Annotated in this window: 52 protein-coding genes (1 of these 52 cut by a window edge); 34 read left to right on the top strand and 18 right to left on the bottom strand. The window is 63.0% G+C overall.

The features are described 5' to 3' along the window. The 7 genes from EZV60_RS12225 to EZV60_RS12195 all read left to right on the top strand — a co-directional run. On the top strand, positions 1–1651 hold the 3' portion of the coding sequence (locus EZV60_RS12225) for a DUF294 nucleotidyltransferase-like domain-containing protein (RefSeq protein ID WP_245306292.1). The gene continues 170 nt to the left of window position 1, outside the view; 1651 of the gene's 1821 nt are visible here — the last part of the coding sequence; its start codon lies beyond the left edge, outside the window; it ends in the stop codon at positions 1649–1651. A gap of 20 nt (positions 1652–1671) precedes the next feature. Further along, positions 1672–2196 carry a hypothetical protein gene (locus EZV60_RS12220; protein WP_135505876.1) on the top strand — a complete coding sequence of 175 codons (525 nt, stop codon included), beginning with the start codon at positions 1672–1674 and terminating at the stop codon, positions 2194–2196. Beyond that, entirely contained in the window at positions 2193–3581 is a 1389-nt protein-coding gene (locus EZV60_RS12215; protein WP_135505875.1) for a 3'-5' exonuclease, read from the top strand. The genes EZV60_RS12220 and EZV60_RS12215 overlap by 4 nt, the downstream gene beginning before the upstream one ends. A gap of 67 nt (positions 3582–3648) precedes the next feature. After that, positions 3649–5319 carry a thiamine pyrophosphate-binding protein gene (locus EZV60_RS12210; RefSeq protein WP_135505874.1) on the top strand — a complete coding sequence of 557 codons (1671 nt, stop codon included), beginning with the start codon at positions 3649–3651 and terminating at the stop codon, positions 5317–5319. A gap of 3 nt (positions 5320–5322) precedes the next feature. After that, complete coding sequence (locus EZV60_RS12205) at positions 5323–6537, top strand: NAD(P)/FAD-dependent oxidoreductase (protein ID WP_167853523.1); 1215 nt, start codon at positions 5323–5325, stop codon at positions 6535–6537. A gap of 72 nt (positions 6538–6609) precedes the next feature. Next, a complete protein-coding gene (locus EZV60_RS12200; protein WP_135505872.1) occupies positions 6610–8853 on the top strand; it encodes a molybdopterin guanine dinucleotide-containing S/N-oxide reductase in 2244 nt (747 codons plus the stop codon). A 5-nt stretch (positions 8854–8858) separates the two neighbouring features. Further along, on the top strand, positions 8859–9629 hold the full coding sequence (locus EZV60_RS12195; RefSeq protein WP_425353570.1) for a hydroxypyruvate isomerase family protein: 771 nt from the start codon (positions 8859–8861) through the stop codon (positions 9627–9629). Here the strand turns inward: EZV60_RS12195 and EZV60_RS12190 are convergent. The 5 genes from EZV60_RS12190 to EZV60_RS12170 are packed head-to-tail and all read right to left on the bottom strand — an operon-like array spanning position 9617 to position 15765. Then, entirely contained in the window at positions 9617–11089 is a 1473-nt protein-coding gene (locus EZV60_RS12190) for an amidohydrolase family protein (RefSeq protein WP_135505868.1), read from the bottom strand. The two genes, EZV60_RS12195 and EZV60_RS12190, sit on opposite strands and share 13 nt — an antisense overlap. A 3-nt stretch (positions 11090–11092) precedes the next feature. Further along, a complete protein-coding gene (locus EZV60_RS12185) occupies positions 11093–12634 on the bottom strand; it encodes an ABC transporter ATP-binding protein (RefSeq protein WP_135505866.1) in 1542 nt (513 codons plus the stop codon). Beyond that, entirely contained in the window at positions 12631–13557 is a 927-nt protein-coding gene (locus EZV60_RS12180) for an ABC transporter permease (RefSeq protein WP_135505864.1), read from the bottom strand. The genes EZV60_RS12185 and EZV60_RS12180 overlap by 4 nt, the downstream gene beginning before the upstream one ends. Further along, positions 13557–14618: an ABC transporter permease gene (locus EZV60_RS12175; protein ID WP_135505862.1), complete on the bottom strand. Its 1062-nt coding sequence runs from the start codon at positions 14616–14618 to the stop codon at positions 13557–13559. Before EZV60_RS12175 ends, EZV60_RS12180 begins: the two co-directional genes overlap by 1 nt. A 37-nt stretch (positions 14619–14655) precedes the next feature. Next, positions 14656–15765 carry a BMP family ABC transporter substrate-binding protein gene (locus tag EZV60_RS12170; protein WP_135505860.1) on the bottom strand — a complete coding sequence of 370 codons (1110 nt, stop codon included), beginning with the start codon at positions 15763–15765 and terminating at the stop codon, positions 14656–14658. 491 nt (positions 15766–16256) lie between these two features. Here EZV60_RS12170 and hpxZ point away from each other — a divergent pair, with 491 nt between their 5' ends. The 8 genes from hpxZ (at position 16257) to EZV60_RS12130 (ending at position 24740) form a co-directional block, all read left to right on the top strand. Next, positions 16257–16634, top strand: a complete 378-nt coding sequence (gene hpxZ, locus EZV60_RS12165; protein ID WP_135505858.1) for an oxalurate catabolism protein HpxZ — start codon at positions 16257–16259, stop codon at positions 16632–16634. Positions 16635–16704: 70 nt separating this feature from the next. Further along, entirely contained in the window at positions 16705–17889 is a 1185-nt protein-coding gene (locus tag EZV60_RS12160; protein ID WP_135505856.1) for an ABC transporter substrate-binding protein, read from the top strand. A 73-nt stretch (positions 17890–17962) separates the two neighbouring features. Beyond that, entirely contained in the window at positions 17963–18832 is an 870-nt protein-coding gene (locus EZV60_RS12155; protein WP_135505853.1) for a branched-chain amino acid ABC transporter permease, read from the top strand. A 4-nt stretch (positions 18833–18836) separates the two neighbouring features. Further along, positions 18837–21380: a branched-chain amino acid ABC transporter ATP-binding protein/permease gene (locus EZV60_RS12150; protein WP_135505851.1), complete on the top strand. Its 2544-nt coding sequence runs from the start codon at positions 18837–18839 to the stop codon at positions 21378–21380. Between the two features lie 39 nt (positions 21381–21419). Next, positions 21420–22652 carry an amidohydrolase family protein gene (locus EZV60_RS12145; protein ID WP_135505848.1) on the top strand — a complete coding sequence of 411 codons (1233 nt, stop codon included), beginning with the start codon at positions 21420–21422 and terminating at the stop codon, positions 22650–22652. A 10-nt stretch (positions 22653–22662) separates the two neighbouring features. Continuing rightward, entirely contained in the window at positions 22663–23826 is a 1164-nt protein-coding gene (locus EZV60_RS12140; protein ID WP_135505846.1) for an amidase, read from the top strand. Between the two features lie 31 nt (positions 23827–23857). Further along, a complete protein-coding gene (locus EZV60_RS12135; protein WP_135505844.1) occupies positions 23858–24274 on the top strand; it encodes a nuclear transport factor 2-like protein in 417 nt (138 codons plus the stop codon). Positions 24275–24437: 163 nt separating this feature from the next. Beyond that, positions 24438–24740 carry a hypothetical protein gene (locus EZV60_RS12130; protein WP_135505842.1) on the top strand — a complete coding sequence of 101 codons (303 nt, stop codon included), beginning with the start codon at positions 24438–24440 and terminating at the stop codon, positions 24738–24740. 96 nt (positions 24741–24836) lie between these two features. On the opposite strand, the gene EZV60_RS12125 is transcribed toward EZV60_RS12130, so the two are convergent. Further along, entirely contained in the window at positions 24837–25805 is a 969-nt protein-coding gene (locus EZV60_RS12125; protein ID WP_135505840.1) for a LysR family transcriptional regulator, read from the bottom strand. Between the two features lie 139 nt (positions 25806–25944). On the opposite strand from EZV60_RS12125, the gene EZV60_RS12120 reads away from it, so the two are divergent. The 9 genes from EZV60_RS12120 (at position 25945) to EZV60_RS12080 (ending at position 33999) form a co-directional block, all read left to right on the top strand. Further along, a complete protein-coding gene (locus EZV60_RS12120; protein WP_135505838.1) occupies positions 25945–26721 on the top strand; it encodes a transporter substrate-binding domain-containing protein in 777 nt (258 codons plus the stop codon). Positions 26722–26909: 188 nt separating this feature from the next. Next, the gene (locus EZV60_RS12115; protein WP_135505837.1) at positions 26910–27557 is read left to right on the top strand and encodes an amino acid ABC transporter permease; all 648 of its coding nucleotides are present in this window, start codon (positions 26910–26912) and stop codon (positions 27555–27557) included. Between the two features lie 18 nt (positions 27558–27575). After that, positions 27576–28232 (top strand): amino acid ABC transporter permease, encoded by a 657-nt coding sequence (locus EZV60_RS12110; RefSeq protein ID WP_135505835.1) that lies wholly within the window; start codon positions 27576–27578, stop codon positions 28230–28232. 18 nt (positions 28233–28250) lie between these two features. Beyond that, positions 28251–29021 (top strand): amino acid ABC transporter ATP-binding protein, encoded by a 771-nt coding sequence (locus EZV60_RS12105; RefSeq protein ID WP_135505833.1) that lies wholly within the window; start codon positions 28251–28253, stop codon positions 29019–29021. After that, on the top strand, positions 29018–30370 hold the full coding sequence (locus tag EZV60_RS12100) for an aminotransferase family protein (RefSeq protein ID WP_135505831.1): 1353 nt from the start codon (positions 29018–29020) through the stop codon (positions 30368–30370). The genes EZV60_RS12105 and EZV60_RS12100 overlap by 4 nt, the downstream gene beginning before the upstream one ends. Positions 30371–30382: 12 nt before the next feature. Continuing rightward, positions 30383–31309: a 3,5-dioxohexanoate:acetyl-CoA acetone transferase gene (kce, locus tag EZV60_RS12095; RefSeq protein ID WP_135505829.1), complete on the top strand. Its 927-nt coding sequence runs from the start codon at positions 30383–30385 to the stop codon at positions 31307–31309. 3 nt (positions 31310–31312) lie between these two features. Further along, complete coding sequence (locus EZV60_RS12090) at positions 31313–31795, top strand: GNAT family N-acetyltransferase (RefSeq protein WP_245306291.1); 483 nt, start codon at positions 31313–31315, stop codon at positions 31793–31795. Continuing rightward, positions 31792–32817 carry a histone deacetylase family protein gene (locus tag EZV60_RS12085; protein ID WP_135505827.1) on the top strand — a complete coding sequence of 342 codons (1026 nt, stop codon included), beginning with the start codon at positions 31792–31794 and terminating at the stop codon, positions 32815–32817. Before EZV60_RS12090 ends, EZV60_RS12085 begins: the two co-directional genes overlap by 4 nt. 252 nt (positions 32818–33069) lie before the next feature. Further along, on the top strand, positions 33070–33999 hold the full coding sequence (locus EZV60_RS12080; RefSeq protein ID WP_210115087.1) for a Hint domain-containing protein: 930 nt from the start codon (positions 33070–33072) through the stop codon (positions 33997–33999). A gap of 29 nt (positions 34000–34028) precedes the next feature. Here the strand turns inward: EZV60_RS12080 and EZV60_RS12075 are convergent, their stop codons facing one another. The 9 genes from EZV60_RS12075 to EZV60_RS12035 form a co-directional block, all read right to left on the bottom strand. Then, positions 34029–36743: a tetratricopeptide repeat protein gene (locus EZV60_RS12075; protein WP_135505823.1), complete on the bottom strand. Its 2715-nt coding sequence runs from the start codon at positions 36741–36743 to the stop codon at positions 34029–34031. A 137-nt stretch (positions 36744–36880) separates the two neighbouring features. After that, the gene (locus EZV60_RS12070; protein ID WP_135505821.1) at positions 36881–37303 is read right to left on the bottom strand and encodes a phage holin family protein; all 423 of its coding nucleotides are present in this window, start codon (positions 37301–37303) and stop codon (positions 36881–36883) included. 8 nt (positions 37304–37311) lie between these two features. Then, on the bottom strand, positions 37312–37623 hold the full coding sequence (locus tag EZV60_RS12065) for an ElaB/YgaM/YqjD family protein (RefSeq protein ID WP_167853522.1): 312 nt from the start codon (positions 37621–37623) through the stop codon (positions 37312–37314). A gap of 231 nt (positions 37624–37854) precedes the next feature. Then, positions 37855–38421, bottom strand: a complete 567-nt coding sequence (locus EZV60_RS12060; RefSeq protein ID WP_135505817.1) for a DedA family protein — start codon at positions 38419–38421, stop codon at positions 37855–37857. A gap of 426 nt (positions 38422–38847) precedes the next feature. Then, complete coding sequence (locus tag EZV60_RS12055; RefSeq protein WP_135505815.1) at positions 38848–41895, bottom strand: efflux RND transporter permease subunit; 3048 nt, start codon at positions 41893–41895, stop codon at positions 38848–38850. Between the two features lie 4 nt (positions 41896–41899). Next, positions 41900–42979, bottom strand: a complete 1080-nt coding sequence (locus EZV60_RS12050) for an efflux RND transporter periplasmic adaptor subunit (protein ID WP_167853521.1) — start codon at positions 42977–42979, stop codon at positions 41900–41902. A 448-nt stretch (positions 42980–43427) separates the two neighbouring features. Beyond that, positions 43428–44387 (bottom strand): glutathione S-transferase family protein, encoded by a 960-nt coding sequence (locus EZV60_RS12045; protein ID WP_135505811.1) that lies wholly within the window; start codon positions 44385–44387, stop codon positions 43428–43430. Positions 44388–44464: 77 nt separating this feature from the next. Beyond that, the gene (locus EZV60_RS12040) at positions 44465–45514 is read right to left on the bottom strand and encodes an MBL fold metallo-hydrolase (protein ID WP_135505809.1); all 1050 of its coding nucleotides are present in this window, start codon (positions 45512–45514) and stop codon (positions 44465–44467) included. Between the two features lie 39 nt (positions 45515–45553). Further along, a complete protein-coding gene (locus EZV60_RS12035; RefSeq protein ID WP_135505807.1) occupies positions 45554–45976 on the bottom strand; it encodes a DoxX family protein in 423 nt (140 codons plus the stop codon). Between the two features lie 140 nt (positions 45977–46116). Between EZV60_RS12035 and EZV60_RS12030 the strand changes: the two genes are divergently transcribed. Continuing rightward, positions 46117–47013, top strand: coding sequence for a LysR family transcriptional regulator (locus EZV60_RS12030; protein ID WP_135505805.1), 897 nt, complete (start codon positions 46117–46119; stop codon positions 47011–47013). Between the two features lie 273 nt (positions 47014–47286). Here the strand turns inward: EZV60_RS12030 and EZV60_RS12025 are convergent, their stop codons facing one another. Further along, positions 47287–47646, bottom strand: coding sequence for a putative quinol monooxygenase (locus EZV60_RS12025; RefSeq protein ID WP_135505803.1), 360 nt, complete (start codon positions 47644–47646; stop codon positions 47287–47289). A gap of 163 nt (positions 47647–47809) precedes the next feature. Further along, positions 47810–48607 carry an IclR family transcriptional regulator gene (locus tag EZV60_RS12020; protein ID WP_135505801.1) on the bottom strand — a complete coding sequence of 266 codons (798 nt, stop codon included), beginning with the start codon at positions 48605–48607 and terminating at the stop codon, positions 47810–47812. A 73-nt stretch (positions 48608–48680) separates the two neighbouring features. Here EZV60_RS12020 and EZV60_RS12015 point away from each other — a divergent pair, with 73 nt between their 5' ends. The 8 genes from EZV60_RS12015 (at position 48681) to EZV60_RS11980 (ending at position 55458) form a co-directional block, all read left to right on the top strand. Next, positions 48681–50036, top strand: coding sequence for a selenium-binding family protein (locus EZV60_RS12015; protein ID WP_135505799.1), 1356 nt, complete (start codon positions 48681–48683; stop codon positions 50034–50036). After that, the gene (locus EZV60_RS12010) at positions 50033–50401 is read left to right on the top strand and encodes a 2Fe-2S iron-sulfur cluster-binding protein (RefSeq protein ID WP_135505797.1); all 369 of its coding nucleotides are present in this window, start codon (positions 50033–50035) and stop codon (positions 50399–50401) included. The genes EZV60_RS12015 and EZV60_RS12010 overlap by 4 nt, the downstream gene beginning before the upstream one ends. 1 nt (position 50402) lies before the next feature. Further along, complete coding sequence (locus tag EZV60_RS12005) at positions 50403–50867, top strand: CoA-binding protein (protein ID WP_135505795.1); 465 nt, start codon at positions 50403–50405, stop codon at positions 50865–50867. 122 nt (positions 50868–50989) lie between these two features. After that, positions 50990–51379, top strand: coding sequence for a rhodanese-like domain-containing protein (locus EZV60_RS12000; RefSeq protein WP_135505793.1), 390 nt, complete (start codon positions 50990–50992; stop codon positions 51377–51379). A gap of 15 nt (positions 51380–51394) precedes the next feature. After that, positions 51395–52279: an MBL fold metallo-hydrolase gene (locus EZV60_RS11995; RefSeq protein WP_135505791.1), complete on the top strand. Its 885-nt coding sequence runs from the start codon at positions 51395–51397 to the stop codon at positions 52277–52279. Further along, positions 52269–53087 carry an enoyl-CoA hydratase gene (locus EZV60_RS11990; RefSeq protein ID WP_135505789.1) on the top strand — a complete coding sequence of 273 codons (819 nt, stop codon included), beginning with the start codon at positions 52269–52271 and terminating at the stop codon, positions 53085–53087. The genes EZV60_RS11995 and EZV60_RS11990 overlap by 11 nt, the downstream gene beginning before the upstream one ends. Positions 53088–53225: 138 nt before the next feature. Then, positions 53226–54380: a glycine cleavage T C-terminal barrel domain-containing protein gene (locus tag EZV60_RS11985; RefSeq protein ID WP_135505787.1), complete on the top strand. Its 1155-nt coding sequence runs from the start codon at positions 53226–53228 to the stop codon at positions 54378–54380. Positions 54381–54543: 163 nt separating this feature from the next. Then, entirely contained in the window at positions 54544–55458 is a 915-nt protein-coding gene (locus EZV60_RS11980) for a tyrosine-type recombinase/integrase (RefSeq protein WP_245306290.1), read from the top strand. A gap of 188 nt (positions 55459–55646) precedes the next feature. Here the strand turns inward: EZV60_RS11980 and EZV60_RS11975 are convergent, their stop codons facing one another. After that, complete coding sequence (locus EZV60_RS11975) at positions 55647–56567, bottom strand: LysR family transcriptional regulator ArgP (protein ID WP_167853520.1); 921 nt, start codon at positions 56565–56567, stop codon at positions 55647–55649. Positions 56568–56806: 239 nt separating this feature from the next. Between EZV60_RS11975 and EZV60_RS11970 the strand changes: the two genes are divergently transcribed. Continuing rightward, on the top strand, positions 56807–57412 hold a 606-nt coding region (locus tag EZV60_RS11970), incomplete at its 3' end, for a fatty acid desaturase (protein WP_210115086.1).

The following is a 57412-nucleotide window of genomic DNA, read 5'->3' as shown; positions in this document are numbered from 1 at the left end:
CCGCAGCGGATCGGTCGAGATCACCGACGCGCACGGCCAGACGGTTTCTTTGCTGGGGGCGGGCAACAGTTTCGGCGAGCGCGGCCTGTCCGGCGATGGCCGCGCGGTCACCACCGCGCGCTGTGTGGCGCGTTGCGAGGTTTTGATTCTGCCTGCCGAGGTCTATGCCGAGCTGGTCGCCGAGTTTCCGGAATTCGAGCGCTTCTTTTCGAAGCGGGACCTGCCGCAGATTCGCAAGGAAGACGATCTGTCGACCCGTCAGATCGAGGTGGTGATGAGCGCGCGCCCGGTGACCATCGCGCCAGAAGCCACTGCGCAGGAGGCCGCCCGGCTGATGCGCGAGCGGCGCATTTCGTCCCTGTGCGTGACGCGCGGTGACGCCATTGTAGGCATCCTCAGCGTGCGCGACCTGTCAGGCAAGCTGGTGGCCGAGGGGCGCGACCCGTCGACGCCCGTGGCCGAGTTGATGACCCCCGATCCGATGGTGCTGCCGCCCTCGGCCATCATCTCGGACGCGCTTCACCTGATGATGGAGCGGCGCATCGCCCATGTGCCGGTGGTCGCGGGCGACAAGCTTGTCGGGATCGTGTCGCAGACGGATCTGATGCGCATGCAGTCCACGACCAGCAGCGAGCTTGTGGCGGGCATCGCGCGCGCCGGCACGGCAAAGGAGATCGCCGGCCTGACGGCGCGTATCCCCGAGCTTCTGGTGCAGCTTGTCGCGGGCGGGCGGCGGCATGACATCGCCACGCGGCTGATCACCGATATCGCCGATGCAGCCACCCGGCGGCTGATCCGGCTGGCCGAGGAAGAGCTTGGCCCGCCGCCCGCGCGCTATCTGTGGCTCGCCTGCGGCAGCCAGGGGCGGCGCGAGCAGACCGGCGTGTCGGATCAGGACAATTGCCTGATCCTTGAAGACGGCACCGCGCCCGACCACGCTTATTTCCGTGACCTGGCGCAGTTCGTCTCGGACGGGCTGAACACCGCTGGTTATGTCTATTGCCCGGGCGACATGATGGCCACGAACGACCGCTGGCGGCAGCCCCTGTCGATCTGGAAAAAGTATTTTCGCGGCTGGATCGAGACGCCCAATCCCGAGGCGCAGATGCTGGCCAGCGTGATGTTCGATCTGCGCCCTATCGCGGGCGACACAGGGCTTTTCGGCGGCCTGCAGCGCGACACGCTGGAGGCGGCGGCGAAAAACTCGATCTTCTTCGGGCACATGGTGTCCAACTCGCTCAAGCACAGTGCGCCGCTGGGCCTTCTGGGCGGGCTGGCCACGATCCGGTCCGGCGAGCACAAAAGCCGGATCGACATGAAGCATAACGGGGTCGTGCCGATCGTCGATCTGGGCCGGCTTTTCGCCCTGAAGGGGCGGCTGGACGCGGTCAACACGCGCGCAAGGTTGGAGGCCGCGCGCGCGGCGGGCCTGCTGAGTTCCGGCGGTGGCGCGGATCTGCTTGATGCCTATGATCTGATCGCGAGTCTGCGGCTGGAGCATCAGGCGGGACAGATCCGGTCGGGGGCCGCGCCGGACAACTACTTGCCACCCGCGGGGCTGTCGGATTTCGAACGCAGCCATCTGCGCAATGCTTTCGTGGTGGTGAAAACGATGCAATCGGCGCTGGGTCATGGCAATATCCTGACCTGAGCGGTGATGAGGGAGGAGAGATGTTCTTTGAACTGATCGCGGTCTTCGCGGCCGGGTTGGCCGGGGCTGGCGTGGCGCTTCTTCTGGGGCACATGACGGGCGGACGCCTGCCGCGCTGGATGGTGCCGGTGGCGGCGGGGGCCGCGATGATCGCCACGGCAATTGCCAACGAATACGGCTGGTACGGTCGGCAGCTCGCCCTTTTGCCCGAAAAGGTGGAGATCGTCGAGGAGGTCGAAAGCCGCGCGCTTTGGCGTCCCTGGACCTATGCGTTTCCCTTTGTCGACCGCTTTGCCGCCGTGGACACCGAAAGCGTACAGCGCCACGCGGCGCATCCCGAGCAGCGGCTGGCGGCGGTCTATTTCTTTGGCCGCTGGGCCCCGACCGAACGGGCGGCGGTGCTGGCCGATTGCGCCGAAGGGCGACGCGCGCTTCTGGGGCCGTCCGCGCAATTTGCCGAGAACGGCAGCATCGAGGGTGTCACGTGGGTGTCCGCCCCGGCGGATGATCCGATCCTGGCCTCGCTGTGCGGGGGCACGTCATGAAACTGGGCCTTCGCCTGCGCGTCTTTCTGTTCTTCGCCGCGTTGGCGGTCGGAACTGCGCTGGTCATGGGCCTGGCGCTGTGGGTGGGCGCGCGCAAGGCGCAGGCCGGGGGCAACGGGTATGCCATCGCCAGCGTGATCGCCGGTTTCGGGGTCACCGGGCTGATCGCGGGCATCTGGCTTTTGTTCGATGAAAACGTCGCCAAGCCCATAGAGCGGCTGGCCACCGATTTGCGCGCCCGGGCCGAGGCGGGGATCAGGGGTGCGCTGGACGAGCACGCGCTGCGCTATCTGGGTGATCTGGCCCCCGCTGCGCAGGCCCTCAACCAGCGGACGCTGCACGTGGCCGACGCCATCGCCACCGCCACCGGGCAGCTGGAGGCGGAGAAGAAACAGCTCTGCGATCTGCTGAGCGAGATGCCGGTGGCGACGATCATGGTCAGCGCCGATCACCGGATCGTTCTGTATGACCGGCAGGCGACGGCGCTGCTCAGGACCATCGCGCAGCCCTGTCTTGGCGCGTCGATCTTCGATTATTTTGACGGGCGGGCGCTGCGCCGGGTCGTGGCAGGAGAGGCAAGTGCCGAGGCGTTCGATCTGACGGATCGCGCGGGCCATGTGCACCGCGACGTGCGGCTGCGCCGCCTGGGCGAGGCGGGGGGCTATATCCTGACGCTCGACGCGGTCGAGGAGACTGGTGAGACGATCGCGGCGCGCGCGCTGACCTTCGATTTCGGGCTGATGGACACGACGCCCGTCAAGGCCGAGGCCGAGACGGCGCTGGTCGATCTGACCTTCACCGTGTTCGATACCGAGACCACCGGTCTTGATCCCGAGCGCGACGCGCTGATCCAGATCGGCGCGGTGCGGATCGTGCGCGGGCGGCTTATCGACGGCGAGACCTTCGACGAATTGATCGACCCCGGTCGGCCAATCCCGCCGGTCTCGACCAACGTGCACGGGATCACCGACGCCATGGTCGGCGGCGCGCCGAAAGCCGAGGAGGTCTGTGAGCGGTTCAAGACCTTCAGCCGCGACAGCGTGCTGGTGGCGCATAACGCGCCTTTCGACTGGCGGTTTCTGAACCGGGTGACGCCGATGGGACGGCGTGTGGTTCTGGACACGGTGCTGATTTCGGCCATCCTTTATGGCACGACCGATCAGCACAGTCTCGATGCGCTTTGCGAGCGCTTGCATGTGAACATTCCGGAAGAAGAACGTCACACCGGCCTTGGCGATGCGCTGGCGACGGCCCGGGTGCTCGAGGCCGCGATCCCCATGCTCAAGGCGCGGGGCATCTGCACACTTGGGGAGCTTCAGGCGGAATCGGGCAAGTTCGGGCGCCTGCTCAAGACCGTGGCCGACAGCGAGGCGGAAACCGTCTGACGGGCCGTGGACATTGCGTTGCGGATGCGGTTCTTTGCCCCGGGAACGACAGGAAGGATCATGGCCCATGACACGGCATGGCGGGCAGCTTTTGGTGGAATGTCTCAGGGCACTGGGCGCGACGAAGGGCTTCGGTGTGCCGGGGGAAAGCTATCTCGCGGTTCTGGATGCGTTTCACGACACGGGCGGTCAGCTTGATTTCGTGCTGTGCCGTAACGAGGGCGGGGCGGCCTTCATGGCCGCCGCCTGGGGCAAGCTGACCGGTGCGCCGGGCTTGTGTTTCGTGACGCGCGGGCCGGGGGCGACGAATGCGTCCATTGGCGTGCACACGGCGATGCAGGACAGCGCGCCGATGATCCTGTTCGTGGGGCAGGTGGGCACCGGAATGAAGGGCCGCGAGGCGTTTCAGGAGCTGGATTACCGCGCGGTCTACGGAACGATGGCGAAATGGGCGGTGGAGATCGACCACGCGGCGCGCATTCCCGAGATACTGGCGCGGGCCTGGACGACGGCAATCTCGGGCCGGCCCGGTCCGGTGGTGGTCGCGCTGCCCGAGGACGTGCTGAGTGCTGCGACGGACGTGGCGACGCTGACGCGGGGCGTGCACGTGGTGGAACCCGCGCCGGGCGGCGGTGCGGTGGAGCAGGCGCGCGAGATGCTGGGCAAGGCCAAGCGCCCTCTAATTCTTTACGGTGGATGCAACTGGATCGACGAGGGGCGGTTCGCCCTGCAGGGCTTTGCCGAGGCCAGCGACATTCCCGTGGTCTCGGTCTTCCGTTACCAGGACCGGATCGACAACCACTCTCCCGTGTTCTGCGGCGAGGCGGGCGTGGGCATGGTGCCTTGGGTCAAGCGGATGCTGGGCGAGGCGGATGTGATCCTCGCCATCAATGCGCGGTTCGGCGAGAATTCGACGGATGGTTACACGCTTCTCGATGTGCCGGATCCGGCCCAGACATTGATCCACGTGCACGGCTCGGACGCCGAGCTTGGCAAGGTCTATCAGCCCGATCTGGCGATCCAGGCGGGGCCGAACGCGTTTTCCCGCGCGCTGGCCGAGGCGGGTGAGGTCAGGGGCGATTGGGCCGACTGGCGGGCAAGGGGACGGGCGGATTACGAGGCGGGCTTCGACCTGCCCGACCTGCCTTCGCCCGTCGATATGGGCAAGGTCACGGCCCATCTGCAAGACGTGCTGCCCGAGGATGCCATCGTGACCAACGGCGCGGGGAATTTCGCGGTCTGGCCCAACAAGTTCTTTCGTTTCGGCCCCAAGGCGCGGCTTCTCGCGCCACAGGCCGGGGCAATGGGCTATGGCCTTCCGGCGGCGATCGCCGCAAAGATCGCAGAGCCGCGCAAAACCGTGATCTGCTTTGCCGGCGACGGGGATTTCCAGATGAACTGTCAGGAGTTGGCGACCGCCGCGCAGGCCGGCGCGCAGCCGGTGATCCTGATCGTCAACAACGGGATTTACGGCACGATCCGCGCGCATCAGGAGCGGCACTATCCCGAGCGGGTGTCGGGCACGACGATGGTGAACCCGGATTTCGCTGCGCTGGCCCGCGCATACGGGTTTCATGGCGAGCGGGTAGAGCGGACCGAAGATTTCGCCGAGGCCCTCGAGCGCGCGCTGTCGTCGGAGACCGGCGCGGTGCTCGATCTCGTGGTGTCGCCCGAGGCGCTGACTCCGCGCCAGAGCCTGAGCCAGATCCGCGCGGCCGGGCTGAAGGCCCGGGGCTAACGCATGTCGGAGCTGCGGTCGTCCTATGACGTGGTGATCGTGGGCGGGGCGGTGATCGGGTCCGCCGTGGCCTATTACCTGACCGCCGATCCTGATTTTGACGGCAGCGTGTTGATGGTCGAACGCGACCCGACCTACATCCACGCCTCGACCGCGCTGTCGGCGGCATCGATCCGGACGCAGTTTTCCAACCCTCTCAATGTGCGGATGAGCCAGTACGCCCATGACGTAATCCGGGATTTTCCAGACCTGATGGAGGTCGATGGCCATCGTCCCGATCTGGCGTTTCAGGCCGGCGGCTACATGTTCCTTGCGGGCGACGAGGCGCAGGCCGCGATCCTGCAGGATAATCATGAGGTCCAGACCGCGTGCGGCGCGGATGTGGTTCTGCTCGAGCCCGACGAGATCGCGCAATCTTTCCCGCATCTGCGGGTGCACGATCTGACGCTTGCGTCCTATGGACGGCGCGGCGAGGGGTGGTTCGACAATACCGGCCTGCTGCAGGGGTTCCGCAACAAGGCCCGCGCACAGGGCGCGCATGTCGTGCATGACGAGGTCGTGGGGATCGCGCGCGCAGGCGCGCGCGTGACCGGCGTCAGGCTCGCCTCTGGGGCCGAGATCGGCGCGGGCCATGTGGTCAACGCCTCGGGGCCGCGCGCGGCGCGCACCGCGCGCATGGCGGGGCTGGAGATACCGGTTGAGCCGCGCAAGCGCACAACCTTCGCCTTCATCTGCGAGACCTCGCCCGAGGGTACGGCACAGGTGAACGAAGGGCGCCTGCCGCTGATGGTCGATCCGAGCGGCGTCTATTGCCGCCCGGAAGGGGCGGGGTTCATCGCCGCCGCGCCGCCGAAAGACGACCCTGAGGTCGACGCGGAGGATTTCGAGCCGCGCTATGACGAGTTCGAGGCGTTGGTCTGGCCCGCGCTGGCGGCGCGGTCGCAGGCGTTCGAGGCCATTCGCATGACCAATGCCTGGGCGGGTCACTATGCCTATAACACGCTTGATCACAACATGATCGTCGGTCCCCATCCAGAGCTTGAGAACTTCCTTTTCGCCAACGGCTTTTCCGGCCACGGCCTTCAGCAGGCCCCGGCGGCGGGGCGCGGCGTGGCAGAACTGATCGTGCACGGGCGCTACCGGACGCTCGATTTGTCACCGGCGGGGATGGAGCGCATCCTGACCGGCACGCCTTTTCCGGAACGCGCAGTGATCTGACGGCGCCGCGCGGCAACTGGTCAAGCGACCGCCGCTCGATTACCCTTTGGCAAGACAGGACTGGAGCGCATCATGCCCGACGATAAGAGGGATCTTCTGACCAGCAGCCATTGGGGCACGTACCGGGTGGAGGTGAAGGGCGGGCGCGTGACCGCGCTGCGCGGCTTCGAGGAAGACGCCGATCCTTCGCCCATCGGGCAGGGGATCGTCGACGTGCTGGACGGCCCAACGCGGATCACCGCGCCGATGGTGCGCGAAAGCTGGCTCGAGGGCGGCCCGGGCACCGCCGGCGACAGGCGTAGCGTGGACGGTTTCGTCGCGGTCACTTGGGCGGAGGCGAACCGCCTGGTCGCCGAAGAGCTGACACGCGTCCGGCGCGACCACGGAAATTCGGCGATCTATGCCGGATCCTATGGCTGGGCCAGCGCCGGGCGGTTTCATCACGCGCAAAGCCAGCTCAAGCGGTTCCTGAACTGCATCGGCGGCTGCACGAGTTCGAAGAACACCTATTCCTTCGCCGCAGCCGAGGTGCTGGTGCCGCATGTTCTGGGCACCTTCCGCGGCCATCTCGACACGATGACGAGCTGGGAAAGCGTGGCCAGCGATTGCGAGCTTTTCGTGGCCTTCGGGGGCGTGCCCCTCAAGAACGGACAGATCAGCCAGGGCGGAACCGGCGCGCATGTGCAAAAGGCGGGGCTATTGGCGGCGCATGAGGCGGGCGTGCGTTTCGTGAATGTCTCGCCGCTGGCCTCTGACGTGATGGAGGCAGTAGGGGCCGAGTGGCTGGCACTTCGGCCCAACACGGATGTCGCGCTGATGCTGGCGCTGGCGCAGGTGGTGCTGACTGAGGGGCTGGAGGACCGCGCGTTCCTCGACCGCTACACGGTAGGGTTCGACCGGTTCGCCGCGTATCTGAACGGGCAGAGTGACGGCGTGGCAAAAACGCCTGACTGGGCGGCGGCGATCTGCGACATCCCCGCCGACACGATCCGTGATCTGGCGCGGCGCATGGCCGCCGGCCGCACGATGATCTCGACCGCCTATGCTCTGACCCGGCAGGACCACGGCGAACAGCCCTTTTGGGCCGCCATCGCCCTTGCCGCGATGCTGGGGCAGATCGGGCTGCCGGGTGGCGGGATCGGTTTCGGCTATTCGGCGATGAACAACAACGGGCTCAATCGGACGCCGATCAACTTCGCCTCTTTTCCGCAGGGGCAAAATCCTGTGCCGGATTTCATCCCCGTCGCGCGGGTGACCGACCTTCTGGGAAATCCCGGCGGGCGGTTCGACTATGACGGCCAAAGCTATACCTATCCCGATATCCGCCTGGTCTGGTGGGCGGGCGGCAATCCGTTTCACCACCATCAGGATCTCAACCGGATGCGCCGGGCCTGGGCGCGCCCGGAGACGATCATTGCCAATGAATGGTGCTGGAACGCGCTTGCGCGCCATGCGGATATCGTGCTGCCCTGCACAACGCCGCTGGAGCGAAGCGATCTGGCGCTGACGCCCAAGGACCCCTACCAGGTGGTGATGGACCGCGCCATTGCCCCGGTGGGGGAGGCGCGCGACGACCACGAGATCCTGCGTGGCATCGCGGCCGAGATGGGGGTGGAAGAGGCGTTCACCGAGGGCAAGAGCGCCGAAGAGTGGCAACGCTGGATCTGGGACGTGTCGCGCCAGCAGGCGGCGGAGCAGGACGTGACGCTGCCCGACTGGGACAGCTTTCAGCGCGAGGGCTGGATCAAGGTGCCGCCGCCCGAGGCCCCGACGATCATGCTGGAGGCGTTCCGCGCCGATCCCGAGTCCCATCCGCTCGCCACGCCCTCGGGACGGATCGAGATCTTTTCCGAGACGATCGCGGGATTCGGCTATGACGATTGTCCGGGTCATCCGGTCTGGCAGGAGCCGGCAGAATGGTTGGGCCAGGCCGGGCCGGGCGCGCTGCATCTCATCTCGAACCAGCCTGCGAACAAGCTGCACAGCCAGCTCGATCATGGCTCGGTCAGCGAGGCGGACAGGCCAAAGGGGGTGGAGCCCTTGACCATGCACCCCGAAGATGCGGCGGCGCGCGGTCTTGTCGAGGGGCAGATCGTGCGGCTTCACAATGCGCGCGGCGCGTGCCGGGCGGAGTTGCGGCTCAGCAAGGCGATCCGGCCAGGGGTGATCCAGATGGCAACCGGTGCCTGGTACAACCCCGAGGGTGAAATGTGCCGCCGGGGCAATCCCAACGTGCTGACGCTCGACAAGGGCACATCGCGGCTGGCGCAGGGGCCGATTGCCCATACCTGTCTGGTCTGGGTCGAGGCGGAATGACCGGGCTGAGCTTTTCGGCCAATCTGGGCTTTCTCTGGACCGACCGACCTCTGCCCGACGCGATCCGCGCCGCGCACGAGGCTGGCTTTGACGCGGTCGAATGCCATTGGCCCTATGACGTGCCGCCGGCACAGGTCGCGGCGGCCCTCAACGAGACGGGTTTGCCGATGCTGGGTCTCAACACCCTGCGCGGAGCGCCAGGCGAGAACGGGCTGGCCGCGCTGCCTGGGCGCGAGGCCGAGGCCCGCGCGGCCATCGATCAGGCGGTGGGCTATGCCGCCGAAATCGGCGCGCAGGCTGTGCATGTCATGGCCGGCATCGCCGAGGGCGACGCGGCGCGCGCCACCTTTCTGGAAAACCTGCGCTATGCGTGCGACCAGACCTCGGATACCGGGCTGACGTTCTTGATCGAACCGCTCAACGCGGCCGACGAACCGGGCTATTTCCTGCGCACGACAGATCAGGCGCGGGCGATCCTCGATGACCTGGCGCTGCCGAATGTGCGGCTCATGTTCGATTGCTATCACGTCGCGCGCACCGAGGGCGACGTGCCGGCGCGGCTGGAGGCCTTGCACGGCTATCTGGGTCACATCCAGATTGCCGCCGTGCCCGATCGCGGCCCGCCCGACCATGGCGAGCTTGACTATCGCGAGGTCTTCGCCCGGATCGCCGCGTTGGGCTGGACGCGGCCCATCGGCGCCGAGTACCACGCCGCGGCCCCGACCGACGACACGCTGGGATGGTTGCGCGCCGCGCGGCGCCGTCAGGACCCGTGACAGGCCAGGCCCACGCAATGGCTTGATACGTAGCGGGCCATCATCTCGGCCACGTCGTGCTTGTCTGCGTTGCGCTCGGCCAGCCGGGCGACGGACTCGGCCACCTTGGCGCGCAGCGCGTCGAAGTCGAAGTCGGTGAAGGCGCCGCCCTGCAGCACCATGCGCCCGCCGATCATCACGCTGTCGACGGCGCTTGAATCCTCGCAATTGACGATCTGGTTGGCCGCGTCGTTGAGCGGCACGTAGTTCACATGGGTGAGGTCGAGAAACACCAGGTCCGCCTTGTAGTCCGGCGCGATCCGGCCGATGCGGTCCTCAAGGCCCAGCACCCGGGCACCGCCCTGCGTCGCCATGTCCAGCACCTCCCACGTGCCGAGCCATTCCTCTGGCTGTGCGCGCTGGGTGCGCGACACGAAGGCGGCAAGACGCAGCGCCTCGAACATGTTCTGATTGTCCGACGAGCCCGAGCCGTCGGAGCCGATGCCGACCGGGATGCCGTGTTCGCGCATGGCGCGGGCGCGCGCGATGCCCGAGCCCAGCCGCAGGTTGCTGCCGGGGTTATGCGCCACGCTCGCGCCTTGGTCCGCCATGCGGCGCAGGTCTTCGTCGTCGAGCCAGACACAATGCGCGCCGGTGAAGCTGGGCCCGAGGATCCCCAGGCTGTCGAGATGCGCGGCCAGCGTCTTTCCATAGCGGGTCTGCGCCGCGACGGCCTGCACCTTGGACTCCGCCAGGTGCATCTGGATGCCGGTGTCGTGCTCGGCGGCCAGATCCCGGCAGGCGGTCAGGAACGCGTCGGTGCAATGCAGCGGGATGGTGGGGCCAAGCGCGGGGCGCGCGGTGTCGCGGTCGAAGGCCCAGCCTTCGAGGATCTCGCGGCAAACGGCGATGTGCTGCTCGGACGGCGCTGTGGCCATCGCCTCGGCGCGGTGGCGCAGCGGGTCGGGCAGGGCATCGAGCAGGCCGGGAATGGCGCGGAACAGCGTGATATCGGCCATCATCGGCGCAAGCGTCACGCGCAGGCCAAGATCGCGGTACCCTTCGACGATGGCCTGAACGCCGTCGGTGCTGGCGGTGGGAAATTCGAAATACATGTCATAGGCCGCCGTACAGCCCTTGAGCACCATTTCCGCGGCGTTGAGTTGCGCCGCCAGCCGCTTGTCCTCGAGCGTAAAACCGCCGCTTGTCCACGGCGCGGCGTTGAGCAAAAGTTCGAGCGACCACTTGTCCCCCAGCCCCTTACCAAGGCTGCCATGCCCATGGGTATGCGCGTTCACGAGGCCCGGCATGACAAGCCTGTCGGTCGCGTCGATCTCAACGGCGCTCTCGGGCGCGGCAAGGCCGGGCGCGCCGATCTCGTGGATCGTGTCACCGGCGATCAGGATATCCGCAGGGCCGACATGGCGCGCGTCGATATCCAGAACCTGCCCGCCACGAATAATCTGCCATGCCGCGCCCATCGCTCAGGCCCCCTCTTGCGCCATGTGGCGGCCGATATCCTGCACGCGGGCGGCGTCGCGGGTGGTCTCGTAGACGATCCGGCCCTCGGACATGACAAGGATCCGGTCCGACAGTTCAAGGATTTCGTCAAGATCCTCGCTCAGCAACAGGACGGCGGTGCCGCCATTGCGTGCCTCGACGATGCGCTGGCGGATCTCGGCCACGGCCTTGAGGTCAAGCCCGAAACACGGGTTCTGCACGATCAGGAGGTTCGCGCCGTCCGCCAGTTCGCGCGCCAGCACCGTGCGCTGCACGTTGCCGCCCGAGAGCGTCTCGATAGGGGCGTCCGGTCCTTGGGTCTTGACGCGGAACTGCGCGATCAACTCGGTCGCGCGGGCCCGCATCGCACGACGGTTGAGCCAGAAACCCGCACGGCTCATCGGGGCCTCGTCGAAGCGGCGCAGCGACAGGTTCTCGGCCACGGACATGCCACGGACACAGGCGTTCTGCAGGGGCGCTTCGGGCAGAAGCTTGATTCCGCGCGCGCGCATCTCGGTGCGGGTGCGGTGATAGGGCTCGCCCGCCACCACCGGCTGCCCGCCGGCGATCGCACGTTGACCGGCCAGCACCTCGACAAACTCCGTTTGGCCGTTGCCCGAGATCCCGGCGACGCCGACGATTTCGCCCGCGCGCACCTGCAGGTCGAGATCGCGCACGGCTGGCAGGCCCTTGTCGTTGTCCACGCACAGCGCTTGCACATCCAGCATGACAGCGCCTTCGCCGCTGCTTTCGCGGGCGCTGACCTGTGCGGGGGGCTCGTCCCCCACCATCATGCGCACCATGTCGTCGCGGCTGAGATCCGCGACGCGGCCCTGTCCCACCAGCTTGCCCTGCCGCAGAACGGTCACCTCGTCGGCATAGGCCTCGACCTCGCGCAGTTTATGCGAGATGAGCACGACCGAAATCCGCCCTTCGTCGGTGAGCCGCCGCATGAGCCCAAGGATCTGGTCCGCCTCGTCGGGCGTGAGAACGCTGGTCGGTTCATCGAGGATCAAAAGCCGGCTGCCCAGACGGAGCTGCTTGAGGATTTCCAGTTTCTGCTTTTCGCCCGCCGACAGGCTGCTGACCAAACGGTCGAGATCGAGCCGGAAGGGCATGTCGGCCAGGAATGCCTCGAGCGAGGCGCGTTGCGCCGGCCAGTCGATAACCTGCGTGAGATCCGGGTCGCCCAACACGAGGTTTTCCGCAACGGTCATCGATGGAACCAGCGTGAAATGCTGGTAGACCATGCCAAGCCCCAGCCGTTGCGCCGCACGCGGCGAGGAAATCTCGACCTCTGCCGCGTCGAGCACGACCGAGCCGCCATCGGCGCGGTAGGTGCCCATCAGGCATTTCACCAGTGTGCTCTTGCCCGCGCCATTCTCGCCAAGAAGCGCATGAAAGCGTCCGGGCGCGATCTTGAAAGACACCTCGTCAAGCGCGGTGAAGCTTCCGAAGCGTTTGGTGAGCTTCCAGATCTCCACCTTCGGCGGCGGCTTTTTCGCGGGGTCGGGCAAATGGGTCATCGGTTGATCGACACCTCTCCGGGTGCGCCTTCAAGCGCGCGTTTCGGCGACGAACTGTAGATCAGGAGCGCGAGGGTGAGGAAATAGGGCGCAGCGCCGTAAAGGTAGTAGTTGGCGGTGATACCCACCGTCTGCAGCGCAGGGCCAAGTGCCGTCGCCCCGCCGAAAAGCAGCGAGGCGTAAAAGCAGCGGATCGGGTCCCAGCGGGCGAAGATCACCAGCGCAACGGCCATCAGGCCCTGACCCGACGACAATCCTTCGTTCCACGTACCGGGATAATAGAGCGACAGGTAAGACCCGCCGACCCCCGACAGGAACCCGCCCGCCACTGTGCCAAGGGTGCGGACGCGCGCGATGTTGTAACCGAGCGCCTGGGCGGCTTCCTCGCTGTCGCCCACGGTGCGCAGGACCAGCCCCCAGCGCGTCGTCTTCAGCGCCCAGGCCAGACCCAGGGCCAGCACGAAGCCGATCACGAAAAGCATGTTGATCTTGAGCGCGGACTGCACCTGTGGCGAGGCGCTCCACCAGCCGAGATCGATATCGGGCAGGCGCGGGGCCGACGGGTTGATGAAGGGTTTGCCAAGGAAAAAGGCCAGCCCGGTGCCGAAGATGAAGAGCGCAATTCCCACCGCGATGTCATTGACCCGGGGCAGGTTGCAGACAAGCGCGTGCACCAGCGACAGAAGTGCGCCCGCACAGCCCGCGACCAGCACGCCAAGCCATGGCTCGCCCGTCAGGACAGCAGTGGCGTAACCGCTCATCGCGCCCATCACGAGCACGCCTTCGAGGCCGAGATTCACGCGGCCGGATTTCTCGGTGATCGTCTCGCCCAGGCTGACGAAAAGATAGGGGGTCGAAACGCGGATCGCGCCGCCGATCACGGCGATGAGCACGCTCCACCAGCTGATATCGGTTCCCTCCATCAGGTCGTCCTCCACGCGGCGGGTTGGAACAGGCTGAGCCGTCCGTAGGCCGCGTTCGACGCCAGCACGACAAGAAACAGCACGCCTTGCAGAACCTGCGTCGTGGCGTCGGGCAGATCGAACCGGCGCTGTAGTAGGCCGCCGCTGGCCGTCACGCCGCCCAAGAGGATCGCCAGCACGATGATCGCCGCCGGGTTCTGACGCGACAGGAACGCCACGAGGATCCCCGCATAGCCAAAACCCACGGCCAGCGATTCACTGGCAAAGCCGTGCACGGCCATCACCTCGAAACTGCCGGCCAGACCCGCGCCTGCGCCGCCGATGAAACAGCACAGGACGACCATGCGGTTGATCGGCAGGCCCGCCATCTGTGCCGCGCGGGGATTGCCGCCCAGAATATCGACGCCAAAGCCGAAGGTGGTGCGGCGCATAATGATCCAGAGGATCAGGCAGATCACGACGCCTGTGGCCAACCCCCAATGCACGTCGATGAAGGGCAGGGGGCCGACGCGCAGCTCTTGCGGGATGCTCCAGCTCGATGTTTTCAAAACGCGGTCCCAGTCGCGGATCGGGCCGGTAATCAGGTGATACATGACCGCGATGGCGATATAGTTCAGCAGCAGCGTCGAGATGGTTTCGTTGACGCCGCGATACTGCCGCAGCGCCCCTGCGAACCCGATCCAGAGCCCGCCCGCCAGTGCGCCCGCCAGTGCCATCACCGCCACGCCCAGTAGAAACGGCGCCCCGCTGAGCGCGACGCCCGCCAGCACCGTGGCGACACCACCCACCACCAGCGCCCCTTCGCCGCCGATCACCAGAAGCCCGGCGCGCGCCGGAATCGCCGTGCAAAGCGCCGTCAGCATCAGCGGCGCCGCATTGGTCAGCGTGCTTTCGACCGAAATCTGCCGCGCGAAGGAGCCGAGCCACAGCACGTAGTAGACGTCGAGCGGGTTATGCCCGAGCGACGCCACATAGACGCCGAAAAGCGCCATCGTGATGAGAAAGGCGGCGACGTTGATCGTCACCGCCTCCAGGCTGTTGAGCAGGCCGGGAGGGGGCATTGATGCGGGCCTCTGGAATGCGCACGCCTGCCGGCGCTTAGCCCGTGGTGCCTTTGACGAACCAGTCGACGCCCAGCTTGAAGGGCGTGTCGGTATTCTCGATCACCTCGCCTTCTTCGAGGATGACGTTGCCTTTGTTGTCCTCGAGCGGTCCCTTGTAGAGCTTCAGCGTGTCGTCGATGAATCCCTGCTTGGCGGCGAGCACCTCGTCGCGGACCTCTTGCGGCACCGCGTCGCCGAAGGGGCTGATCGCGACCATGTCTTCCTTGAAGCCGCCACGTTTTAGGTTGGGGTAGGAGTCTCCGGCGACGAAAGCCTCGACGAATTCCACGCCCGACGCCCAGTTCCATTCCGCGCCGGTCAGGAAGCCGTTCGGGGCCAGCGCGCTCAGATCCGAATGATAGCCGCAGGTGTAAACGCCGCGCGCTTCGGCGGTTTCGACCGAGACTTTGGGGCTGTCGACATTGGCGATGATCACGTCACAGCCCTGGTCGATCAGGCTGTTGGTGGTTTCCGCCTCTTTCACCGGGTTGTTCCAGTCACCGGTGATGACGACATTGCAGGTCATCTCGGGATTGACAGACTGCGCACCCAGCACAAAGCCGTTGCAGTTGTTGTAGATGAAGTAGAGCGGCTTGGACCCGATGAAGCCGATCTTGCCGGTCTTGGACATCCGCCCGGCGGCGATACCGCAGAGGTAATGCGCCTCTTCGGTGTAGCCGCGATAGCCGATGACGTTCGCCGGGTCACCCTCTTTCCAGATCGCGCCGATATGGGTGAAGAGGACATCCGGGTATTGCAGCGCCATTTTCTTGAGGCTGTCCCAATAGCCAAAGGAGGTGCCAAAGATGACCCGGGCGCCATCGAGCTCGATCATCGACTGGATCACCTTCTCGACTTCGGCGGTCTCGGGCACGTTTTCCTGTTCTACCACGGTCACGCCGTCGATCGCGGCCACCTTCTTGGCCGCGTCCCAATGCGACTGGTTCCAGCCGTAATCCTGTCGCGGCCCGACATAGATGAAGCCCACGGTCACGTTGTCCATTGCGGCCACGAGGCCGGGAAGCGCGCCAAGCGCGGCTCCTGCGGTTACCATTCCGCCGCTCTGGCGCAAGAAGTTTCTACGAGAAATCAGTGATTTGGTCATTTTCTTCACTCCCCTTGGATCCGTGCGCCGCCTCTGTGCCCGTCCGGATCAGATGGCGACTCCGGTATGTCAGACCGCGGCGGTCTTGCCGGACCCGACTGGCCTGCAGATAAGGATAGCGGCCCGAACAGCGAGGATTCTGACAGGGGGTAGACCTCAGAAATCCGCCACAACGCACAAAAAATATGCAGCTTTTGTGAATATGCCTATTAATAAGGCTGAAAAGATCATGGCTCCCCACTACCGACGCACGGAAGGAGATTGACGGCGCGGGGGAGTGCTGGAGTGGGGGCGCATGGGTTACGCGTGAAAGATGAACAATAATTAAGCGAATAAAGCAAAATAGCATATTAATTATGCAAATGGACTGGTTTCAGCCTGGTCATCCTTCGTAATTCTGTAAAATCCGTCACGCGGATCGCCTTAACCAAGAGCGAACGCGGCAGGATCATGCCGCAGCGTCAACCGATCCTGGGGAGGAGCTTGGCCATATGGAGATCAATTTGCCGGATGTCGTCGCCGAGGTGACGGAAGCGTTCCAGGCCTACGAGGCCGCGCTGACCGGCAATGATGTCGCCACGCTCGACGCACTTTTCTGGACCAGCCCGCATGTCATTCGCTACGGTGCGACGGAAAACCTGCACGGCCATGAAGAGATCCTCGCCTTCCGAAAGGCGCGCCCGTCGAAGGGCTTGGACCGCGCACTGCGACACACGGTGATCACCACCTTCGGGCGCGACTTCGCCACCGCCAACACCGAATTCACCCGCGACGAAACCGATCGCATCGGGCGACAAAGCCACACCTGGGCGCGCCTGCCCGAAGGCTGGCGGATCGTGGCGGCCCATGTCTCGCTGATGGAGGCCTGACCGAAAAACTGAAGTTCAATGACCCGTTTTGTTGTTTCCCATCACTGAAATCCACCAGAAAGGACTGCTCATGACGACCTTTTCCTTCCAAAGCCTGACCCGGCGCGCCTTTGCCGGAACGGCGCTTGCGCTGATGACCGCGCTTGCCACGCCGCTGGCCGCGCAGGAGACCGTGAAAATCGGTCTCATCGCCTCGCTGTCGGGGCCGTCCTCGAAATCGGGCGAAGCGATCACGCGCGGCATGATGCTGGCCATCGAAGAGATCAACGCCGATGGTGGCCTGCTTGGAATGCCGGTCGAGCTTATCCGCCGCGATGACGAGGGCAACCCGGGCAAGGGTCTGACGGCGGCGCGCGAGCTGGTTCAGCGCGAAGGCGTGGCCGTGCTTTTCGGCGGGCTGCAGACGCCGGTGTCGCTTGCACTGGTGCCCTACATGAACCAAAGCCAGAAACCTTTCATGGGGCCTTGGGCCGCGGGTACGCCGATCACCAAGAACGGGGCCGAGGAAAATTATATCTTCCGCGTGTCCGCCGTGGACGAGATGGTCGATATCGCGCTGGTCGAGCGGGCGATGAGCGTGCATGGCGCGAAGAACCCGGGTATGATGCTGATCAACAACCCATGGGGCGAGTCCAATGAAAAGGGCCTGACCGCCGCGCTTGAGGCCGCCGGTCTGCCCACCGCCGGGATCGAACGGGTCGAGGCGAACGATATCGACGTGGTCCCGCAGCTCACGCGCCTCAAGGAGGCTGGGGCCGATGCGATCTTTATGGTGGCCAATGTCGGCCCGTCCGCGCAGGTGATGAAGTCGCTCGAACGTATGGGCTGGGACGTGCCTGTCGTGTCGCACTGGGGTCCGGCAGGCGGGCGGTTCTCGGAACTCGCCGGCCCGCGCGCGAAGGACGTGGAGATGATCCAGACCTTCACCTTCTCGGGCAACGACTCGCCCATGGCCGCCGAGACGCTGGAGGCGCTCAAGGCTATGTTCCCCGAGATCAAGGGGCCGGCGGACGTGACCCCGGCCGTTGGCATCGCCAACGCCTATGACGCGATGCACCTTACGGCGCTCGCGATCAAGAATGCGGGCTCTCTCGATGGTCCGGCCATTCGTCAGGGATATTATGACATCGAGACCCACGAGGGCCTGATCAAGACCTATGAAAATCCCTTCACGCCCGACGACCAGGACGCGCTCGGGCCCGAGGATTACGTCTTTACCCGTTTCATCGACGGCGAGATCATCCCGATCGAGTGATCCTCGGATCGAAAAAAGGACGCGAAAGGCCGCGTGCCGCGGCCTTTCGCAAGTAATTCCTGGGGACAATGCCATGATCGTCTCAACGCTGATCACCGGGCTCGCGCTTGGGTCCATGTACGGGCTGATGGCCCTTGGGTTTCACATCACCTACGCCGTGTCGAAAACGGTGAACTTCAGCCAGGGCTCCTCGATGATGTTCGGGGCGGTCATGGGCTATACTTTCATGGTCACCCTCGGCTGGCCTTTCTGGATCGGCATTCCTGCCGCACTGGCCTGCTGCGCGGTGCTGGGCCTCGTGGTGGAGCGGCTGCTGGTGCGGCCCTTCGCGGCGCGCGGTTCGGACGCCTGGCTTATGGCCACCGTGGCGGGGGGTATCGTTCTGGATAACGTGGTGCTGTTCACCTTCGGCAAAGAGCCGCGCAGCCTGCCGTCACCTTTCACCGAGAGCGCGGTCGAGTTTCTCGGAACGGGTGCCTATCCGCTGCAGCTCATCATTCCGGTGGTGGGGCTGGCCATCGCGCTGGGCCTGACACTGGTGACCACGCGCACCAAGCTGGGCAAGGCGATGCTCGCCTCGGTCCAGCGGCCCGAAGCGGCGCGGCTGACAGGCGTTAATACCCAAACGGTCATTGCCGCGTCTTTTGCGATCTCGGCGGTCTTCGCGGGTGTGGCCGGCCTGCTCATCGCGCCTTTGTTCAATGTGTCGTCGGGCATGGGTTTGATCTTCGGGATCAAGGCCTTCGCCGCCGCCATCCTGGGCGGGATCAGCAGCGCCTGGGGTGTCATGATCGCGGGCATTCTCTATGGCTGTATCGAGGCGCTGACCACCGCCTATATCGGGTCGAGCTACACGCAGATCGTGTCCTTCAGTGTCGTGATCCTTGTGCTTGTCACCGTGCCCAACGGCCTCTTCGGCCGGGCCGAGCTGAAAAAGGTCTGAGGCCATGAGCGACGCCGCTACCCCCGCCTTCCGCCTGCGCCTGACCAAGGCCCTGTTGCATCCGCTGACCTCGGTTGTGGCCATTCTCGCGCTGACGGGACTGGCCATTCTGTTCGCGCTGGGCGCCAACGGCTATATCGTTTTCATCCTCGCGCTTTTCGCCATGAATGTGGTGGTGGGCGTGGGGCTCAACATCCTGCTGGGCCTATCTGGGCAGATCTCGTTCGGGCATGTGGGGTTCTTCGCCATCGGTGCCTACACGGTCGCGATTATGGTGCTGGCCGGATTCGACTATTGGCTGGCCTTCCTTGCCGCCGGCGTGGTGAACGCGGTGGCGGGCGTGCTTCTGGCGGTGCCCGCGCTGCGCGTCGCGGGGCCGTATCTGGCCATGATGACCATCGCCTTTGCTTTCATCGTCGAACACGCCGCCATCGAGTTGCGCCACCTCACCGGCGGTCATAACGGCCTGATGGGTTTTCGCGCGCCGGAGTTCGCCGGACGGATGTTCTTTGAAAAGGAGGTGGCGATCGCCGCGCTGATCCTCGCCGCCATCGCCTGTCTGCTGTTTCTGCGGCTTTCGCGGGGTCGCTGGGGGGCCGCGATGCGCGCAGTAGCCGATAGCGAGGTCGCGGCGCAGTCGGTGGGCCTCAACCCCATTGCGATCAAAACCGTGGCCTTTGTCCTTTCCGCCGTGTTGACCGGACTGGCTGGTGCGCTTTTCACGCCGCTGCAGATGTTCATCAGTCCGGGCTCTTTCCCGTTCTTCCAGTCGATCCTCTTTCTTCTGGCGGTGATCGTGGGCGGTACTGGGCGGCTTTTCGGGCCTGTCGTCGGCAGCCTGATCGTGGTGCTTCTGCCCGAGGTCCTGTCGGGTATGGCCGAGTATCGTCTCTTGATCTTTGGCGGCATCATGATGGGGGTTCTTCTGCTGGCGCCCAAGGGCATCGTCGGGGGGCTGATGCAGCTGATCAGCGCCGAGGATCCGACCCCGGCCAAACCTTCGGGCAAGGATCCACTGGCGTTTCTCGCGCCAAAGGCGGGCGTGGAGCGCCCGGAGCTCAAAGTGCGCGATCTGGGCATCAATTTCGGCGGCGTGCAGGCGGCCAAGGACGTGTCCTTTACCGCGCCGCCGGGCAAGGTCACCAGTGTGATCGGCCCCAACGGTGCCGGCAAAACGACCGTGCTCAACATGATCAGCGGGTTCTACACGCCCGACAGCGGGGCGATCGAACTCCACGAGGATCTGGCCGGGCGACCTGCCTACCGGATGGCGCGCGCGGGCGTTGCGCGGACCTATCAGACCACCCAGCTTTTCGAGAACCTGAGCGTGCGTGAGAATATCCTCATCGCGCTCGGCACCGGGCGGTTGGGTTGGCTTCTGGGTGGCACGCCCGGGGCGGGCGCGATTGCCACGGCGGACGATCTTCTGGCCTTTGTCGGCTACAAGGGGCCGGTTGGGCGGCGCGCGGGCGATCTGCCGCATGTGGACAAGCGGCTGGTCGAAATCGCGCGCGCGCTGGCGACGCAGCCGTCGCTGCTGCTTCTGGACGAACCGGCGGCGGGGCTGATGCACAGCGACAAGGAAGCGCTGAGCGCGCTCATCCTGAAGATCGCCGAAGCGGGTGTCGCCGTCGTTCTGGTCGAACACGACATGTCGCTGCTGATGAGCATCTCTGACGAGATCATCGTGCTGGACGCGGGCGTCCCAATCAAGACCGGCAGTCCCGCCGAGGTTCAGCAGGACCCCGACGTGCGCCGCGCCTATCTGGGCGACAGCGCCTATCAGGGGCGGGCGCGACCTGAGATCCGCGAGTTTGGCCATGCCAAGGAGGTGCTCAGCACCCGCGGGCTCACCGCAGGCTACGGCGCCGCCGCCGCGCTGTCGGACGTTGAAGTGGACGTAGAACCGGGCGAGATGGTGGCCGTGCTGGGCGCCAATGGCGCGGGCAAATCCACGATGATGCGCGCGCTTTCGGGGCTGCATCGGCCCGTCGAGGGCGCGATCCTGCTCGATCTCAAACATATCGAGGACATGCCTGCCTCCAAGATTGCGCACGCCGGTCTCTCGCTCGTGCCCGAGGGGCGGCAGGTCTTCCCGCAGATGAGCGTGCGCGACAACATCCTGATGGGGGCCTATACCCGCGACGATCTGAACGCCGAGGCCGAAATCGAGGCGCTCTTGACCCGGTTCCCGCGCCTGCGCGACCGGATCGACATGCCGGCGGGTGTCCTGTCGGGCGGCGAGCAACAGATGCTGGCCATCGCGCGCGGTCTTATTGCCAATCCGCGTATTCTGCTTTTGGATGAACCGTCTCTGGGCCTTGCCCCGGCGATCATCGCGGAACTTTACGATGTCCTGGCCGATCTGCGCGACGAGGGCGTGACCGTGCTGCTGGTCGACCAGATGGCGACACTGGCGCTGGCGGTGGCGGACCGCGCCTATGTGCTGGAAAACGGGCGCGTGGTCAAAGCCGGCAGTTCGGCGGAGCTTCGCAAGGACGCCTCGATCGAAGAGGCATATCTCGGCGGCGGGGTCGCCGCCGAGTGACGCGCGCCCCAGCCGCGGGAAGACTGGAAAGGACAAGCAATGGATCTGACATTTCACAACGTGACCCTGCCCGCCAAACCGGGAGAGGCGATGGATATCGGTGTGCATGGCGGCCAGATCGTCGAGATCAAAGGCGCCGGTCATCTTGAGCGGGGCGAGCGCGCGTTCGATCTCGACGGGCGCATCGTGCTGCCCGGGTTTGTCGAGACGCATATCCATCTCGACAAGTCCTGTATCCTCGACCGCTGCCAGATGAAGGGCGGGCTGGAGGACGCCATTGCCGAAGTCGTGGGGCTCAAGGCCGATTTCACCGAAGACGACGTGGCCGCGCGCGCGACGAAAACCTTGCGCAAATGCGTTCTGAACGGCACCACGCGGATGCGCACGCATGTCGAGGTCGACCCCGTGGTGGGCCTGCGCGGCATCGAAGGCGTGAAGAAGGCGATCGCCGATTTCGCATGGGCCATCGACGTGCAAATTTGCGTCTTTCCGCAGGACGGCCTGCTGAACAATCCCGGCACGGATGAGTTGATGGTCGCGGCCCTGCACGATTGCGCGGGCTCCGTGGGCGCGGCCCCCTATACCGACAGCGATCCTCATGGCCAGATCGACCGCATCTTCGAGATGGCGCGGGAATTCGACGTCGATATCGACATGCATCTCGATTTCGGCTCGGACGCGTCTTCGCTCGATGTGGAGTATGTCTGCAAGAAGGCCGACGCGTATGGCTGGGGCGGGCGCGTCACCGTGGGCCATGTGACCAAGTTCGCCAACATGCCGCAGGCGCGACTGGTCGAATTGGCGCGGCGTCTGGCGGATGCGGGCGTTGCCGTCACAGTGCTGCCCTCGACCGATCTCTTCCTGATGCACCGCGATCATACCGAGGATATGAGCGTACCGCGCGGGGTCACGCCCCTGCACCTTATGGCGAAAGAGGGCGTGACCTGTTCGCTCTCCACGAACAATGTGCTGAACCCGTTCACGCCTTTCGGAGACTGTTCCCTCATTCGCATGGCGAATCTTTACGCCAACATCGCCCAGATCGGGCAGCGAGAGGATATGGCAGCCTGCCTCGACATGGTCTCGTCCCGCTCGGCCAAGCTGATGAACCTGACCGACTATGGCTTAGAAAAGGGCGCGCCCGCCGACCTGGTGGTGATCGACGCCACCGATCCGACGATGGCTGTGGCGGAACTGGCCCAGCCGATGTATGGCTTCAAGCGCGGCAAACCGGTTTTCACCCATGCCTTGCCCGAACTGCACGGACCCTGAGCCGCCGACGATGAAAGACACCGCCAACGCCTTTATCGAAACCGTCACGCTGAAGGGCGCTCCGGACGGGCCGCTGGCCGGGCTGAGCTTCGGCGTCAAGGACCTCTATGATGTGGCGGGGCGCGTTGCCGGCTGTGGCAATCCGGAATGGAAGCAGACGCATCTAAAGGCCGAGGCCCATGCGCCTGCTGTGCAGGCGCTTTTGGACGCGGGCGGCACCTGCATGGGCATGACCCATACCGATGAGCTGGCCTATAGTCTGATGGGGGTGAACGCCCATTACGGCACGCCGGTCAATTCTGCCGATCCGCGCCGGGTGCCGGGTGGGTCGTCCTCCGGCTCTGCCGCCGCGGTGGCCGCCGGTCTGGTGGATTTCGCGTTGGGAAGTGACACGGGCGGGTCGGTGCGCCTGCCGGCCTCTTTTTGCGGGGTCTGGGGCCTGCGGACCAGTTTCGGTCATGTCAGCCTCGACGGCGCGATGCCCTTCACCCACAGCTTCGACACCGCCGGCTGGTTCGCCCGCGATGCCGCCACGATGGACAAGGTGGCGCAGGCTTACGGGCTGGCGGAAGGCACCGCGCCGCGCCGTCTCTTGCTGCCGGTCGATCTCTGGGCGCGGGCGGATGCCGCAACCATCGACGCGATTGCGCCCGCCCTTGCAAAGCTGGAAGCGGCACTCGGCCCGGCGCGACCGGTTCGGATAAGTGACGAAGGGCTTGAAGCCTGGCGCGAGACCTTCCGCATCTGTCAGGCGCACGAGATCTGGCAGGTCCATGGCGACTGGATCAGCCAGCATGATCCGGATTTCGGCCCCGGCATCAAGGAGCGCTTCGAGATCGCGTCCAAAATCGCCGACGAGGACGCCGCGCGGGAGCAGGCGGAAAAGCGGCGCATCGCGGCCCATATCCGCACCCTGGTGCCGGCGGGGGACGTGCTGGTTCTGCCCACCAGCCCCGGCCCCGCGCCGTTTGTCACCGATCCCGAAGAGGCGCTCAACAGTTTTCGGATGGCCGCGTTCGAGATGCTTTGCGTGGCGGGCCTGTCGGGTCTGCCGCAGCTTTCCGTGCCCGCGGGGCAGGTGGACGAGGGGCCGGTCGGCCTTAGCCTGATCGGGGCCGAGGGCGAGGACCGGGCGTTGATTTCATTGGCCGGCACGCTCGACCGCGCGGCATGAGACATTGAAGACCTGAGATGGAGTTGCCCGAATGTCAGACCCTGTGACCACCGCGAAAGCCTGTGTGGAGGCCTATCTGGAACGCTCGATGGTGCCCGACCCGGAAGGCGCTGCCGCCTATGTGTCGGACGATCTGGTTGTCACCTTCACGGGCGGGCGCAAATTCAACAGCCCCTCTGGCCCCACGTCTTTCAATGCCAAGCGCTACAAGTGGGTGAAAAAGCGGTTTCTGCGCACCGACGCGGCGCTCGATCCAGAGACCGGCGATGTGCATGTCTACAACACCGGCTACCTCTACGGCGAATGGCCTGATGGCACGCCTTTCGACAACAATCGCTACATGGACGAATTTGTCGTCCGTGACGGCAAGATCGTCAGCACGAATGTCTGGAATGACAGTGCCGAGATCTTGCTGCATCGCGCCGGATTAGCCGAGGCGCCGCTCTGACGCAGGGCATGGTCCGCTGCGGCGGCAAACGAATGCGTCGAAATCCGCGTCACTGGCCGAACAGCTTGCGTTGTCAGCGAAATTCGGGCTTTCCTTTGCGGCATGACGAGTGACTTTAATTCACGATTTCAAGTTCTTTGCATCCCATCAGAAGGAGACGATTTTGCTCACTCAAACGCTCAGATTTTCCGCCGCAGCAATGATGCTCACCGCGCTCGCCGGCTGCGTCGAAGATAGCGGCAGCGCCGGTACAGCGATGCCAAGCGCCGCCGAGCAGGCCTGCCTGAGGGCCATCACCGTGGAAACGAACAATCCTGATGTCAGACTTTCGCGGTCGAGCTTCTCGCAGGCGGGCACCGAGGTGATCGCGGTCGTGGGACCGCAGGACGCTGCGTGGCAGTGCATCGCTTATAGCGACGGCACGACAAGCCGCCCCATGTCCCTGACCAACGAAGGCACGCTCTAAGCCTTTACGGCCCGGTATCCCGTGTGCCGGGCCTGTAAGTTTCGGGGGCAAATTCGTGCCGGCGATCTGCCGCTGACACATGTGTGGTCCCGCCTGTCAGGCTGGCGCGCCGCCATAAGTGCGTTCTGTCAGGTCGATTGTGGACATCTCGGCGGTCAAGGCCGCGAGGAACGTCGTCTCTGCCTCGGTAAAGCGGCGCGCCGGATTGCTGATGAGATAGATACTGATCAGCGGCAGGCTTTCGTAGGGCGGAAGCTGACGGATGCGCCCGGCGGCAACGTCCTGTTGCGCGACATGCACCGGCAGCGCGCCGATCCCGATGCCCGACATGATCATGCGCCGGATTTCGTTAAGGCTTGACGACACGCCGCGCCAGTGCGGTGACAGCCGCAGCTCCGTGCGGAGCCTGGAAATATCCTCGAGCGGCCCGCCAAGCGCTTCGGTCTGGAACGCAACGAAAGGCTCTCCCTCCAAATCGCCGGCAGAGATCGTCCGGGCGTGAAACAGCGGATGCCGCGGCCCGCAGTAAAGCCCGAAATACTCGCGGTAGAGCACCGCGTGCGTGAGTGTTCTGGGTAGGCGCGACAAAAGACAAATGCCGAAACTGGCGCGATTGAGCGACACCATGGATTCCACGTCTTCGCTCTCATGAACCGAAAAGGAATAGGTTACGCTCGGGTGGGCGGTTGAGAAACGGTGCAGGACCTCGTCGAAATGCGGGGACACCACGGAACTGGTCAGCGCGATCGACAGGTGGCCGCGCAGGTCGGCCACGTCTTCCTCAAGGATCGCCGGAAGCTGCGACACCGCGCCGAAGATCGTCGTGCATTCGGTGTAAAGCGCTTGCCCGGCGCGGGTGACCGTGAATTCGTTGGGCTTGCGGATCAGAAGACGCTTGCCCACCGCCGTCTCCAGCCGTTTGAGCGCGGCCGAGACCGTGGGCTGTTTCAGCCCCAGAGATGTGGCAGCCTTCGAGATGCCCCGCTGTTCGACCACGACCATGAAGGTGCGCAGGAGGTTCCAGTCGAGGTTCCACGGAAATCGGTTACGTTCGGGCGGCTTCATCAATCTAATCTATATTAAGGATGCGTATTATCTATTTGCGCAATGATTTGTCCCGTGCAAGGCTTTTCGCAAGCGGCCCGGTCCGCGACCGATGGTCCGGGCATGGTCCGGGCATGACAAAGCCAACATGGAGACAAGAATGACCCTTCGCCGTACCTTTCTGAAATCGACCCTGCTGGCCGCTGGCCTCGCCGCTCTCGGCGTCACCACGGCTGTCGCCGATGAGCTTGAAACGCTGAAGGAAAAAGGCGTTATTCGCATTGCGATGTCCGGGGCCTACCCGCCCTTCAACTTCGTGAATGACCAGAACGAGGTCGTCGGCTTCGATCCGGCTGTTGGCAAGGAGATCGCCAAGCGCATGGGCCTTGAGGCCGAGATTGTCACCACAGCGTGGGATGGAATCATCGGCGGTCTTCTGGCCAATAAGTACGACGCGATCGTCGGCTCGATGACCATCACCGAAGAGCGCGACAAGGTCGTCGACTTCGTCGGGCCCTATTATTCCGACAAACGCGCAATTTTTACGCAACCGGGGTCCGACATCAAAAGCCTGGAAGATCTCGAAGGCGCAAAAGTCGGCCTGACGCTGGGGGAAACCCACGAGGCTTGGGCGCGCGAGCGCGGCTACAACATCAACACCTATAAAGGCCTGCCCGAATTGCTGTTGGAGCTTGAGAACGGGCGCGTCGACGCCATCGTGAACGACTCCATCGCGGCGATCCTCGCCATGGGCGCGAAGGAGCAGGAGTTCGAGATGTTTGCGGATCCCACGACTGAACCCTTCGGTGCCGGAATCGCCATCCGCGAAGGCAACCCCGAGCTGGCCGCGGCCATGCAGGAGGCGCTTGACGCGATGATGGAAGACGGCACGTATCTCGCGCTGGCCGAGGAATGGATCGGCGCGGATATCCGCTAAGATCACGCCGCACGCCGTCCGGTTCTGTGCCGGACGGCATCGTTTCATCACCCCCGCAGGCAAGCTGACCGCCAGCCGGGAGCGGGAAAGGGCGCGCTACAGGCAAGGCGCCGGCGCAGCACGCTCCCGGCCAGGCCCGTGCGGAAAGGCCAAGACGCGCCACGCGCGAACAGCAAGAAGGATCTGACATGGACATGGACCTGATGCTCAGGGTCTACCCGTTCTTCCTGCAGGCGGCGGGCACGACGATCCTGCTGTCGGTGCTGACCGCACTTCTGGGGCTGGCCTGCGGCACACTCGGCGCCGCCGCGCGCCTTTCGCGATTTGCCTTCGTTCGGTTTCTCGGCGCGGCCTATGTCAGCGTCTTTCGCGGCACGCCCGCGCTTATCCAGCTTTTCATCCTCTATTTCGGTGGGCCGCAGATCGGTATCCAGCTGGACGCGTTCGAGGCAGGCGTAATCGGTCTGGGCATTAATGCGGGCGCCTACATGACCGAGACGATCCGCGGTGCGATCATTTCCATCGACAAGGGTCAGAAAGAGGCCGCGCGCACGCTGGGCCTTAGCCGTTGGCAGGCGATGTACCGCATCATCCTGCCACAGGCCGCGCGACTGATGGTGCGACCGCTCGGCGTGAACCTCAACATGCTGATCAAGGCCACCGCCCTCGTCGCCGCAATCTCGGTGATCGAGCTGACCTATACCGCGCAGCGCTACATCGGCTCCACCTACAAACCTTTCGAGATGTTCCTGCTCGCAGGGGTTCTCTACATGATCATCATCTATGCGACCGGGCGGGCCGTGGCCTGGCTAGACCGCAAAGTTCAGATCACCTGACCGGCAAAGGACACACCCATGGGCCTCGATTTCACGGTCATTCCCGGCTATCTCGACATCATCTTTCTGGGATGTCTCTGGACCATCGCGATCACCGTCGCCTCGGCCCTGCTCAGCTTTTTCGGCGGCATCGTCTTTGCCGTGATCGCACTTTACGCGCCCCTGCTGATCCGTCTGCCATTTCGCCTGTTCGAGTGGGTCTTCATGGGCACGCCGCTTCTGCTGCAGCTTTTCCTGATCTATTTCGGGCTGGTGCAGATCGGTGTCGATCTTCCGGCCTTCGTGGCAGGTGTGATCGGGCTCGGCCTGCATTTCGCTGTCTACAATTCCGAACTTATCCAGACCGCGATCCTGTCGGTCGACAAGGGCCAGATGGAGGCCGCGCGCACTGTAGGCCTCAGCCGCGGACAGGCGCTGCGCAAGGTCGTGGTGCCGCAGGCCGTGCGCGCCGTCATTCCGCCCATCGGCAACAACATGATCGCGCTTCTCAAGGACAGCGCGCTGGTGTCGGTCATCGGCGTGAGCGAGCTGACCCTGTCGGCGCAGCGCGCCATCGGCGCCACCTACCGCCCGTTCGAGTTCTACATGCTCGCGGCCGCGTTCTACTATGTCATCAACCTTTGCATGGAATGGGTGCAGCGCCGGATCGAGCGCCGCATTGCCCTTTCCCGCTGACCCCCCGGAGCCTGCCCCATGTCCGATCACAGGAAGTTCGTTCAGATCCGCCATGCCCAGAAATCCTTTGGCACGCTCGAGGTGCTCAAGGACATCAGCCTGACGGTGGAGCGTGGCCAGATCGTGGCCATCATCGGCCCGTCGGGGTCTGGCAAATCCACGCTTCTGCGCGCAATCAACGATCTCGATCCGCTCACCGGCGGCGAGGTCTGGCTTGACGGCGTGCAGGTTAACAAGAGCCTGCCGTTCCGCCAGTATGAAAAGCACATCAACCAGATGCGGCAGGACATTGGTATGGTGTTCCAGCACTTCAATCTTTTTCCGCATATGACCGCGCGCGAGAACGTCACCATGGCGCCCAAGATGCTCAAGGGCCTAAGCAAGGAAGAGGCCGACAAGCTGGCCGAGGAACAGCTCGACAAGGTCGGGATGCTGGAACGGATGGATTACTATCCCTCCCAGCTTTCGGGCGGGCAGAAACAGCGCGTCGCCATCGCTCGCGCGCTTGCCATGAAACCCAAGCTGATGCTGTTTGACGAGGCCACCTCGGCGCTTGACCCCGAGCTTGTGGACGAGGTGAACCAGGTCATGAAAAAGCTCGCCGAAGAGCACATGACGATGATCATCGTCACCCACGAGATGGATTTCGCGGCCTCAGTCTGTGATCGCGTGCTCTTCATGGATCAGGGTGTCGTCGTCGAGGAAGGCCCGCCCAGCGTGGTCTTCAAGAACCCCGAGAAAGAGCGGACCCGCGCCTTTCTGCGCAAGCATCTGGAGGGTGCGAAGTGACCGACGCGCCATCCTATCTTTTCTACCAGACGCACAACCCGCGCCCCTTTCTGGACCGGGGCGAGGGAATCTACCTTTTTGACGAGTCCGGCAAGCGTTATATCGACGCGTCCTCCGGTGCGATGGTGTCGAATATCGGCCATTCCAATCCGCGCGTTCTGGCCAAGATGAAGGCGCAGATGGACAAGGCGACCTTCGGCTACCGCCTGCATTTCCGCACCCACCCGTCAGAGGATCTCGCCGCCAGGACCGTGGCCATGTGCCCTGAGGGGCTTGACCGGGTCTTTTTCGTTTCTGGCGGCTCCGAGGCGGTGGAAAGTGCTGTGAAACTTGCCCGCCAATACGCGCTCGCAACTGGGCAGGGGAGTCGCCACAAGGTCATCTCGCGCTTTCCGTCTTATCACGGCTGTACCTTCGGGGCGCTGGATCTGACAGGTTATGCGCCCCTGCGCGACCCGTTCGCGCCTATGATGGAAGGCATGCCAAAGGTGGCCGCGCCCACCACCTATCTCGACCGCGACAATCACACCGAGGAAGAACGCGGCCTGCGTTATGCCGAGCTTTTGCGCGACAAGATCGAAGAGGCCGGACCGGAAACGGTCCTTGCCTTCATCATGGAGCCCGTGGGCGGCGCGTCGACCGGTGCACTGGTCGCGCCCGACAGTTACTACCAACGCACGCAGGAGATCTGCGCGGAATACGGCGTGCTGCTTATCTACGATGAGGTGATGACCGGTGCGGGGCGCACGGGAAAGTTTCTCGCCGCCGAGCATTGGGGCATCACACCCGACATCGTGGCGCTTTCCAAAGGGTTCGGCGCCGGCTATGCGCCACTTGGCGCGATCGTCGCGGGCGCGCGCCTGGTCGAGCCGGTGCTGAACGCGGGCGGTTTCCAGCACGGTTTCACCTATGCAGGCAACCCGCTGGCCTGTGCGGCGGGGATGGCCGTTCTGGAAGAACTCGAGGATCAGAACCTGATCGAGAACGCCGCGCGGATGGGCGATCTGCTCAAGGCCCGGCTGACGGCCCTCATGGACCGCTACCCGTTTATCGGCCATGTGCGCGGCAAAGGCCTTTTGCTAGCCTTCGAGATGGTCTCGGATCGCGAGACCATGACGCCCTTACCCAAGCAGTGGAACGCGTTCTCGCGGCTGGTCGAAATCGCCTACGAGCTCGGGCTCATCATCTATTCCCGGCGCACGCGGGGCGGGACGGAGGGGGATCATTTCCTGATTTGTCCGCCGCTCATCATTACCGAGGCGCAGATCGACGAGATGATGGAGCTGCTCGACACGGCACTTGCCCGCTTTGCAGAAGAGATCGCGCCAGCCCTCGAAGAAACCGCCTGAATAGCCCGTTTTATGTCCAAGATTCTCATCACCTGCGCGATCACCGGCTCGATCCACACGCCGTCCATGTCGCCCTATCTGCCGGTGACGCCGGAGGAGATCACCACGCAGGCTGTCGAAGCCGCCGAGGCGGGCGCCGCGATCCTGCATCTTCACGCGCGCGACCCCGAGACCGGGCGGCCCTCGGCCAGCCCCGAGCATTTCATGGCCTTCCTGCCCCGGATCAAGCAGGCTTCAGACGCGGTACTCAACATCACCACCGGCGGCAGTGCGATCATGACGCTCGATGATCGGCTGGCCGCGCCGCGCGCGGCGGAACCCGAGATGTGCTCGCTCAACATGGGGTCGATGAATTTCGCGCTCTATCCGGCGATCTCACGCATCACCGATTGGACGCATGAGTGGGAGAAGCCGTTTCTCGAAAACTCCCACGACGTGGTCTTCAAGAACACCCCACGCGATATCGAAACGATCCTGACCGACCTGGGCCAGACGCGCGGCGCACGGTTCGAATTCGAATGCTACGATGTGGGCCATCTCTACATGCTGCGCCATTTCGCCGACCGTGGCCTGGTCGATCCGCCCTACTTTATTCAGTTCGTCTTTGGCGTTCTGGGTGGCATCGGCGCGGATCCCGAAAACCTCGGCCACATGAAACGGATGGCGGACAAGCTTTTCGGGCAGGATTACCAGTTCTCGGTGCTGGCGGCGGGCCGTCATCAGATCCCTTTCGCCACCATGGCCGCCGCGATGGGCGGGCATGTGCGTGTGGGGCTCGAAGACAGTCTAATGATCTCGCGCGGCACATTGGCAAAGCGCAATGCCGATCAGGTCGCCAAGATCCGCCGCATCGTCGAGGATCTGGGCCGGGAGCCCGCCACCCCTGACGAGGCGCGCAGCATGCTGGGCCTCAAGGGCGCGGACCGGACAGCGATCTGACCCGTGGCGCAGACGCAGATCAGACCGGTGGAGCACCGCGATCTCGAAGCGCTCGAAGCGGCGCTTCGGGCGCTCGGACATGATTTGGGCGATCCCTACCGTGCGGGTCGCGATTGCTTGGGTCAGGCGCTTTTCGGTGCGACCCCGTCGGCCTTTGCGCAGATTGCCGGCGACGGGCCGCAGCTGCGCGGGGCGGTGCTGTTCTCGCCCGTTTTCTCCACGATGCGCGGCGGGGCGGGGCTTTACGTGTCCGATCTCTGGGTCGAGGCCGCCGCACGCGGCAGCGGTCTGGGCCGTGCGCTCTTGCAAAGTGCTGTGGCGCGGGCAGACTCGCTGTGGAACGCGGGCTTTCTGCGGCTGGCGGTCTACGGGCAGAACACCCGTGCCAGGCAGGTATATGACGCGCTGGGCTTTACGCCGGTGGCGGGCGAAACCGTAATGCTTCTTGCGGGAGAGGCGTTTCAACAGATGCGGAGACCAGAATGAAAGCGATTTTCGACGACCGGCAATGGAAGCACGACCCACAGAACTTCATGGCGAACGGGGTCGTGTCGCGCAGCCCCGAACAGCCCGCGCGCATCGAGGTGCTCAAATCCGCGGCCGAACGGGCAGGTTATGAATTCTCGGCGCCCGAGGACGCCGGTCTCGGTCCCATCGCGGCGATCCACAGCGCGGAATACCTGACCTTTCTCGAGACGATCCATGCCCGCTGGCGCCGCATCGACGGCGCCGCGCCCGAGGTGATCCCCAATATCCATCCCGCCAACCGCACCGACAGCTATCCCAAATCTGCCATCGGGCAGGCCGGATACCACCAGGCCGACACGGCCTGTCCCATCTCCGAACACACCTGGGAATCCGCCTATTGGTCGGCACAGACGGCAATCACCGCCGCCGATCTTGTGGCGGCCGGCGAAAGCGGTGTTTACGCGCTCTCGCGCCCGCCGGGCCATCACGCTTTCGCCGATCTTGCCGGGGGATTTTGTTTTCTGAACAACGCCGCCATCGCAGCAGAACGCTTGCGCGTCGCCGGGCGCCGCCCCGCGGTCCTCGATGTGGATGTGCATCACGGCAATGGCACGCAAGGCATCTTCTATGCCCGCGCCGATGTGTTGACGGTTTCCATCCATGCCGACCCGGCGCGCTTCTATCCCTTCTTCTGGGGGCATGCGCATGAGCGCGGCGAGGGCGCGGGTCTGGGTGCGAACCTGAACCTGCCCCTGCCGCGTGGCACGGGCGATGACGACTATCTCGGCACGCTCGAAGATGCGCTTGGCGCGATCCGGGCCTTCGGCGCGGATTGCCTCGTGGTCGCGCTGGGGCTAGATGCCTCGATCGACGATCCGTTCAAGGGCCTCGCGATCACCGAGGCCGGATTCGCGCGGATCGGCGCGCGCCTCGTGCAGACCGACCTGCCGCTGCTTATGGTGCAGGAGGGCGGCTACCTCTCCGACGCGCTCGGGGCGAACCTTGTGTCTGTCCTGCGGGGTGTGACCGGACAAGCCTGAGCCCGCAGGAGGCGACTTGGAAGCATCGAGAACTTGCACCGTCTCTACTCAATGACGGAGCTGCGTCTGACCAAGAAACGAGCGCACGGGCCCGAAATAAGGGATCTTCGAGGCCCGGAACCTGCAATTTCGATGGCACGACTGCCACTTCCATATTACTGTCGAGCAAGCACAGCTTTGGTAAGCTGGCCGAAACTTCCGCGTTGCCAGTAATAAAGAACACATCCTAAGAAAATGACAGCAGGAGCCTTCATGCCTTTTTCCTTCCTGAACGTGTACACCTCTGATGGGTCGGGCAACATCGCCGATGTCGGCGCAGCGTTCCCGCCCGGTCCCTACCGCGTGGTCGAGCAGGGCACCGTCGATGGCGTTTTGACCACCAACGAGCTGGTCATTTTTGAAGACGGCAATAACAGCTTCACCATCCCCCAATCGACGTACCTGGGCACATCCGGAACCAGTAACGAGATCATCGTGACGTCGAACAGCTCGTTCCTCCTGTTCACGGATAACACCTACACCGTCGGCGACCCGTTCCCGAGCATCGTCAATCAGGACTACACCCTGTGTTTCGCCGCCGGCACGCTTATCGCCACGCGCGACGGAGAGCGTGCGGTCGAGACCCTCCAGATCGGCGACGTGGTGATGACCGAGGACGGGCGCGATGTCCCCGTCAAATGGATTGGCCGACAGACCGTGCACAAGCTATTTACGCCCGCCGAGCGGTTCGAGCCGGTGCGCGTGGCCGCGGACGCGCTCGGGGCCGGCGTGCCGCATAGCGACCTTGTGCTGACCGCCGATCACGCGCTGGTTCTCGACGGTCTCGCAATCAATGCAGGCGCATTGGTTAACGGAACCACGATCACGCTCGATCCGCGCGACAGCCTGCCCGAGCGCGTGACCTACTACCATGTAGAGACGGAAAACCATGACGTGATCCTCGCCAACGGCGCTCCGGCCGAGACCTATATCGATTACATCGGCCGCCGGGCCTTCGACAATCACGCCGAGTATCTGGCACTTTACGGCGACGAGCCGGTGATCGCCGAGATGCCGCTGCCCCGGGTCTCCTCGCGCCGACAACTGCCCGACGCTCTACGGGCGCGCTTCGGGATCTCGGACCTCGCCGAGGACATCACCGTCGAAACACGCGCGTTCCTCGCCCGCCGCGGCGCGGCCTGACTGCCTGAACAAGACCCGCGCCGGCATTCTTATGCGGCTGGCGCGGGTCCGCCTTTGAGCAGAGACGGCGCAAGTTCCAGAAGAGTAGCGGTCGACCCCGCCCCCCTCTCGGCGGCGTTCCAGTAATTCGAGGTCCTCTTGTAGGGCAAGGGTACGTGCACCTGCACCCATGACCCCAGAACGTGGCGCGGCAGGATGCGAATGTCGCGTGGTCCTTCCGTACCTTCCTTGAGGTACCAAGCCACCGCGCGCGTCAACAGACCTGGACCCGTCTTCAGCCAGGTGTTGTCGCTGTGACGCTCCAGCAAGGCGCGGCGGGCGGCATGGGCCGCCCAGACGATAGCGGGATGCATCGGCGGCGCGAAAACGATGTTGTTCGAAATCGCCCCGCGCGGTTCGATAAAGACCGTCAGGCCACGCGTCTTACTGAATACGCTTTGCAGGTCGCCGATCAGCCGGTCATCGCAGTCGACATAAAGCCCGCCTTCCAGCATCAGCCAGGCAAGTCGGAAATAGTCGCTTTGCTCGGCGGGAGAGCGCGCCGCACGCAGCGCCTTGACCCAGTCCAGTCCAAGCTGCGCCTCGAGCCAGGTCATGGCCTCGCGCCGATCGGCCCGGTGATGGGCGACGCCGGGGGCCTGCCGCCATCCCTCGATCAGCGCGGCGATGTCATCGGGTGGCTGCGGCGCATCCCAGTATTGCATCACCTGAGGCGGCACATCCGACCGCGCCTGGGATCCACCGTCGGGATTGGCCCGGCACCACGTCTCGATCTCGGCGCCGGCTTGCGAAAGGTATGTCCGCGCATCGGCGCTTTTGCCGTCGCGGCGCGCAAGTTCCACGTCGAATTGCAGCAGGCCGTTGATCGTCGGCCCCGACTGCAGGACCGAGCGGCGCGGAAGCGCTTCCCGGACCCGCTCGGACAGGGTGTCGGCCCGGTCAATCTCTCCGCGGCGCAGGTAGTGGCTCAGCAGGATAAGATCCAGCCGGTTTCTTTGCTGTCGGTCTTTGATCCCGTGGATGATCGCCTCGGCCGCCGGAAGATCCCCGATCTCGCTCCACGCGCAGGCGGCGGCGATCCTGAAATCGAGGCTCGGTGGGCGATCCCCATGCAGCGCGCTGTGCAATTCCTCAAGCGCCCCGGCCCGGATCAGCATGGAAAGATAGGCCTGGAAGATGCCCGGGTGCCACGGCCACCTTCGGCAGGCGCGTCTCAGGTAGCGCGATGCAAGACGCAGCCGCCCGGTCAGCATCAGCAGACGTTGAAGCAAAAGCGTCTCCTGCGGTTTGCCTTGTCGGTGCCCGGTGCGGCGCGCGGTCAGCGCGGCCTCTGCGCCCTCCGCGATTTCGATGCAGACTAGCCGAAAATGCCAGTGTTCCAAGGGCGTCAGATGGTGTTTCAGACGCGCCGCGATGCGTTGCCACTCCGCGCTTCCATTGCGATAGAGTTCTTCTGTAATGCCAATGCAAACGCCCAGTGGCAGCCTGTCCCGGCCCAAGAGATCGGAAAGAAGCGCGCGGTATGATGCGCCGAAGCCCAGCTGATCGGCGCGCAGATAGATCCGCCAAAGCGCATCCGGCGGCAGAATGCGCGCGGCCGAATTCAGACGTCCGGCGGCGTCTTTGAGAAGCTGCACCTCGTTGTCCGAGCGCAGCGCGGACAAGACCCGGACGAGGATCAGCGCGTCCGACACATGCTTCGACGGGTCGTGCTTTCCGGTGGCAGGCTCGGCCATGATGGAGGCGGCAAGCTCTTCCAGCCCGGCTTGATCCCCCAACGCGATCAGCGCGTCGACCCGCGCCATCGCCGCCGGTCTGTGTTCGGGAAAGCTGGCCAGCGTCTCCTCGCTCAGGGCAAGGCTGCGCGCGGTCTCGCCGGTCTGGCGCAGGCAGATGGCCAGTGCGTCGCGCAGCGCCAGCGCGTCTGGGGCTTTCTCAAGCGCGCGCTCAAGCAGCGCGACAGCGTCGGCGGGCCTGCCCAGCCGTCGGAGCACCTCGGCCTGTTTGGCGACGAAGGGCAGATGTCCGGCCTTTTCGGCCCGCGCCGCCTGCACGGCCGCCAGCGCCTCTTGCAGCCGGTGCGATGCGATCAGGGCGTCGATCCGCGCCATCGCCGCCGGGATGTGTCCCGGATCAAGGGCAAGCGTCGCCTCGCTTACGGCCAGGCTGCGCGCGCTTTCACCGCTCTGGCGCAGGCAGGTGGCCAGCGCATCGCGCAGCACCAGCTCGCCGGGTGTCTTTTCAAGCGCGCGCTCAAGCAACACGACAGCTTCGACAGGTCGGGCCAGCCGCCTCAGCACTTCGGCCTCTTTTGCCGTGAAAGGCAGATGCCGGGGCTGCGCGGCCCGCGCCGCCTTGGCGGCCACAAGCGCCTCGTCAAGCCGGTAGGCCGCGATCAAGGCGTCGATCCGCGCCATCACCGCCGGAATGTGTCCTGGATGAAGGGCCAGCGTTTCTTCGCATACGGCCAGACTTTGCGTGCTTTTGCCGCTCTGGCGCAGGCAGGTGGCCAGCGCATCGCGCAGCGCCAGCGCGTCCGGGGCCTTTTCCAGCGCGCCCTTGAGCAGCGCCACGGCCACCGCGGGCCGACCCAGCCGCCGCAATATCTCGGCCTGCTTGGTAACGAAGGGCAGATGCCGGGGCTGCGCGGCCAGGGCCGCTTTCAGCGCCGCCAGCGCCTCGTTCAGCCGGTGCGATGCGATCAGCGCGTCAATGTCGCGTACGTCGAGGATGTCGTCATGCATCGCGTCTTACTTACACCTGTCGAGCCCCGGGCAAAACCAGTGTCGCATCCGCCAAACCCGACCTGAGACCACGAGGGCTGACGCTGCCCGCGTCACGGCGCGTCGGATGATGTTCCGATTGCGTCATCGGCAGTGCGCTATCGCTTGAACGACCGTCCCAGCAAGACGCCCGCCGCCAAGGCAGCGCCGACAAGGGCCGGCCCGGGTTCTTCCGTTCCATGTTTCGCGTCATCTCCGCCGCCCCGCGCTTGCGACAATAGGCTCAGCACATCGAGGTCAGCCGCCGCCTGATCCCTGGTGCCCGACCGCTGGCGTTTCATCATAAACCGGCCCACCAGCATGAGGATCAGCGCGATGAGCAGGGCAACGCCCGCAAGAATGAACGCGGCTATCCAGGCCTCAACCCTGATCGCCAGCCAGAAAAATGATCCGAGGAAAAGAAGGGCGATGGCCAGACCCAGCATGCCAAGTGCCGCGCCCTCGACCACTACGCCCGCCGCCCGTCGACGCACATTTCCGAACTGCGATTGAATCAGGGTTCCGATCAATTTTTCCAGCATCTCTGACCTCAGCGTCGCGTCAGAACGCCGACCAGGAAACCGACGCCGAGTGCAATCATCGCCGACTGCAACGGCTTGGTCCTGATATGATCTTCGATCGTTTCGGTCGCGGCCTTGGCTTTGAGACGCCCGTCATCAAGGGCGGACCGCGACCGTTCCAAAAGCTCGTTCGCCTCGGCCAAAGCGGCCTCGCGTGCCTCGCCGGCCTTGGCCTCTCCGATCTCGCGCAAAAGCTTGGAAAGGGTCGTGATGTCCTCGCGAATGACCTGGAACTGTTTTTCGACATCGTCACGCCCCACGTTTCGAGAGCCATCGGTCATCTTGGTTTCCTTTCTCGTATCTATCCCGGTGCCGGCAAGGGTAGCACCGCGCACCCGATCATGTCCGACCGCCATCGGCAATTTCCGTGCCCGGGTGCCGGTGACCGGACCAGATTTGGCCCATCGGCCCAGTATTGCGCAGGCTGACCAAAAGTCGACCCTGTCTCTTCAGCAACGGATGATTTCCGCGCAGATGGACACGCGTCCATCCGTAGATCAAGACAGAAAAGCCTAACCGCGCCGAGGCCGCCGCCAGAGATAGACCGCAATGCCCACGACCAGCGCGGCGATGGCAGGGCCGATCAAGGCGTGCTCGATACGGTGGAGTTCGCCGAAGATCACCTCGATCGTGTGCCCCATGAAATACCCCAGCATGACGCCCGTGACCCCCCAGACCAGGGCCGCCGCCCCTGTCAGGAAACAGTAGTTGAGTGGCGGCATGCCAAGCGTGGCCAGCGCCACGGGCCCAGCGGTTCGCATGCCCGGAATGAAGCGAAAGATCAGGGCGAAAAGAACCAGATTAAGCGATAGCTTGGCGACAATTCCCGCGACCTTGTGATGCTCGAGCACGCTCTGAACGCGGCTGGAATCCTTGTACCTGCGCCCGAGCCCGTAGATGATCACATCCGAAAGGTATCCACCGGCCGCAGCGGCAAGAGCAACCGGCCAGAAAGACAGATGCTCTCTGTGCGCCATGACGCCGCCGGCAATCGCCACGGCCTCTCCCTCCAGCGTTGTTCCAACGAAGACCGCCAGCGTCCCATATGACTCGACGATGTTCTCCAACCAGGCGGACATGTGGGATTTCCGTGTTCTAGAAAACTAAATCAGACCGAATTGCGCCCGTGTACAAAAGGAAACCGGGATGAAAAACGACGGTGACGCACGGTTGGATGTACACGGTTCGCGCCGCATTGCAACGGTTCGGTTTGCGCTCAGCCGGCCTGCATCGCGCGACGCGGGCAGGTCAAACGCTGGGAGAAGGTGTGTCCCACTCGCCGCCGACTGGCCAGGGGTGAAACAGGTTTGATGCGGAAAAGCGGCCGCGTGTTTTCTTTCGGGTCAGCAGGAAAATTTGAGCAATGATCACCTAATCCGCGGATAGTTTCCGTTTGCGGAGTTCGGAATTGAATACTGTGGCAAGAACACGTTCGAGAGCTGCACAGATCAGGATCATTACCCGCCGGAGTGCGCCCTGCAGGGCCACAGTCATACTCATCCTCGCTATGGGTGTGCCGGCGAAGGGTCCGTCTCATGCGCGAAGAACAGCCGGTAAATTGGTGGAACGAATATCAGTGTCAGGGGTGAGGCCAGCACCAGCCCGCCAATCATCAAGGCGGCCATCGGTTCGAAAAGCGCGCCTCCGAACAGGGCCATGGGGATGAGGCCAAGAACGGTCGTCAGGGATGTTAACAGGACCGGATTCAAACGCTTCATGGCCGCCGTGACGATCGCCTCCCTGAGCGACTGGATCTGACGCTCCGTATCGATCTGATCAATCAGGACGATTGCATTGTTGATGATTATGCCCATGAGCGAGATCAGCCCGAGAATGCCGAAAAACGAAAGCGGCTGGCCCGTCACAAGGAGCGCCAGCGGCGCACCGACCAGAATCATAGGGATCGTCAAAAATGTGATTGCGACCCGCCGCGCCGAATTGAACTGGAACATAAGCGCCGCGATCATGACGACCAGGGCATAGGGCATCCCGCCAAGAAGATCTGCGTTTGCCTCCGCCGAGTCGGCGCTCTCACCGCCGAAGGCGATGTCGTACTGGGCACCGAGATCCAGGTCTGCAACCACCGGTCTGATCATCTCCTCGACCTCGGACGCCGCAAGCGTTTCGCTCTTCGCGGAAACTGTTATCTGGCGCACCTGGTTCTCGCGCCGGAGCTGTGAAAGATCGAGCCGTGGCTGGAAGCGGGCGACCTGGTCCAGCGAAACAATGCCGTGATCGGTCGGGATGGTCAGGTTTGCGAGATCCTCGAGACTGTCGCGAAAGCTGGCCTCGGCCCTGACGACGATGGGGATCTGGTCTGACCCTTCCCGGAACACTGAATATTCGACCCCCGAGAAGTAGGCCTGCATGACGTTGGAGATGTCGCGCGAGGTCACACCCAGTTCGCGGGCCTTCTCCTGCAGGATGTCGATTCCAACCGTGATGTTCTTGTTACCCCAGTCATTGCTGTTCAGCACAAGACCCGGCACAGTGTCGAACCCGGCCTCTATTCTGCGAGCGGCGGATAGAAGTACGTCGGCATCCGGTCCGGTGATCCGGACCTCGACGATGCCGGACTCGCTGCCGCCCATGGAAAGGCGGGTCACCCTTGCGCGAACCGCCGGATGGTTCTCAATAAGGTGGCGGCGGGTCCGCTCGGCCGCTGCGACAGCACCTTCGTAGCTTTTTGCATTGACGACAAAGAAGGCGCTTGCGGGGTCGGTGTCGGCGGGAGAAAGCGCCAGGTAAAACCTCGGCCCTCCATGCCCGACAAACAGTGTCGTGTCGGTGACTTCCGGATTCGACTCGGGATCGCGAAGCCACGCATCGATCCGCAGAGCCTCGTCACGCGTTGCTGTGATAGCGCTTCCCTTCGGAAGGTCGACATACACCAGAAACTCCGCCCGCTCCGACAAGGGGAACATTTCGGACTTGAGGCCGCCGAAAGTTGAGATGCCCAACGCGACAAGCAGGTAGCATACCGCCGCAATCGGAAGCGCAAGGTTCAGGCTCCGGCGGACAAGAGCACCGTAGGCGCGCTCCAGGCGGTTTGGTCCCGGCTTGGCGTCTCTCGTGGGGCGAAGGATGGCAGCGGCGAGAAAGGGCAAAATATAGTGCGCCGTAAGCCAGGATCCGGCCAGCATCAGCGCGACGACAGCACCGAGTGAGAATGCGAACTCGCCCGTTGTCCCTTCGAGAATGAGCATGGGCAGGAAGGCCGAAACCGTCGTCACGGATGCGACGGCCAGCGGAATGAAAAACTGCCCGCTCGCCGCCATCGCCGCTTCGGCGGGGGACGCCCCCGCCTTGATCCGCCGGTCGATATCCTCGACGACCACAAGCCCATTGTCCACGAGAAGCCCCAGCGAGATGATAACTGCCGCAATCGAGATCTGTTCGAGATCGATGCCCCATTGCGACATGCCAAGGAGCGCGAAAGTCACGGTAAACGGGACGATACTCGCGATCACCAAGGCGGCGCGCGGTCCAAGAAAGATCATCATCACGATGAGGACGACGCCGAATGTCTGCGCCACGTTCGACAGGGCGCCGTTGATCGAAACGGTAACGTTTGTCTCTTGAAAGGTGGAAATGTTGTAGGCGATGCCGATGGGCTGGGTCTGCTCGAGCGCCCGGATCTCCGACCGGAGCGTCCGGCCGATCTTTTGTATGTCCCGATCTTCTGACATCTCGACACTCACGAGAATGGCAGGCTGACCATCGAAATAGACCGGCTGCGCTGGCGGGTCGACATATCCCCGCCGGACGATCATCAGGTCTTCGAGACGCACGATTTCGCCGCCCGGCAACTGCGTAAGAACGGCCCCTATATCGGCGAGCGAACCAAGATTGCCATTCGCTTCGAGAACGATGTTTGTCCCATCCGCTTCGATGCGTCCGGCGGGAAGGATAACGTTCTGCGCGTCAAGGTCCTGCAACAGTGTCGGCAATTGCACCCCGATCGCGGCCAGCCGGCGGCTATCGATCTCGAGCCAGATACGTTCTTCCTGAACGCCCGAAAGACTGACCTTTGTGATGCCGTCGATCCGGTAAAGTCCAGTCTGCAGGTCTTCTGCCGCATCCTCGATTTCGGACATGGAGAATCCGTCCCCAGTCACCGCGACGGTCGCAATCGCCACATCGCCATAATTGGTGTTCACGAAGGGCCCTAATGTGCCCTCCGGCAGATCCGTGGCCGCGTCCTCCATCCGGGTACGGATATCCGTGAACACCTGATCGAGATCTTCCGAGGGAATGCTGTCGCGGACCACGACATTAAGTTGCGCGCGTCCCGTCGTGACGAGCGTCGAGATATCCTCGACCTCTCCGATCTCGCGCGCCGCACGCTCCAGCGGAATGGCGATCAGGCTTTCCACGCGCTCAGGCGACATACCCGGAAACTGCGCCGCCACGATCACGGTACGGATCGTGATGGCCGGATTTTCCCGTTTCGGCAGTGCCAGATAGGACAACGTCCCGATCAGCAGAAGGCCGATCATCACAAGTATGGTAAAGCGGGACTTGGCGATGCCGAAACGTGCCAGACTGTCCACCGGCCTAGTCCCCTTCGCCGAGTAGCTTGACTTCTTGACCGTCCTTGAGGAACGACACGCCGGCAGAGGCGACGAGATCGCCCGGTTCGAGACCCTCGGTCACGACGATCATGTTCTCGCGTATCCCTCCGATCGCGATCTCCCGCCTTTTCACGGTAGAGCTGGAATCGTCGAATACAAAGACCGCGGCCCGAGCGGGTTCCTCCGCGCTTCCGGGGGTGCCGGCCAGACCGTCCTTTATCAGGGCGGTCAGCGGAAGAAGGTATCCCTCCCGAGCCGCAAGGGGAAAGTCGATGGAGGCTTCGACGGCCATCCCCGCCTTCATGATCGGATCCGTTTCCCTTAGTTGCAGCACTATGGGAAAACTCGAAACGGCATCTGCGCGCGCGCCGATCTCGCTGACCGCTGCGGCAAGTGTGATGTCCGGACGGTCGGCAAGCCGAATTCGTGCGGGCGTACCAACGACAAGTTCGCTCACCGCATCGAACCCGACCGATAGCGCGACCTCGAAACGGTCGGACGAATAGACGCTGGCGACCGGGGCTCCCGGGCTGACGGTCGAAAAGGATCTCGCGTCGACCGAATTAACAATCCCGTTAAATGGAGCGACAAGTTCCGCGCCCTCAAGATTTTTGCGCGCCGTTTCGAGCGACTTTTGCGCCTGGATGAGGCTGGCCGCTGCGGCTTCGGCCTGAGTTCGTGCCGAATCCACGGACACCCGGGTGACCGTGCCACTTTCCAAAAGCTGTTCCTGACGGGTAAGCGTCTCGGCGGCTTCCCGTGCGGCCGTTTCGGCCTGGATAACCGCCGCCTCGGCTGACTGCACCTGAAGGTTCAAGCTCTCGGTGTCCAACCGCGCGATGACATCATCTGCATCGACCCGTTGTCCAACAGCGAGGTTAATCTCTTCCAGACGGCCGCCAATTTCGAACGACAGAACCGTCAGGTTCGGAGGCTCCAAAACACCGGGGAACCGGCGTGTCTGGCTCCGCTCGACATCGGATACCGCATGAACCTTCAGACCCCGGATGATTTTCCCGGCTTCCGTTTCTTCTTCGCGGCAACCGACCAGCGCGGCCAGCATCGCTATTACGAGAAGATACCGCATTGGCGCGGCCTCCTGTCTTCAGGCCTGCTCAAGCTTGCCCCATGCGGTGGGCCATGTCCATCTTTGGCTGGCGCTCCAGGTTGGCTCAAGGAAAGCGCTATTTCGATTGCCCGCCGTGAAAAGCGTGTTGGGCTGCCTTGTCCGCACCGTAGATATCTGGACCGATCGCAGCGCAGAGCGGCGTTCAGGCCTAACGCAAAAGGTTGTAAACGCATGATGCATGGAAGGGCGGCTCACTGCCCATCCATGCATCTAGTGACGACGTTCGCTTTGTCCGAAACTGCACGCAAATGCATCTTGCAGCCCTGCCAGCCGAATACCGGCTCAGTTGGTCGGCTATCCTTCTCGAATGAGGATCTACTGAAATCCAGAGCAATACTTCAGGCGCCGTCGCCAACACCTAAATCCCGAGACAATCGGTATCTCAAAGCCCTAGCGCCTTGACCACATGCGCGGGGCCAACGGGCCGGATGCGCGTGGGGTTCAGCGCCTTGATGGAGTAGTAGCCGCGCGTGATGTGATCCATGCTCACGGTCTCGCGCACGCCCGGCAGATCCAGAATGCGCTGCTGAAAGGCAGAAAGACGCGGGTAATCCGCGATCTGGCGCAGGTTGGTCTTGAAGAGACCGTGATAGGCGCCATCGAAGCGAATGAGGGTCACGAAAGCCCGGATATCCGTCTCGGTCAGTCGCTCTCCGAAAAGGTAATCACCAGTGAGACGGTCCTCCAGCATGTCGAGCGTCTCGAAGACGCCCGCGACGGCTTCGCCATAGGCCTCCTGCGAGCTGGCAAAGCCGGATTTGTAGACGCCGTTGTTCAGCTTGTCGTAGATCACGGCGTTCAACGCGTCGATCTCGTCTGCCAGGTCTTGCGGGTAAAGCCGCAGATCGGAGGGCACCAGTTCCTCGAAGGCGGTGTCGAACATCCGCAGGATGTCGGCGCTTTCGTTGTTGACCATGACGTTGCGCTTCGTGTCCCACAGCACCGGCACCGTGGCGCGGCCGGTAAAGTGGGGATCGGCGCGGGTGTAGATCTCATGCATGTACTGTGCCCCGAAAAGCGGGTCGTCTTCGGCCCCGTCATACCCGCCGAACTGCCAGCCCTGGTCCGAGATGACCGGGTTCACCACGGTCACTGGGATCAGATCCTCCAACCCTTTCAGCTTGCGCGCGATAAGCGTGCGCGACGCCCACGGACAGATCAGCGCGACATAGAGGCGATAACGCCCGGCCTCTGCCTCGAACCCGCCCTCGCCGGTGGGGCCGGCGCTGCCGTCCGGGGTGATCCAGTTGCGAAAGCTCGACACCTGTCGCACGAACCGGCCCTTCTCGTCGGCCTTCTGCACAGGTTGCCAGTTCTCGATCCATTTTCCGTCAACAAGCATCGTCTTTTCCTCGAACGTCCAGATTGTAAGCGGGCAGGTGGCTGCGCGCCGGGAGGGTCGCCCCGGCGCGCAGTGTGTCAGCGATAGGAGAAGAGGTACATCGCGACCATCTCGGCATTCTTGGGTGTGGCATAGTCGAACCCGTAGAACGCGCCATATTTCGGGCGAAGGGTCTCGGTCGCGCGCTGCCCGACCTCGGCGATCCAGTTGGACAGGAACGCAGTATGGGCGTTCAGGCTGGCCGGATCCTCAATCCCTGCGCCCCACGGAACAGAGCCAAGAGCCTCGCCCACCGCCGCCTCGAGATCATCGAGGAAGTCCCTGTAAAAGGCCACGTCGGCGCGCGATCCGACATTGCCGTGCCCGCCTGACAGGTACTCCCAGTCCAGCGCGTCGAACTGGTCGATCAGGTCGCGATACCCCAGATACCCTTCGGCCCCGGCAAAGGACCAGAACGGCGGCTGGTCGGGGTTGATGACATCCGGCACATGCACGACGCCCGTGCCCTCCAGCACATAGGCCGCATGGTCATGGGCGTGCGCCTCGGCGTCGAAGGCTGCGACGCGCACGGTCAGGTCCTCAAAGGTGAAACTGCCCGCGTCCGACGCGATCACCTCTGTCGGGCGCGGCAGGCCAGAGCCCAGCCGGTCCATGAGATCCACGGTCGCCTGGGTCGCAATGACCCGCACGCCGGGGTTGGCCTCGATCAGCGCGGCGGCGCCGGCGATATGGTCGGCGTGGTTATGGCTGTAGAGGATCGCCGTGACCGGCAGGTCGGTCACCTCGTCGATGGCCGCTTCAATGGCCTGTGCGCGCCCTTCCAGAGCATCGAAGAGCAGCACGCCCTCGTCCCCGACATAGAAGATGGTGCCATAGAACTGACGTTGAAAGAAATACACCCGGTCGGTCATCCGCTGGAGAATGTAATCCTGCGTCGCGTTCTTTATGTAGAGGTTTTCGATCTTCTCGCCGGGGGCTAGCGCCCGTGTTGCAGATTCTGACACGTAGGTGGCATTGACGGTCGAGGGCGCCTCTTCGACTTGCTGCGCAATGACCGGCGCGGCGAGCGATAGGCCCACCGCCGCCGCGATGGCGAAGGTGGACGTATAAGTCAGCGTGCGAAACATGGCTCTTGATCCTTAAAAGGTGGCGTTTCGGGGTCCGGCTCAGGCGAATTTGCCAAGCGCGCGGTCAAGCGTGGGAATGCGCAGGGCGAAGCCACCTGCGCCCAGCAGCGCGATTGCGGCCTGTACGGCCACCCAGAACAACGGGAATTCCCAGCCGCCGCCCTCTGCCGAAAACTGCCAGCCATTGCCGGCATGTACCCAGGTCGCGCCAAGGAGCACGGGGATCAGCGCCAGCGACACCGGTCGGACAGCGACGCCAAGGATCAGTGCGAGACCACCGGCCAGTTCTGCGGCGATGGTGAGATAGGCGAACACGCCCGGCAGACCGAGGCTTTCGAAATACCCCACCGTGCCGGGAATGGTGAAGACCATCACCTTGAGCAGGCCGTGGGCGACGAAAAGGGCGCCGCTGGAGACGCGCAGGAGCGTGGCGGCATAGTCCGAGGATGTATTGGCAGTCATGTCATCATTCCTTTCTGGGGCCCGGTGCATCCTGTGCGGCTCGGGCGGTTGATCTGGTAGGAATGTACGACTTGCCATTTATCCATGAAATGGCGAAGTTATTGAATGACTATCTACAATTTGTTCGTAATAATGCCCTGATGGATATCACAGACGAACTTCGTGCCTTCGTGACCACGGCCAAGACGGGCTCTTTCACCGCCGCGGCGGATCAGCTTGGCGTGTCGAACCGACTGACCTCGAAATATGTCGCCGAACTGGAACACCGGCTGGGAGTGCGCCTGTTGCAGCGCACGACGCGCAAAGTCGGGTTAACGCCCGCGGGCGAAGATCTGCTGGCGCGTGCGCCCGCCCTTCTGGATGAGTTGGACGACCTGCTGCAGGACGTCTCGGAAGGATCACGCGGGTTGACCGGGATGATCCGGGTCTCCGCCCCGGTCACCTTCGGCGAGGCGTATGTCGGCCGGATGCTGGGCCGCTTTGCCGCGCAACATCCGGGCCTGACCTTCGACATCCGGTTGAGCGACGGGTTCGTCGACCTGGCGAGTGACGGGATCGATCTGGCATTTCGCATCGGGCAGTCGGATATGCTGTCGCTGAAGACGCGCAAGCTTGGTGCGATCCGGTCCATCGCGGTGGCCAGCCTCGACTACCTCGCCCGGCACGGCGCACCTTCGGAACCCGCGGATCTGGCACACCATGACTGCATCCTCGACACGAACCGACGCACGCCTCGCCGCTGGATCTTTTTCAAGCAGGGGCAAGATATCGCGGTCCAGGTGAAAGGCAGCTTCCAGCTCAATTCAGCCCGCGCTGCCGTAGAGCTGGCGGCGGATGGGCTGGGCATCTGCTATGCGCCACATTTTGCCCTGCGAGACGAACTGCAGACCGGTACGCTGGTCCCCGTGCTGGAGGAGTTTGAAGGCCTCAGCGTCGAGATCAACGCGGTCTACCTCGAAGGCCGTGCCATGCCCCGCAAAATCCGGGCGCTCATCGACTTCGCTGTCGAGGACATACGTCAGTCGGGAACGTTGTAGTGGACCGGGCGCCTTCGGAAAATCCGTATCCCACAGTCACGCGTGTCTCCGGAAAAAGTCAGGATCAAACGCAAGGCGCAAGCGCTTCGGCCACAAATTCTCAGATGCAGCACGCACTCATTATATGCGATCAAGTGCTTGGCAGCGCCAAAAGCCACCGTTCATTCAATCCGCAACGATAGCCCGAGTCTCGATGCTCGGTTCGCAAGCGACGCGGAGGCTTGCTGCATGGCGGTAGTTAACCACCGAAACGACATTAGGCGCCTTTTGGCTCTACCATTGCAAAAGGCCGGGTTTTTGCGCCTCGAAACCTTTGATTGTCGGAAAGAGCGAACGCATCTGCGCAATCTTTTCCACTTCACCGTCGAGCATATGCTGGATACTTGCCCACCATGTCTTGAAGACAGCTGTTTCCCGATGCTCATGAAGGGCGGAGTCGTCGCGATAGACTTCATAGAAATAGAAACGGTTAGGATTGGACGCCTCTTCCATGAAGTGAAACTGGAAAACGTGAACTTCCTCGCTGATGACGTTCTGAGCTTCGAAGATACTGGCCTCCAGAAACTCTTGCCTGTGTTCGGGTTTTATATTGACGGCAAAAAACCGTCCTACCATCGCGTCGGACGTGTCCATTTCATCCCCCCTGAATAATCATGTCTTCAACGTCCGATCGAAAAATTGGTAGAGCGCGCTGCCGCCGACGCTCCGTTTAAAGCGCCTTACCATTATGAACTATGTCTCGCAGTTTACTCGTTCGCCCATTTTAGCACATGGCACACGCCCGCCTGCACAGAGATCAACCCCCAACCGACTCTTGTCCGCTGCTCGTGTGAGAACACTGAGGATTATCGCCGTGTTCCGATGGGAAGTGATCTGACCGCGAAATTTCACGCGCGAGTTTCGTCAGTTGAGATCCCAGATTTTGACGGAAGTCTGGTGTGAACACCCGAACGGATCCTGTCGCGCCGATGGACATGGCCTTCCCCGGGCCGCTTTCTGAAAGCGGGGCCGCGACGGACGCCATACCGCGTTCGATCTCTTCCACGCACTCGGCATAGCCGCGTTGCCGAATGGCGGCCAGTTCCGACTGAAGGTCTTCGACGCGGGTAATCGTGAACTCGGTGTAGGCCCTTAAACGGCCATCAAGCTTTTCGAAATCGAAAAGCGATGGTGAAAAGGCCGCCACCGCCTTGGAACAGGAACACGCGTGCAAAGGTCGCTTGCCCAAACCCGGATGCAGAAAGGACACGCCTGTATCCGGCGTTTCAACATGGATGATCTCGACTTCCCGGCCACGCAGCCGCGACAGAAAGAACGCCGCCCCATGACGAGAGGCCGCCTGCCGCAGCGTCGGCGCGACCTGTTCGATCAGCGCCTCGTCGGACTGGTCGGATTGCGTAATCCGCTTGAGCCGGATGCCCAAGGTGAACCGCCCGCGCACAACCGGTTCCAACAGACCCACGCGAACCAGATCCTGCACCAGACGATACGCCGAGGCCTTAGGCAGATCGGAATGCTCGCAAATGTCCGCGACCGACGCCTCACCTTTATGGCCAACGATTTCAAGAATGAGGGTCAGGCGTTCCAGATGCATAAAATTCTCATATCTTGATACACATTTTTTCGTTATACGGGAAATTGGAAAGAATCAAGGGAGGAGCTCGTTCATGGACGGGACTTGTTGTGGACCAGGCTACGCCAGCCCGGCCGAGGCGATCAAAGCGCCGCGCGAAAAGCTGCTGTACACCATCGCAATCTACACCGGGACAGGCATTCAGAAGCCGGATTACCTGGCCACGGTAGATGCCGATCCCGACAGCCCGACCTACAGTCAGGTGATCCACCGTCTGGAAATGCCGGGCATCGGGGACGAACTGCATCACATGGGCTGGAACGCGTGTTCCTCCTGCCATGACGACAGCTCGATGGCGCGAAAGTACCTGCTGGTGCCGGGCGTGCGGTCGAACAACATCCACGTGGTCGACACCGCGACCGACCCGCGCGCGCCGCGTCTGCACAAGATCATCGACGGCGCCGAGATCAAGTCAAAGGCCAACCTTTCTGGTCCGCATACCGTGCATTGCCTCGGATCCGAGATCATCATCTCGTTTCTCGGCGACGCACAGGGCGAGGCGCCCGGCGGTTATCTGCATCTCAACAAGGATTTCGAGATCGTCGGCCGCTGGGAAGAAACCATGGGCGACATCCCCTTCGGCTATGATTTCTGGTACCAGCCGCGCCACAATGTGATGATCAGTTCGGAATGGGCCGCGCCCAACACCTTCATGCCCGGTTTCGACCTGGAAGAAGTGGGGCACCTCAAATACGGTCGTCGGCTGCATATCTGGGATTTTGAAAAACGCACGCCCATCGAAAGCATGTATCTGGGTGAGGACGGGCTGATCCCGCTCGAAGTCAAGTTCCTGCATGATCCGGACAGCACCCACGGCTTCTGCGGTGCGGCGCTTTCGACCAACGTGATCCACTTCTGGAAGTCCGACGCGGGCAAATGGGAGTGGGAGAAGGTCATCGACGTCGAGAACGAGCCGCATCCAGAATGGCCGATCCCGGTGCCCGGTGTGATGTCGGCTATCCTGGTGTCGATGGACGACAAATACCTTTACCTCAACAACTGGCTGCACGGCGACATGCGCCAGTACGACATCACCGATCCTCACAACCCAAAACTGACGGGGCAGGTCTGGATGGGCGGGCTTCTGGGCAAGGCGCCCGAGGTCAACGGCGTCAAGGTCGCGGGCGGGCCGCAGATGTTCCAGCTCAGCCTCGATGGCAAGCGGCTTTACGTCACCACGTCGCTCTTCTCGACCTGGGACAATCAGTTCTATCCCGATATCCGCACCCAGGGCGGCGTGATGGTGATGATCGACTGCGACGTGGAAAACGGCGGCATGAAGATCAACGAGGACTTCATCGTCGATTTCGGCAAGGAACCCAACGGGCCCTCGCGCTGCCACGAAACCCGCTATCCCGGCGGTGATTGCACCAGCGATATCTGGCTGTGACCAAGACCCGGACCATCACCATCGCCAATCGCGGCGGCGCGACCTTTGAGGTCGAGGCGCGCCGTCCGCTGCTCGACACGCTGCGCGAACAGGGTGTCGATCTGCCCTACGGGTGCAAGTATGGCGGCTGCATCACCTGCGCGGCCAAGCTGACCGACGGCGAGATCGATCAGCGCCGCCAGGTCGCGCTCAACAATCGTCAGATCGCCAATGGCTATGTTTTGCTATGCGTGGCGCGCCCCGTCACCGATTGCACGCTCGAGATCGGCGTGGAAAGCCATGACAAACTCTACCGCAACCCGTTCCTCGACCCGCTGCAGCCGCATGAGCTGAAGGCGGATATCGCGACACCGAAGGAGCCCTGAAATGCCCGAAGCCGACATCGATCATCGCTACGACTACAGCCAAGCCTACCTGTCCGAGATCCTGCGCTCGGTCAAAACCATCGCCATGGTGGGGGCAAGCGCCGACAAGACCAAGTTCAGTTACGGCGTCCTGCGCGTCTTGCATGAGACCGGATACGACATGATCCCGGTGAACCCCAATCCGAATGTCACCGAAATCCGGGGCATTCCGGTCTATCATTCTTTGAAAGACATCGACCGCCCCGTCGATATGGTCGAGGTTTTCCGCCCCAAGGAAGAATTCTACGACATCGCCCAGCAAGCCATTGAAATCGGGGCCAAGGTTCTCTGGGGGCAGATCGGCGTTTATGACGATCGCGCCGCCAAGCTTGCCGAGGACGCGGGCCTGAAGGTCGTCATGGATCGCTGCCCGAAGATCGAATTGTTCCGCCCCTTTTGGAAACCCCGCCTCGACCTTGCGATATGATCGGGCGCGGCCGCGACCTGCATCTGCGCCCGGCCTGCGGTTGCGGTGCGGGTGGCCCGGTCGACTGGCCGATGAATGTCATACTTGATTGGATACACACCCGGCTCGGAAGGACCCCGCACATGCCTCAGACCATAACCAAAAGTGCCAAGGAAATCGTTCGAAACGCACTTGAAGCGACCCCCGCGGTGAGCGCCGAGGAGGCGCTTGGGCTTGTGGGGTCTCCTGATCATGTCTTCGTCGATCTTCGCGACGGCACCGAACAGGCCAAGACCGGGATGATCCCCGGGGCTGTCGCCTCGTCGCGCGGGATGCTCGAATTTCACATCGACCCAGAAAGCCTCGTTCACAAGCCCGAGTTCAATCAGGACAAGACCTATGTCTTCTACTGTGCGTCCGGCGGACGTTCCGCGCTCGCCGCGCAGGCGGCGATGGATATGGGGCTTGGCCCCGTGGTGAACCTGACCGGTGGCGTGGGCGCATGGAAAAAAGCCGGCGGAACGCTGGAATAATCGCTGGAGGCGGTCATGGACTTCCCCGCTCTGAACATGTCGGTTGTACCCGAGGTCGAAGGTTTCTTCGATCCGGCCAGCAATACGATCTCCTACCTCGTCAAGGACCCGGCCTCGTCGGCCTGCGCGATCATCGACAGCGTGCTCGACATCGACTACGCCGCCGGGCGCATCGCCTATGACAGCGCCGACCGCCTGATCGACGCCATCGTGGCGCGCGGGCTTCGCCTTGAATGGATCATCGAGACCCATGTCCACGCCGACCATCTTTCGGCCGCGCCCTATATCCAGCAAAAGGTGGGGGGCAAGATCGGCGTAGGCGCGCGCATCATCGAGGTGCAGGAAACGTTCGGTAAGATCTTCAACGAAGGCACCGAGTTTCAGCGCGACGGCTCGCAGTTCGATGCGCTCTTTGAAGACGGCGACACCTACCAGATCGGTGGTATGACCGCATTCGCCATCGCTACGCCCGGCCATACGCCTGCCTGCATGGTTCACGTAATCGGAAACGCGGCCTTCGCGGGCGACACGCTGTTCATGCCCGACGGTGGCTCGGCTCGCGCGGATTTTCCCGGTGGTGACGCAGCCGAGCTTTACCGATCGATCCAGAAGGTGCTGTCCCTGCCAGACGAGATGCGGCTGTTCGTATGTCACGATTACGGCCCCGGCGGGAGAACCATCGCCTGGGAAACTACGATCGAACAGGAACGCGCCAACAACATCCATGTCGGCGGCGGCACGTCCCAGGACGAGTTCGTCAGGTTTCGTGCCGAACGTGATGCGCAGCTGTCCATGCCGAAACTCATCCTCCCCTCCCTGCAGGTCAACATGCGCGCGGGTGAAATTCCCCGCGACGCAAGCGGCCGCCCAATGCTGAAGGTACCCATAAATGGCTTATGAAGGCGAAATGAACTCTTCCGATCTTGTCCAGCGGACCGACGCGGATGGCGTGGCCACGCTGACGCTGAACGCCCCGCGCTCGATCAACGCGCTGTCCGAGGCGATGATGGCCGCCCTGTCGGATACGCTTGACGCCATTGCCGAGGACCGCACGGTCAAGGCGGTGATCCTGCGCAGCGCAGGCGATCATTTCTGCGCCGGTCACAATCTCAAGGAAATGACCGAACACCGGGCCGACGCCGATGGCGGGTTCCAGTACTTCCAGGATCTCTTCGCAAAATGCTCGGCGATGATGCTGCGGGTCGTGCGCCTGCCCCAGCCGGTGATCGCCGAGGTCAAGGGCATCGCAACCGCCGCGGGCTGCCAGCTTGTCGCGTCCTGCGATCTGGCGGTTGCCGCCGAGGATGCGCGCTTTGCCACGTCGGGGGTGAATATCGGTCTGTTCTGCTCGACGCCGATGGTGGCCCTGTCGCGCAACGTGCCGCAAAAGATGGCGATGGAAATGCTGCTTCTGGGTGACTTTCTGCCCGCCGCCCGCGTGGCGCAGCTCGGGCTGGTCAATCGTGTCGTGCCCCGCAAAGAGCTTGAGGACAGCGCGATTGAGATGGCCCGGACCATCGCCGACAAGTCGCCGGTCGCCATCCGTACCGGCAAGCGGGCCTATTACAAACAAGCCGAAATGGCCCTTGAAGACGCCTACGCTTATGCCGGGCGCGTGATGGCCGAGAACATGATGGCCCGCGACACCGAGGCGGGGATCGGCGCGTTTACCCGCAAGGAACCCATGCCCGCCTGGACCGGCGAGTGACACACAAGAAACCGGGAAGGGCGCAGGCAACGCCTGCCGCCCTTCCCCTTGTCGCACCACAACCAAAAATATAATGCAAATCAGGGCCAAAGGGCCGTCCGATCAGGACAGCCTGCGCCCGCAAACAGGGGTCTCATCATGGCGCACGAACTTCAATTCGCGAGTTTCAGCTTTGGCACACAGGTTCGGAAATCACCATATTCCGACGCCGCTCTGCGCTGGGGCGCAAAGGGGTTTTCTGTTTACAATCACATGTACATTCCCCGCGATTTCGGAAATCCCGAGCAGAACTTCTGGAACCTGATCAACCACGCGACGCTCGCGGATGTTTCGGTCGAGCGGCAGGTCGAGATCACCGGACCGGATGCAGCCAAGTTCACGCAGTACCTGTGCTCCCGTGATCTGTCGAAATGCGAGGTTGGGCAGTGCAAATACGTTCTGATCACCGATCAGGATGGCGGGATCATCAATGACCCGATCCTGCTCAAGCTGGCAGAGGATCATTTCTGGCTTTCGATCGCAGACAGCGACGTCCTGCTTTGGGCGCGTGGCGTCGCGGTCAATGCCGGCATGGATGTGAACCTGACCGAACCGGATGTCTCACCGTTACAGCTTCAGGGGCCAAAATCCCGCGACATTCTGCGCGCCTGCTTCGGCGATGCGCCGACCGAGCTCAAGTATTTTCGCTTTATGGAATATGATTGGCACGGCGTGCCGCTGATCATTTCGCGGACTGGCTGGACCAGCGAGCTCGGCTACGAGATCTATCTGCGCGATGGCTCGGCCGGTGGGCGTTTGTGGGAATACATCCTGGATATCGGGTACCCCATGGGTCTGAGGCCGGGCCATACATCCGGCATCCGCCGGATCGAGGCTGCCATGCTGTCCTACCACGCGGACATGACCCTGGCGAACAACCCCTACGAGCTTGGCATGGATCGTCTCGTAAACCTCGACATGGAGGCCGATTTCGTCGGCAAAGAGGCGCTGGCCCGCATCAAGGAAAAGGGCGTCAGGCAGCGGCTTGTCGGAATTGAGGTCGAAGGCGCCCCCTTCGTCGGCGTGAACGACTTCTATTGGCCCCTCGTGAAAGAGGGCAAAACGGTCGGAACGATTACCTCGGCCGTCTACTCGCCGCGGTTGGAAAAGAACATCGCACTGGGAATGCTGGAAGTCGAACATACGAGCGAAGGCACGGAACTGGTCGTTGATAAACTCGGCGAAACCCGCAAAGGAAAGGTGGTTCCCATCCCATTTTTCGATCCTAAAAAGTCGCTCGCAACCATGAATTGACCGGATCCCGGCGCAGATGGATCGCCGGTGCCGCGACGACTATGTGCTGGCTGGGCATGTTGAGCACGAACGCAAGCATGTGATCGGGTTCATTTGTCTCTGCGCGACAGGAGTCATGTCATTCGGTAACCGACATTCCCAAGCGTGTCCGGGATCAGCGCCCATGGGACAGATCGAAAGCAAGCGGTCAGGCTGGAAGAACGCCAAACACGCCGCGCAATGGTCCTTAACCCTCGAAACCTATGTCTTCCCAAAGATCGGCGCAGTGCAGGTCGCCAAAATCGAGACGTCTGATGTGATCGCGACCCTTAAACCGATTTGGGTAGAGAAGCCCGAGACGGCCAACCGCGTGCGCCAGCGGATTGAAACGGTGATCGACTATGCCTCGGCTCTTGGTATCCGCAGCGGCGACAACCCGGCGCGGTGGCGTGGGTATCTCGACCACCTCCTGCCCAATCCGAAAAAGGTCCATGCGGTCAAGCATCACCCGGCGCTACCGCATGCGGAGATCGCTGATTTCATGACTGAACTGTCTGCGCGTCAAGGCATCGCGGCGCGGGCGCTGGCCTTTGCGATCTTGACGGCGGCAAGGTCGGGCGAAACGCGTGGAATGGCCTGGGGTGAGGTCGATTTGGACGTGAGACTCTGGACAATCCCCGCCGCGCGCATGAAGGCAGGGAAGGAGCATCGCGTCCCCCTGACAGACGCGGCCATGACTTTGTTAGGAGAACGGAAGGACGACAGCGCGCTGGTGTTCGGCAGCGAAACCAAGGCGGGCAAACCCATGTCCGACATGAGTATGACTGCTGTGCTGCGCCGTATGAGGCGTGACGGGATTACCGTGCACGGCTTCCGCTCCACCTTCCGCGATTGGGCAGGCAAGACAACAGGCTTTCCGCGCGAGGTGATCGAGGCCGCATTGGCCCACGGCATCAAGGACAAGGCCGAAGCCGCCTACGCGCGCTCGGACCTGTTCGACAAACGTCGGATGCTGATGGATGCCTGGGCGCGCTACACGTACCATCAGGACCGCGCAGATACTGTTATTGACCTGCGCGGCGCTGCCTTAAGGTCCTGAGCGGGCGCGTCAGGCGATGAACGTATCGTCCTTCGTGATCGTGGGCACTGTGTCGAGATTGGCCACTTTGACTGTCTGGGCGCCCAAGCCGTCGGCGTCATGACGCAGGGTTTTGCCGTAGTCGGGGAAGCGGTTGTCAGCGGCCCGCCCTTTAATGACCTCCTTGAGGCAAATTTTTGGGTGCGGAACTATCCGCTTCGGTACATATCCGGCGACAGATGAACCTTCGCGACTTCCAGAACCAAATCGCCTAGTCGTCTCAGGATTTCGCTAGACTGGGTGCTGGTCTGCCAATGTAGCGAGACGCGGACCGAATTTTCCGGGCTCAGTTCGATTAGATCGCCCCGCTTGATGTGGTCATGCGCCGCAACGCTTGGAACAAGACCCCAGGCCGTACCATTAAGGCAACATGCGACGTAGCCCTCGTACGAGGGGACCATATGCGTCGACACCTCAACCGTCTCGCCGAAGCAGTTCATCATCCATTGGTCCTGAATCGTGTCCTTCCGGTCAAAGGCGAGGCAGGACGTATTCTTCAGGGTCTCGATTGATACGCCATTGGGGAAGTTGGCATCAAAGAACTCAGGTGATGCGACCGCAATATACTCCATCGCCCCCAGCGAAACGCGGCGACACCCCTGAACGGGCGTTTCGATTGCCGTAACGACGGCCAGAGCCTCACCCGTCTTCAGCCGGTTCTCGGTATGCTCTTGGTCATCGGGAAAGATGTCGAAACGGATGCCGAGTTCATTCTTAGCTCTCTTGATGACGTTGGGAAACCAAGTGGCAAGACTGTCGTTATTCACTGAAATTCTGATCTGTGCCGCCGCGCTCCCTGAGGTCCCGCCGAGCGACTTCATCCGCTCATTCAGTTCATGCTGCAGGAGTTCGACCTGCTCGACATAGCGACAGAATTGAAGCCCAGCCTCTGTCGGCACACAGGGACGGCCGCGCACGATCAGCACCGATCCCACCCTGTCTTCGAGTTGTTTGATTCGCTGACTGACCGCCGATTGCGTGACGTTCAGCGACTTTGCAGCCATATCGAAGCGGCCTTCGCGCACCACAGCGGCCAAAGCGAGGATCGCGTCGTAGTCTAACTTCAACAAATTTCCGCCCTTTGAATTAGCCACGCTGATAGCAATTCAGCTCCGACACAACATCTACCAGTATAATGCCAAGTTTGGCCAGTATGTTCTAACCCGCAATTAGACACGCTTATACAATGGGGTCGACGTCAAAATTTCTTGTTTGGAAACAGAGTGTTCACGAGTTATCCACAGTGGGGTCGTGTTGTTATGTCTGGAGTGAAGAAACGATGTCAGGTCAAGATCTGAGGAAACGTTACATGCGCCACTTCGCACGTATGGCGCGAAATACGAAGGCGAAAGCATGGTTCATTGTCCTCGCCTTCGTTTTGCAGGCGCTGGCCGGCGTCCTTCTGGGAAACTATCTACTGTCGCTAGAGTTGTCCGCGGCCACTGTCGTGATGATGGTGCTGACGGCGATCTTCATCGGAACGCGGCTGCGCGGGCTGAACAACATCGTGCACGAATGCAGCCATTCGACTTTTGCTGAAAACAGACAGGACAATATCATTCTGGGCAAGGTTTGCGCCTCCCTGCTTACGGGGTGCTTTCGCAAGTACAAGGATGATCATCTGTCTCACCATGCCCACATTGGCGATTATGAGAACGACAGGGAAATGGCCGCGATCGAGAAATTGCGGCTGCATGACCCGCTGTCCGCCAAGACCGTGCTGAGGCATATCGGGACGGGTCTGACGGGGCGCCATCTTCGGATGTACTCGGGGGTGAACCTGTCGCGCGCAGACGGCCTGCCTTTCTACATCCTGAAAATCGGGGTTCTGCTCGCAATCGTCATGTTTTCGGTTTTGGAGCCACTTACTTCGGCTTTCTTCGTGCTTTTACCTCTTTTCTATGTCTTTCCGACG

It is taken from the genome of Roseovarius aestuariivivens, assembly GCF_004761875.1.
Lineage (GTDB): Bacteria > Pseudomonadota > Alphaproteobacteria > Rhodobacterales > Rhodobacteraceae > Roseovarius > Roseovarius aestuariivivens.
The sequence above is the reverse complement of the archived record's forward strand: the minus strand, read 5'-3'. Positions and strand labels throughout refer to the sequence as shown.

What these genes read in the sequence shown, in the direction of transcription:
- EZV60_RS12220 (WP_135505876.1), top strand. Translation starts at nt 1,672, where the DNA reads ATGTTCTTTGAACTGATCGCGGTCTTCGCGGCCGGGTTGGCCGGGGCT.
- EZV60_RS12215 (WP_135505875.1), top strand. Translation starts at nt 2,193, where the DNA reads ATGAAACTGGGCCTTCGCCTGCGCGTCTTTCTGTTCTTCGCCGCGTTG.
- EZV60_RS12210 (WP_135505874.1), top strand. Translation starts at nt 3,649, where the DNA reads ATGACACGGCATGGCGGGCAGCTTTTGGTGGAATGTCTCAGGGCACTG.
- EZV60_RS12205 (WP_167853523.1), top strand. Translation starts at nt 5,323, where the DNA reads ATGTCGGAGCTGCGGTCGTCCTATGACGTGGTGATCGTGGGCGGGGCG.
- EZV60_RS12200 (WP_135505872.1), top strand. Translation starts at nt 6,610, where the DNA reads ATGCCCGACGATAAGAGGGATCTTCTGACCAGCAGCCATTGGGGCACG.
- EZV60_RS12190 (WP_135505868.1), bottom strand. Translation starts at nt 11,089, where the DNA reads ATGGGCGCGGCATGGCAGATTATTCGTGGCGGGCAGGTTCTGGATATC.
- EZV60_RS12185 (WP_135505866.1), bottom strand. Translation starts at nt 12,634, where the DNA reads ATGACCCATTTGCCCGACCCCGCGAAAAAGCCGCCGCCGAAGGTGGAG.
- EZV60_RS12180 (WP_135505864.1), bottom strand. Translation starts at nt 13,557, where the DNA reads ATGGAGGGAACCGATATCAGCTGGTGGAGCGTGCTCATCGCCGTGATC.
- EZV60_RS12175 (WP_135505862.1), bottom strand. Translation starts at nt 14,618, where the DNA reads ATGCCCCCTCCCGGCCTGCTCAACAGCCTGGAGGCGGTGACGATCAAC.
- EZV60_RS12170 (WP_135505860.1), bottom strand. Translation starts at nt 15,765, where the DNA reads ATGACCAAATCACTGATTTCTCGTAGAAACTTCTTGCGCCAGAGCGGC.
- hpxZ (WP_135505858.1), top strand. Translation starts at nt 16,257, where the DNA reads ATGGAGATCAATTTGCCGGATGTCGTCGCCGAGGTGACGGAAGCGTTC.
- EZV60_RS12160 (WP_135505856.1), top strand. Translation starts at nt 16,705, where the DNA reads ATGACGACCTTTTCCTTCCAAAGCCTGACCCGGCGCGCCTTTGCCGGA.
- EZV60_RS12155 (WP_135505853.1), top strand. Translation starts at nt 17,963, where the DNA reads ATGATCGTCTCAACGCTGATCACCGGGCTCGCGCTTGGGTCCATGTAC.
- EZV60_RS12150 (WP_135505851.1), top strand. Translation starts at nt 18,837, where the DNA reads ATGAGCGACGCCGCTACCCCCGCCTTCCGCCTGCGCCTGACCAAGGCC.
- EZV60_RS12145 (WP_135505848.1), top strand. Translation starts at nt 21,420, where the DNA reads ATGGATCTGACATTTCACAACGTGACCCTGCCCGCCAAACCGGGAGAG.
- EZV60_RS12140 (WP_135505846.1), top strand. Translation starts at nt 22,663, where the DNA reads ATGAAAGACACCGCCAACGCCTTTATCGAAACCGTCACGCTGAAGGGC.
- EZV60_RS12135 (WP_135505844.1), top strand. Translation starts at nt 23,858, where the DNA reads ATGTCAGACCCTGTGACCACCGCGAAAGCCTGTGTGGAGGCCTATCTG.
- EZV60_RS12125 (WP_135505840.1), bottom strand. Translation starts at nt 25,805, where the DNA reads ATGAAGCCGCCCGAACGTAACCGATTTCCGTGGAACCTCGACTGGAAC.
- EZV60_RS12120 (WP_135505838.1), top strand. Translation starts at nt 25,945, where the DNA reads ATGACCCTTCGCCGTACCTTTCTGAAATCGACCCTGCTGGCCGCTGGC.
- EZV60_RS12115 (WP_135505837.1), top strand. Translation starts at nt 26,910, where the DNA reads ATGGACATGGACCTGATGCTCAGGGTCTACCCGTTCTTCCTGCAGGCG.
- EZV60_RS12110 (WP_135505835.1), top strand. Translation starts at nt 27,576, where the DNA reads ATGGGCCTCGATTTCACGGTCATTCCCGGCTATCTCGACATCATCTTT.
- EZV60_RS12105 (WP_135505833.1), top strand. Translation starts at nt 28,251, where the DNA reads ATGTCCGATCACAGGAAGTTCGTTCAGATCCGCCATGCCCAGAAATCC.
- kce (WP_135505829.1), top strand. Translation starts at nt 30,383, where the DNA reads ATGTCCAAGATTCTCATCACCTGCGCGATCACCGGCTCGATCCACACG.
- EZV60_RS12085 (WP_135505827.1), top strand. Translation starts at nt 31,792, where the DNA reads ATGAAAGCGATTTTCGACGACCGGCAATGGAAGCACGACCCACAGAAC.
- EZV60_RS12080 (WP_210115087.1), top strand. Translation starts at nt 33,070, where the DNA reads ATGCCTTTTTCCTTCCTGAACGTGTACACCTCTGATGGGTCGGGCAAC.
- EZV60_RS12075 (WP_135505823.1), bottom strand. Translation starts at nt 36,743, where the DNA reads ATGCATGACGACATCCTCGACGTACGCGACATTGACGCGCTGATCGCA.
- EZV60_RS12070 (WP_135505821.1), bottom strand. Translation starts at nt 37,303, where the DNA reads ATGCTGGAAAAATTGATCGGAACCCTGATTCAATCGCAGTTCGGAAAT.
- EZV60_RS12065 (WP_167853522.1), bottom strand. Translation starts at nt 37,623, where the DNA reads ATGACCGATGGCTCTCGAAACGTGGGGCGTGACGATGTCGAAAAACAG.
- EZV60_RS12060 (WP_135505817.1), bottom strand. Translation starts at nt 38,421, where the DNA reads ATGTCCGCCTGGTTGGAGAACATCGTCGAGTCATATGGGACGCTGGCG.
- EZV60_RS12050 (WP_167853521.1), bottom strand. Translation starts at nt 42,979, where the DNA reads ATGCTGGCCGCGCTGGTCGGTTGCCGCGAAGAAGAAACGGAAGCCGGG.
- EZV60_RS12045 (WP_135505811.1), bottom strand. Translation starts at nt 44,387, where the DNA reads ATGCTTGTTGACGGAAAATGGATCGAGAACTGGCAACCTGTGCAGAAG.
- EZV60_RS12040 (WP_135505809.1), bottom strand. Translation starts at nt 45,514, where the DNA reads ATGTTTCGCACGCTGACTTATACGTCCACCTTCGCCATCGCGGCGGCG.
- EZV60_RS12035 (WP_135505807.1), bottom strand. Translation starts at nt 45,976, where the DNA reads ATGACTGCCAATACATCCTCGGACTATGCCGCCACGCTCCTGCGCGTC.
- EZV60_RS12030 (WP_135505805.1), top strand. Translation starts at nt 46,117, where the DNA reads ATGGATATCACAGACGAACTTCGTGCCTTCGTGACCACGGCCAAGACG.
- EZV60_RS12025 (WP_135505803.1), bottom strand. Translation starts at nt 47,646, where the DNA reads ATGGACACGTCCGACGCGATGGTAGGACGGTTTTTTGCCGTCAATATA.
- EZV60_RS12020 (WP_135505801.1), bottom strand. Translation starts at nt 48,607, where the DNA reads ATGCATCTGGAACGCCTGACCCTCATTCTTGAAATCGTTGGCCATAAA.
- EZV60_RS12015 (WP_135505799.1), top strand. Translation starts at nt 48,681, where the DNA reads ATGGACGGGACTTGTTGTGGACCAGGCTACGCCAGCCCGGCCGAGGCG.
- EZV60_RS12005 (WP_135505795.1), top strand. Translation starts at nt 50,403, where the DNA reads ATGCCCGAAGCCGACATCGATCATCGCTACGACTACAGCCAAGCCTAC.
- EZV60_RS12000 (WP_135505793.1), top strand. Translation starts at nt 50,990, where the DNA reads ATGCCTCAGACCATAACCAAAAGTGCCAAGGAAATCGTTCGAAACGCA.
- EZV60_RS11995 (WP_135505791.1), top strand. Translation starts at nt 51,395, where the DNA reads ATGGACTTCCCCGCTCTGAACATGTCGGTTGTACCCGAGGTCGAAGGT.
- EZV60_RS11990 (WP_135505789.1), top strand. Translation starts at nt 52,269, where the DNA reads ATGGCTTATGAAGGCGAAATGAACTCTTCCGATCTTGTCCAGCGGACC.
- EZV60_RS11985 (WP_135505787.1), top strand. Translation starts at nt 53,226, where the DNA reads ATGGCGCACGAACTTCAATTCGCGAGTTTCAGCTTTGGCACACAGGTT.
- EZV60_RS11980 (WP_245306290.1), top strand. Translation starts at nt 54,544, where the DNA reads ATGGGACAGATCGAAAGCAAGCGGTCAGGCTGGAAGAACGCCAAACAC.